This is a genomic window from Granulicella mallensis, assembly GCF_014203225.1.
GTDB classification, from domain to species: Bacteria; Acidobacteriota; Terriglobia; order Terriglobales; family Acidobacteriaceae; genus Granulicella; species Granulicella mallensis_A.
In genome coordinates this window covers 57,672-115,342 of sequence record NZ_JACHIO010000011.1, presented here as the reverse complement: position 1 = coordinate 115,342, position 57,671 = coordinate 57,672, and the positions used below count along the sequence as shown (strand labels likewise).

Here is a 57,671-nt window from a genome sequence, read left to right as displayed (position 1 = left end):
CGCAGTAATACTCGGATTGTTTTTGAGCGCAATGCGTTCTGCATCCGAGCGAGTGATTGGAGTCGCTGGACTCCCAGAATCCAGCAATGGTTTCTGCGGAACTCCGGAGCCCTGAGAGACTGAAGAACTGCTGGAGGACTGTTGTCCCGCATCTTGGCTCAAAGCAGAGAGCAAGAAAATACCAGATACGGGGCGCGGTGCAGTCGGCAGATTCGCCCCATTCACCTGGGCCAAAGCAGGGCCAGAGGCCGCAAGCAGGAAGAGAAAGAATAGTTGTCTCACGCTGTGGCCTCCATTCCCTGCTGCAGATTTCCAGGCTCCGTCTTTCCTGCATTCGCCTTGCGAGCTTCAATACGCCGATGAATCAGCAGATAAGCACTCGGCACAAGAAACACTGTAACGATGCCCGAGACGGTAAGTCCCCCGAGAATCGCGCGGGCGAGCGGAGCGTATTGTTCACTCCCCGCTTCAAGCGCGAGAGCCATGGGAATAAGCCCAAGGATCGTCGCCAAGGTAGTCATCAGAATCGGCCTCAATCGCACCTTACAGGCTGTGATGATGGCCTCTTCCAACTTCAGCCCTTGTTCGCGAAGCTGGCCCGTAAACTCGACGATCAAAATGCTATCCGATACAACAATGCCGGTCATCATCAGCACTCCCATCAAACTCATGATGTTGATAGAAGTTCCCGTAACCAGGAGAAAGAGAATCACACCCGAAATACCCGGTGGGATTGCCAGAAGAATAATGAAGGGATCGACAAAAGAGGCAAACTGCGCCATGAGAATCAGGAAGACGAGAATAATCGAAAGGATCAGCCCTATAGCAAACGACTTGAAAGAGTCGTTCATATTATTGACTGAACCCCTTACTGTCAGCACCGTTCCGTGCGGAGGATGCATGCCGGCAACGATCTTGTCGACATCCTTGCTCACAATAGAAAGGTTCTCCGCCTTCGGCATAACGTAAATGTCGAAGACGCGACGAAGTTGATAGTGATCGACTTCAGTCGGAGTATTGATCGATTTGATCGACGCTACCGTCTCTAGAGGAGTCGTGCTTTTACCGTCTGCTGAACGCAATGGAATCTGTTTAAAATCATTCAGTGTCTGGACCTGCGTCTCTGGGTACTGGACAGTCAGCATGTAGTTGTTCCCTGTCTTTGGATCGATCCAGTAACTGGGAGCCACCACGCCGTTCGATGTCATAGCTGTAATGACACTATCGACGATCGTCTTCGGCGTCAGGCCTTCAAGACTTGCCTGTTGACGGTCGATATTAAGCGCAAGACCGGGATAGTCGACATCCTGAGGAATCAGCACATCACTGACTCCATGCAACGCGCGCATCTTCTGCGCGAGTTGCTGGGCTATCGCGTACCCACCTTCCATGTCGTTACTGCTGACCTGGATATCGAAGGGAGCCGGCAGTCCCTGGTTGACGATGGAATCGACAAGCCCTCCAGATTGGAAGTAGGTCTGCACAGAGGGAAGATCGGCAGCAAGTTTCGTTCTTACACGCTGCATATAAGCAAAGCTGCTAAGACTGTGATCCTCTTTGAGGCTGACCTGGACAAACGCAGTATGCATCCCCGAGTTCGGCGTATAGATCGCTGAAAGATCGGGAGTAACTCCGATATTTGAGACGATCATATTCAGGTCTTTCGGTGCAATCACTGAACGAACGTCCTCTTCTACACGAGCGATATACTGGTCCGTAAGTTCGATACGAGTACCTGTTGGAGCCTTGACGCTGATAACAAATTGCCCGGGGTCTGTGCGTGGAAAGTAAGCGCGCCCTAGAAACGGAGCCAGGGCAAAGCTAAGTACAACGAACGCAGCAAATACCGTGATAACCAGTACGGGCCTACCCAGGCAGTATTGAATCGCTCCATCGTAGCGGGCCTGCAACCAGCCAAACCCTCGATTGAACTGATAGACGATCTTCGCAAAGATGTTTTTCTGTCCGTGGCCGCCATGCATATGTTGCGGCACAGGATCATCCTTTTGTGCCGATTCATGTTCGTTGCTGTGCCCCGTGTGCTTAATGAACTTCGAACAAAAGAGCGGCACGACCGTCATAGCCACAACATAAGAACAAAAGAGCGCGATGACCACAGCGAGCGCAAGTGCCGTGAAGAGATATTTACTAACACCCGTAAGCAGAACAACCGGGAAGAACACAATGGCAGTACTGACGGTCGCCGCCAGAACCGCAAGCTGAACTTCCCTGCCGCCCTCCTGCGATGCCTTCACAGGATCTGAGCCCATCTCAAAATGCCGAAAGATGTTCTCGAGCACAACTACCGAGTTATCGATAAGACGGGAAAGCACCAGGGCCATGCCGCCTAATACCATCGTGTTGATCGAGTTCCCAAAAGCATTCAACACAAGGAACGTGGCGATACACGAAATTGGAATGGATAAGAGAACCGCAATCGTTGCACGAACATTTCCAAGAAAAAGCAGAATCATAATGCCGGTCAGACAAAGTCCGATAGCACCTTCGCTGATTACATTCTTGATCGCTGTCTTTACGAAGACCGATTGATCGAACACCACGCTGGTCTTCAGTTGTTGGGGAATGTCGAGCAGATGCGCAGTCGCTTTTCGAATTCCATCGACGATAGTGATCGTATTGGAATTGCCTCCCTGCTTGAGCACAGGAATATAAACGGAGCGCTGTCCGTCGACACGCACAATATTCGTCTGTAGCTGTCCGCCATCGACCGCATGTCCCACATCTCCCACCAGGATGGAGGCGTTCCCCACCGTCTTGAGCGGAATACTGTTTACATCATTCGGAGTTGGCACCTGGCTATTGGCATAGATGTTGTAATCCCTAGGTCCAATGCGAACGTCACCTGCCGGCAGGATGAGGTTTGAGTCGTTGACCGCATGAACCACATCCATAATGCCGAGCTGCGAAGCCTGGAGCTTCAGTGGGTCGACATAAACCATGATCTGCCGGTAAGTTCCTCCGTAAGGCTGGGGGACAGAAGCACCCGGCACATTGGCAACCTGGTTGCGAACGCTGAATTGTGCAACATCTTTCAGTTGCGTTTCGTTCATCCCGGCGCCCTTCAGCGTGATCAAACAAACCGGAAGATTGGCTGCGTCAAAACTAAGCACTACCGGCGGCAACGTCCCCGGAGGCAAGCGGCGCAGGTTAGCCATCGCCAGGTTCGATATCCCACTGACCGCGGCGGTTGGATCGGTACCGGGCTGAAAATAAATCTTGATCAGGCTGACGCCGCTCATCGAGCGCGACTCGATGTGATCGATATTGCTTCCCAGCGTGAAGAATCGTTCGTCGCTATCCGTAATATCGGATTCAATCTGTTGAGGGGGCATTCCAGCGTAGAAGGTAGCGACTACAACCACTGGAATTTTGACTGGAGGAAATAAGTCGACAGGCATGCCCGTGATAGCGGCAATGCCGACAACAATCACGATCATGCAGGACATAAGGATGAAGAAGGGATAACGAATAGCAAAGAAGGACATGGTTAGCGGTCCCCCTTCTGATTCTCTTTTTGATAATTCGCAAGATCGTTCTTAGCCGCCTGGGGAGTAACTTGCTGTCCTGGTTGCAAAGCGGACAAACCACCGATAACAATACGATCACCCGGCTGCAAACCCGAGGTTACCTCCTGCGAATTTGATCCTGCAATGCCCAGAACAACAGCCCTCTTTTCTACGTGGTTGCTGCTGTCAATCAGCATCACCGACGGCTGATCCCCTTGAACAAGGGCGCTCGCCGGAATAAGGAGTGCATTGTCTTTCTGCTCCAGGTTGAAAGTGACATCGGCATACATGCCTGGCGTAAGCGTGAGAGTTGGATTATTCACGTCAACTTCGGTCATCATCGTCCTTGTCGCATTGGAAACATCCCGCGTAAAGCGAACGACGGTTCCGGGAAATTGCTGCCCAGTCGCCTGCACATGAACTGCGACGACAGATCCCACGTGAACAAAAGGAACGTCCCGTTCAGGAACCGGCATACGGAGGCGCAGCACGTCGCTTTGCGCCAATCGAACCACCGCCTGGTTGAGTCCTTCGGCAGTCCCTGCTGGAATCAATGCGCCTGTATCCGCATAACGCATCGTGATAACGCCGCTATAGGGAGCGGTGATCGTAGCGTATTGCTCGAGGCTGCTGACACGCAGGTTCTCAGCTCGCGAGACTCCGAGCTGCCCCTGCGCCGCTGCAACGGCAGACTTCGCCGCATCTACCTCCGAAGCTGCGGATCGGTCCTTCGCCATCGCATCATCAAGCTCCTGTGCGGCAACTAATCCCGGCTGCTGATCGGATGCCTGCTTCAATCGAACATAGTTGGCATGCACGGCTGCATAGCCGGCCTCTTCGCGGGCAACTTCGTTCTGCAAGCGCAGGATGTTCTGCTGCGTCTGCGTGATGCCGGCCTGCGCGCCGGCTACTTCGGCTTGAAGCTCTGGAACTTCCAGTACGGCAAGCGTCTGGCCCTGACGCACCCGATCACCGATATCTACGTAAATGTGCCGGATATATCCCGAGACTTTTCCATGAACGTCGATCTCTTGAAAGGGCTGGAACACTCCGGCAACCGTAAGTTGATTAGCAATAAAACCAGCGTGAGCAGTCGCGACAGACACGGTTGGGGGAGAAGCAGGCGCATCGCCGGTCGCATCGGACGGATGATGAGCATGGAGCAGATAGAGCAATAGCAAGACCACGGCGAGACAACAGCCAACAGTCACGAGCAGGCGCCTGGAGCGCATGAGAGACCTTCCTTCAAAACGGATGATTTTTAATGGTCCGCTGGAAGTCTGTCCCCAGCGGCTAATCGAGTGAGCGCACTTCTACCGGGGGAGGCCGAAGATGGAGAACGGGTCGCGAACGATGTGGCGACAGATCCTCCGCGGTCTCAAAAAAACCGCTATCGATGAAGGAATAAGTCTCTGTTCTACTGGGAACAAAAATCAGAGACAGAAGCACGCTCGAAGGCCAAACCTTGCAGCCGGTCGCAGCGTGATCGACGCTACTTCTTGCAGCATCGCTGCCACGAGTACAAACCTTCGCCGGCTCTCGATGCTGATCGGCTTTATAGAGCGACAGCTTGTATCCCGTGCCCCAGGCAAAGACCGAGAAGGCAAGGAACACGCACAGCAAAATTCCCAGGGGAGATCGCACCCTTTGGGGAGACAGCCGAGTTTGATCGATAAGATACAAACGAATCGCTCTCACACTCAAATCATCATTGCCAACAATCTCTGAAATTTTGATCGAGATTGTGCTTTTAGTCATGGCCAACAAATTCGGACCGCTAAGCTTCAGGCTCACCGTGATCGTCTAGCGCACCTTTTAACATCTGAACCCGCAGGACATTCGCAGACGTACAATCTAATGCTCGCTCCGACGGTTATCCTGACCTCCACCCCCAAAATGGTGGTGCACCATGCTTTGGGCAAGGAAAAAGAACAGGGTGATCAGCAGCACGATAAAGAGGAATTTAACAAAACCAATCCAAGGTGACCGTGAGCCTCTGGAAGACTCAGAATTCCATTTTTCCGTCATAGAAATAGATCCTTTCTGATATCGCTTGATGATCTACCCATGGACCGCCAAAGGCTGGCGAAAACACCCCGCTACCCTCGTTCGCCACTCCTGGCTGAGTGACGTTGATCGTTGATCTACGCTAAGGCCACAATCTGGCCGACGGAGAGCGGTTTACAGAAGAGTTGGAGGGGGGCGGTGCAAAGAATAAATACCGTTCAGATCAAATCTCGTCGGATTGGAAAGACGAATCTCAGCTTGCGCAATTACTGACGGGGAAATCGGTTGAAGGAGCACGCCACTAAGGGAAAAAGCATGCGCTAGCCATTCGATGGGTTGTGGAGCCTCATCGCGCTCGGCGAGCACCTTTAACACTTTTTCAGACTGCTTTTCAGTGGCAATCTTGGCAGCCGTAGGATTCGGAGGATAGGGCTGGTATTGCGCCAGCCGGGCCTGAAGACCGAAACCAAACACGGAGAACGCGAGCAACAAAAGAGCGCAACTGCGAAGGAGAGAAACGGCCGATCTCACGTTCGAAAGCATTGCTGTACTCCATGGATGCGGCCCTCGGTCCCTTATAGGTACCGACCAGAGAAGGCTACCATATACGACTCAGTGTTGAGAACCGGCAGATGCCCGATTTGCCGGAAACTATCTCGAAATGGGCATGGATCCCATGAATAATCGTTTCTGAACCTCTACACGTCTATAACTCATCAAACAGATGTGCAATATCCTATAAAAAGCGCAAGATCATAACGATATGGCGAAACCGATCCTTCTAGCGGTAGATGACGACGTCAGCGTACTTGAGACTGTTGTCCAGGACCTGCGCCGAAAATACGGAAAAGACTACCGCATCCTCCGCGCGGCATCCGGACAGGCCGCACTCGATACCTGTCAGCAACTCAAAGAACGTGGCGATGTCATCGCCCTCTTCCTCTCCGACCAGCGCATGCCCGGCATGACCGGCGTCGACTTCCTCGAAAAAGCCATCCCGCTCTACCCTGACGCGAAGCGCGTACTCCTCACCGCGTATACAGACACCGAAGCCGCCATCCGTGCCATCAACGCCGCACGCATCCACTACTACCTGACCAAACCCTGGGATCCGCCAGAGGACAAGCTCTACCCGGTCCTCGACGATCTCATCGCCGCCTGGAACGACGGTCATAAGCCCGCTTATGACGGCCTGCAGCTCATTAGTGCCCGCTGGGGCGCGGGAGATCATGAAACCCGCAACTTCCTCTCACGCAACCTGATTCCCTTCAAGTGGCTCGACCCCGAAAAGAACCCCGAGTGCCTGGATCTTCTCTGCGAGAAGCAGCTCGATGACGCCAAGCTGCCCGTAGTTCTCTTCCCGGATGGCTCTTCGCTCGTGCAACCCTCCATGACCGAGCTTGCAGCGAAGGTGGGGCTCCGCACGCAGGCCCGGCAGGAGCACTATGATGTGGTCGTTGCGGGAGCGGGTCCAGCAGGACTCGCCGCAGCGGTCTATGGCGCATCTGAAGGACTGAAGACCCTCATCATCGACTCCCTCGCCCCTGGTGGCCAGGCAGGCTCTTCGTCCAAGATCGAAAACTATCTCGGCTTCTCGCAAGGCATCAGCGGCGAACGGCTTGCCAAGGAAGCCTACATCCAGGCCATCCGCCTTGGCGCAGAGTTCATGACGCAGCGAGTCTGCTCCATCCGTTCTGAAAACGGATATCACATCGTCAGGCTCGCGGATGGACGCGAAGTCTCCTGTCGAGTGTGCCTCATCGCTACCGGCGTTGAATACTGCAAGCTCGACATCCCCGGCGAGAAGGAATTCTCCGGCGCCGGTCTCTTCTACGGTGCCGCACTTACCGAAGCTGCATCCTGCGCCCAGCAGGAGATCTACATCGTTGGCGGCGCCAACTCAGCCGGGCAAGCCGCAATGTACTTCTCACGCTCAGCAGCCCAGGTCCGCATGCTGGTCCGTGGTCCTTCGCTTGAGCGCAGCATGTCCCGCTACCTGATCGAGCAGATTGAGAACACCTCCAACATCTCGGTCGAACATCACACGCAGATACGCGAGCTCAAAGGCAACGGCCATCTCGCGGAGATCGTCATCGAGACCCCCAACGGATTTGAGACGCGACCCGCGACCTCCGTCTTCGCTTTCATCGGCGCAGCTCCCAAAACCGGGTGGCTTCCCGACTGTGTAGCCCGCGACCCCAGGGGTTTTGTGCTCGCCGGTCCGGATCTGAAGACCAAGGCCGGAAATCTTTGGAAGTATGAACGTGATCCCTATCTTCTGGAAACGACGGTTCCCGGCATCTTCGTTGCTGGAGACGTTCGCTTCGGCTCCGTGAAACGTGTGGCCTCCTCTGTCGGAGAGGGTTCCATCGCCATCCAGTTCGTCCACCAATATCTTGCAACACTCTAACGAGGCAACAACGTGACCCCCTCAGCCATCTCGACCCAACCCGCGACTTCGACGCTTTCGCCCGAGACCATCGCACGTCTCGCCGACGTCTCGATCCTGGCTTCTCTCAACGAGACCACCTTGCACTGTCTCGATGGCGCGACCGAAATCCATCTTCCCGCGGAGGAAGTTCTCGTCCAGCAGGGAGAAACCTCGCGTTTTTTCTGGATTCTGCTCTCCGGGGCCATCGCCATATCGAACACCTCCAACGATGGCCAGGAGGTCATGCATCACACCATGCACCAGGGTGTGGCCTTCGGCGAGGTCCAGCTCCTCGCCAACATCGCCTCTGCCGCGACTTATCGCGCCGCCAGCGATTGCGAACTCCTCCAACTGGATGAAGAGCAGTTCTGGCTGCTCATGACGAGTTGCCCCGAAGTCCGCAAGGCGATCCTGGGCAACATGGCCATGCGCCTGGCCAAGCTCCAGGCAACGACCTTTCACCAGGAGAAGATGGCCTCCCTCGGCACCCTTGCTGCTGGACTGATGCACGAACTCAACAATCCGGGTGCCGCCGCGCGCCGGGCCTCCTCTCAGCTGCGCGAGAACCTGCTCCGCATGCATGCTCTCACCGCCAAGTTTTCAAAGACGGAGATGACATACGAGCAGAAGCAATGCATGTTCGACCTCCAGGAGTTCGCACTCGGAGCATCCCTGCCCCAGCCTCTCAGCTCCATCGAACAAGCTGACGCGGAAGAAGCTCTCACCACATGGATGGAAGCCTCCGAGATCGAGGACGCCTGGAAGATGGCCCCCACACTCGTCTCCATCGGCATACAAGCCCAGGACCTGGAGCGAGCACGCATTACTTTTTCCGGGAGCATGTTTTCGGACTCTATCAGTTGGCTCGTGGCGTTAATCTCTTCCATGCAACTCGTAGGCATCGTGGAAGAGAGCATCACTCGCGTCACAGATCTGGTCCAGGCGGTCAAAAGCTACGCCTACGAGGGGCGCGGCGAAAAACAGACCATCGACGTGAACGCCAGCATCCACGCTACTCTCGTAATCCTCAGCCACAAGATCCGCGAAAAGCAGCTTACTCTCGATAAGAGCTTCTCTCCGGATCTGGTCAATCTCCAGACCGAGTGCCAGGGTCTCAACCAGATCTGGACCAACCTCCTCGATAACGCCATCGACGCCGCTCCACAGGGAGGCACGCTGACGATCCGTACCTGGACGGAACAGGTCCGTACTGGACCGCAAACCGCGCCGCGCGCCGACATCTGCGTCTTGTTCCGCGACAACGGACCCGGCATCCCTCCCGAGATCCAGTCCCGTATCTTCGATCCCTTCTACACCACCAAACCCGTAGGCGTCGGCACGGGCCTCGGCCTGGGAATCGTCTTCCGCATCGTCGAACAGTGCAGCGGCACTCTCCGCTTCACCTCTGCTCCCGGAGACACCGAGTTCGTCGTTCGCCTGCCCTCGACCAGAGCCTGAAAGTAAGTAGATTTCGTTTGGCGACGAAGGGTGCAAACAGTTTGCTAAGGCACAGATCGGAAGGGCCTGGCTTCAGCCAGGCCGTATAGGAACCGTGACTAAACCCTTCCGCTCTGCCGAAGGCCGGAGTGAAGGCGTAGCCGCAACGACCGAATTGCTTTCTTTAGTCGTAGCGAAACAAGCCGCCCCAACCTCGGGATACAACCCTTGATCAAGGCTCTAATGCTTGTTGATCTGATGAGACAGAAGCCGAGGAGCCAGCCCCTCCTTCGTCATCTTGACCACCTCAATATTGCCCTCCGCATCAAAGTGCATCGAGTCAATAGCCATCACCCGTTCGTTCGGACCCGTCGTACCAAGGGGATGACGATGATAGACGATGTACCAGTCATCCGTTCCCGGAATCTGAACCGCTGAGTGATGCCCCGGCCCGTTCGCAATAGCCGGGTCCGTCCCCAGGATCTTGCCAATGCGCTCGAACGGGCCCGTCGGACTGTTGCTCTTCCCATAAGCAACCCCATAGCTTGAGTCGCCCCAATCGCCCTCCGACCACATGAAGTAATACACGCCCTTCCGTTTGATCATGAACGGCCCTTCGACATAGTGCTCCGGCGTAATCTCCTTGTACATCGAGCCGTCCTTCATCGGGATCACACTCTTGAGATCGGGCGAGAGACGGGCCACATTGCAGTGCCCTTGCCCACCGTAATAGAAGTAGATCGATCCATCATCGTCCTTGTACACCATCGGATCGATCGGCTGAGCTCCATTGTGGAACTCGCCGATGAGCGGTTTGCCCAGCGCGTCCACGAACGGCCCACCCGGCTGATCACTAACGGCCACACCGATTCCGCCGAGAAAGGTGTCGCTCTTCTGGATGTCGTTTGCCGCGAAGAAGAGATAGTACTTGCCGTTCAGATGGATAGCCGTCGGCGCCCAGATCGCATAAGCCGCCCAGGAGACGTTCCTGATGTCCAGCACGTCCTTATGCTTCGTCCAGTGCACGAGATCAGGAGAAGAGAAGGCATCCAGAGACGTATGCAGCAGATAAACCGGATGCACGACATGTCCGCTACGCAATCTCTGCTGCAAGGGATTGAAGCTCCGATGCTCGTCGCTATCCGGGTTCGGACTGGAAGAGGTTGGATAGATCCAATACTGCCCCGCAAAGATGCGGATCTCAGGATCGGCATACCATCCCTGTTGTGCAAGATTCGCGTTAGCCTGCGCCCATCCGGCGGAGACGAATGGCAGCGAGGCGAAGAGTACAAGGCTAGTTCGAAGATATCGGTACACAGTCCATCCAGTCATACGAGTCCATCAGGCCGGCAGATGAGAAGCTATAAGTCATCTCAATTGAAGGCTTGGAAAAAGATCAAAGCGATAGGTTCCGATAGAGCTCATCCGTCTCCCGGATCAAACTCTCCATCAAAGCTTCCACCGTAGTATGACGGATCAAAGCTGCCGCTTGCCCTGCCCAGAGTGGCAAAAGGTCGGTGCGCTCCTGCCTCGTAGCAGCCTCTGTATACGGACGCATAAGAGCTCTTTGCAGTGGGTACGGTAGCGGGTCAAGCTCTGATTCTTCCATGTCGCTCATGAAGCGATTTCGGATACCACGAGCCAGTCTTCCACTGAAGTAGCGACTAAGCCCGGTCGATCTTACCGCATCCGAAAGAAGTGCTTGACGATGGAGTGGACCTATACCCGATCCCTCACAAACCAGAAAGGCAGTCCCAATCTGAACAGCATCCGCCCCCAGAGCAAAGGCAGCTACGATGCCGCGTGCATCCGCGATACCACCCGCCGCTATCACCGGAATCCCTACGTTATCTGCGACCTGCGGGATCAATGCAAAGGTTCCCGTGAGAGAAGCCTCGGCAGGGGCCAGGAAGGATCCCCGATGCCCTCCTGCCTCAAAGCCAGAGGCGACAACCAGGTCCATCCCCGCATCGGCAACGGCTTTCGCTTCGGCTCCGGTTGTAGCCGATCCGATCGTGACGATGCCAGAGGCACGACACTCTTCCAACACAGACTTCGGAGGAATCCCAAAGATAAAACTCGCGACTGGCGGGCGAGCCTGCAAGAGAGCATCGACCTGAGCATTGAAGTCCGGGGCGCTGAACTTCGGAGCTTCGGGTGTTGGAATATTCAGCTCTGCGAAATAGTGCTGGGCCGCCAGCACACTCGCTTCGATACGGGCACTCGTCGTTGAGCGAGCAGCCTCATCGTAGGTAGAAACCCAGAGATTGAGGGAGAAGGGCTTGTCTGTGGATTCGCGCAGTTGGACAACGGTTTCCTTGATCTGAGTAGGACTCAGTTGAGCCGCACCAAAGGAGCCCAGACCGCCGCTATTGGACACTGACGCTGCAAGTGCAACCGACGAGAGCCCACCGAATGGCCCCTGGATGAGGGGATACCGAACACCGAGACGCTGTGCGGCTTTACTCTCCCTCCAGGGATGCTTGCGATCTACTCTCATCATCTTGACGACCTCTCTTTAAAGAGTAGTCGGCTCTCAGAGACATTGCTCTCCGGCAACTTAGAAGTACATCGAAAATCGCACGAGAGCCTGGTCCCAGTTAGGGAATGCTCTCAAAGAGAATTTCGAAGCTCCATCCTGAGCTATTGGCAATCAGCTTCGGATACCACTCAATACTTGAACGACTTGTCCGGATATGGCGGAGCCTTTGGCACGGGCCTCGGATCCGCCTGAATCTGCTGCTTCAACAACTCAATGGCAGACTGTAGTTGCGCATCGCCGCCGGTGAATGTGGCATGAGGCAGATTGTCGACCGTGATATCCGGCTCGACTCCGTGCCCCTCGATCAGCCACTTTCCTTCCGGCCCATACACCCCGGTCTCCGCAGCCGTAGCCACACCGCCATCTGCCTGGATATTGCTTCCACTGAGCCAGATCTCTCCGCCCCACGTGCGGGTTCCAATCACCTTCCCCATCTCGAAGCGTTTGAAACCCTCCGTGAACGCTTCTCCGTCAGAGGCCGTCTCCTGGTCGCACAGCACAACAATGTGTCCGCGGAACGCGTCCTGCATGTTCCACGAGGGATTGCCCACCCGCGGCTGCCAGTAGAACCACGCCTTTCTTAACAGCGTGCTCAATAGCCACGAGTCGATATTGCCGCCCCCATTATGGCGAACGTCAATGATCAATCCCTGCCTGTCGAAGATCGGATAATACTCTCGCGCCCACTGATTGATATCGTCCGGACCCATGGCACGCAGGTGAACATATCCGATCTTGCCACCCGAGTCCGACTCCACCTTCAATCGCCGCGAGTACTCCCACTCCGCATAGCGCAGATTGTTCTCATCCCCCGACTTGATGGGCTTCACCAGTACATTGCGCATCTCTCCGGTCTTCGACTTCACCTGCAGCATCACCTGCGTATCGGCCTTGCCGCGCAACAACTCGCGTTCATCCGGCACGTTCAGCAGGTCCGTTCCATCGAGGCTCACAATCACCTCGCCCTCACGCACCATTGAGTCTGGACGAGCCAGAGGAGGCGCCAGGTTCGGCAGATCCGGATCATGCAGATAGACATGTTCCACTACATAGCCACCAGCTTTTTCATCCCGCCGAAGCTCCGCTCCCAGTGCCGCCAGTCCAATCTCATCGGACGGCTTTCTCTCGTCTCCGCCATAAACAAACGTATGCAACGCTGACAACTCGCTCACCATCTGCGCGATCACTTCGTTCAACTCGTCGCGGTCCGACACGCGATCTACCAGCGGTAGATACCGGTCTCGCATCGCAGTCCAATCAACTCCGTGCATGTGCCGGTCATAGAAATAGTCCCTCTCCAGCCGCCACGCATCCAGAAAGATCCCTCTGAACTCAGCCCTCGGCGTAGTCGAAAAAGACCAATGCGACAGATCGATCTTCGCCTTGCCGAGCACCTTCGGATCGCCGAGCCCGGAGGCCTTCACGTCGGAATCGACAATATAAAAATCATCGTGCTTGTGCAGAAGAATCTTCTTCCTGTCCAGCGAAACCTCATACCCTTTCACGTCCGTCATCACGGTATCCACGTCATCGCCCTTGTTCGCGATGTCGAGACACTGTAACGACCTCTTCGGATCAGCCTCATCATTTGAGTTCAGCCAGCACAGCCGCTTCTCCGTAGCCTGCAGACCCTCGTAGTTTCCCGCAGGAACCGGAACCTCTATCAAACGCGCCTGGATGTCCGTGAAATCGATCTTGACCTCGGGAACTTTCTTCTTCTCCGCGTCCGCCTTTTCGGCGTCTGCTTTCTCCCCGGCGTCATCTTTCTTCGCCTTGTCCTCTACCTTGTCCTTGGTCTTGTCCGCGGCTTTCTTCTCTTTCTCCTTTTCCTGCTTCTCCTTCTCTTCCTTCTCCGGCGTCTCCGGATGCAGTTCATCGGGCGGCAGGAAAGGAGACCGAAGTCCCGGTGTCAGTGCGAGTTCATAGATCTTCACCGGGCGATCGAAGTGCGGCTGTGGCATCCGTGATCCCCACGGAGACATCACCGTCGTCTTGAGCATTCTGTCCGAGAGGAAGTAAAGCCACTTGCCATCGGAGCTCCAGATCGGATTCACGCTGTTATAGCGATCGGAGGTAAGCGTCGCGATCGCACCCGATTCCACATTCAACACCTTGGTCTGTGAAAACTGGTTCTCCGCCGTCTCCACATACGCCAGCCACCGGCTATCCGGAGACCAGCTCAAATCCGAAAAGCCACCCGTCGTCGACTGCGCGATCCGTTTGCTCTGCTTCGTCTTCGTGTCATAGACCCAGAGCTGATCGTCCTTGTCGTGGTGAGCTAACCATCGCCCATCCGGAGACGGCACACCCTCCCAGCGCAGCACCTTTGCGTCGTGGGTCCATTGCTCCGGTTTACCTTCGCCATTTGCGGGATACTTCCAGAACTCCGTCTCACCGCTCTCGGTCGAAAGCGCAACAACGCTCTTTCCATCAGGCAGGAAGCGCGCTCCACGATACCGTGTTGCAGAATCTCCAGCGACCTTGACGATCCGCCCACTCCTCACCGGCAGCGTAAATACCTCACCACGCGCCGTAAACACCGCACTGCTGCCATCCGGCGCAATATGTACATCCGTCAGATAGCTCACGGGCTTCTTGACCCAGTGTTCGCGCATCTGATCGAAGTCCGACGTCAACGTGATCGGGATCACCGCCTCATGTCCCGTCTTCAGATCGAGCGACCACAGGTCCGCGCCGCACGCATACACCATGTTTCCATCGGAGACAGAAGCAGCCTCAATATCGAATCCATGCTGATGGCTCTCCTGTTTCGGGTCATGCCCTTCCTGGTCCACCGACCAGACATTCATCACCCCATCGCGGTCGGAGAGGAAGTACACGCGTCCATTCCAGAACATTGGATTGTGAGAAGTTCCTACCCAATCCGCCGTCATCGCTACGGCCTCTCCCTCTCCATCGAACCGCCAGAGGCTCTGTGCCCATCCGCCTTTGTAACGCTTGGTATTGCTCCACTGCTTCTCAAATCTCGTAAAGAACAGCGTCTTTCCATCCTCCGAATACGCTGCCTCTGAACCCGTGGCCAGCGGCACCCTCTCACGTTCACCATGACTGCCGACCAGCACCAGTCCAGGATCGGGCAGCGTCGAATAGCGATTCGTCGAAATCACCAGACGGCCATCTGGCTTCCATCCCACTGGAACCGCGCCACCATCCCAGGTCTTCCGCTGCGGCATCCCACCCGCAATCGGAATCGTATACACCTCGTCCGGCCCCTCATACTGCGCAGAGAATGCAACTGTCAGCCCATCCGGTGAGATGCTCGCCATCCTCTCCATACCGGGGCTGGAGGTCAACCTGTGCGCCGCACCACCATGCACATTGACCGACCAGAGATCCCCTTCGGAGGTAAAGATCAGCGTGTCGCCATGCACTGCCGGATCGACATAATAGCCACCGTGCACCGGCTCATTCTCACTTGCATGTAGCGGCAGCAAACCAGGAATGCAGAGCACAAGAAGACTTGCAGCACAGCGAAACACCTTCGAAGACACCATGGGCTGGAGAGTTCCTTTCGGTTCCTTAAGATCCTGCCATCGGCAAGGAATCTGACATTTCAATCTTCTGAAGGAGAATACTATCGATTTCCCAATCCAGGTCGCCAGCCGTGAAACCGGCTAAATGTCTGCAGATTGTTTCAGTAACACCTTTACGTAGGTTTACGGTTCTCCATGTGTTGGCTATGATCCAATTTAAATAGATTTGGAGAATTCTTGTGTTGGCACGAGCAGCTATGCGATGCCCGATGACTCATTCCTCTAACCGGCCTGAACGTTCAGGACGGTGGCAATTGCGCGTGCCATTGTGGGGTTTTCTTCTAGCCCTCGTCTGCCTTGGCCCCAAAACCGCTATGGCGCAGTGTGCCGGCATCGCTTCGACACCGGGAGCTGCCGCCGATTGCGCAGCCCATGCAGTTCCGATGGACACGGTAATACAACTTGACCCTGTCCATCCCTACACCTTAGCCGAGTTGATAGACATCGCCGAGCACAACAATCCCCATACACGCATCGTATGGGAGCGTGCCAAGCAGAAGGCCGATGCGCTGGGCGTCGCAAAGAGCTCCTACTACCCTGTTCTCGCAGGTGTCGCCGCCTTTGCAGACGAGCGCACCATCGAACCCTTCCCGAAGCCCTTGGCCCCCCGTGGTTACACCATGGTAGAAGTCCCGGCCGTCGTGCCTGAAGTCACGCTCGACTATCTTCTCTTCGACTTTGGACAGCGCGCTGCAAAAGTCGATGCGGCAACCGCCGAAAAACTTGCCGCCGGAGCCAACTTTATCCAGGCGAACCAGCAAGTCGCTTTCTCCGTGGCCAGCGCCTATTACAAGCTGCTCACCGAGCAGGAACGCCTCGAAGCTGCACGCCAGACCCTGAAGACCGCCCAGGCGACGCAGGACGCCGCCGAGACGCAGCTTCTCAATGGCCGCTCCACACTACCGGACGTCTTGAATGCACGTGCGGAAACCTCACAGGCCGTCTTCGATCTCGAATCAGCCGACGGTGACGAGAAGATTGCACGAGTGGCACTGACCGAAGAGCTCGGCGTAGAGCCCTCGCCAGACATCAACGTTGACGGGCAGAAGAATGCCCCCCTTCCTGACGCCCTGACTCTGCCAATCAACACGCTGATCGGCCGTGCCATGGCAGACCGTCCGGATCTCATGGCGCAGGTTGCGGAGATTCGAGCCGCCGACGATACCATCCGTTCCGCAAAATCCGAATACCTCCCGAAGATCTCACTCTCCGCGAATGGAGCTCAAACCTCCATTTGGCCCACTACGGACTACGGTCAGCTTGGAAATGTCAGTGAGCCAACATGGTCGGCAACGGTAGGTGTACAGTGGAGAATCTTTGACGGTGGTGCACGGAAGAACGAACTGGCTGAGGCCCGATCGAAGAAACGCGAGGCCCAGGATGATCTGCGTGAAAAGCGCGATCAGGCTACACGAGAGGTCTGGACAGCCTACATCGCCTTCCGTGCGGCGCTTCGCAAACAAGATGCCGCTATAGCGCTCCTTGCCTCCGCAAACTCGTCTTACTCCGCCTCGCTCGAAGCCTACAAATATGGGGTTAAAAATTTGATTGATGTGGTCACGGCGGAAAAGCAGTTGGCGCAGGCTCGTTACTCCAGCGTCTCCGCGCGCTCGCAGCTCTTTCTTGAAGCAGTCTCTCTGGAATTCAGCACCGGCAACCTGTTGCGGCCACAACCGCCGGCAACGAAGACATCAACTCCGCAACCTCAGGACGGCCAACCACAATGACCCGAAGAACCTCCATCTTCGTTCCAGCGATCTTCCTGCTTTGCACCGGATGCGGCCGCGCGCCATCAGTCGACATTATCGGTTCCTTCTTTCCCGTCTGGATGGTTTGTCTGACGATCGCCATCGTTCTCGCCTCTATCCTGCGGCTCATCTTGCTGCGTTATCAATTCGAGGCGGAGATCGGTCCCGTTGCCCTCTTCTATCCCGCCGTCGTCATCCTCTTCAGCTGCCTGTTGTGGTTGATCTTCTTTCGCTAAGGACATACATCGTATGGATCAAGAGACGCAAAGCACTCATCGCAAACGCCTCGGCCGCTGGGTCCTCATCGGTGTCGTCATCGCCGCTGTACTTACTCTCCTGCTGACTGTCTATCAAGTCGATCGTCACCCGCGAACGGATGACGCCAACGTATGGGCCAACTACATCGAGATTGCGCCAGAGGTCAGCGGACGGCTCGTCCAGTTGCCCGTGAAGGACAATGCTTTTGTAAAGAAGGGCGACCTGCTGTTCGTCATCGATCCACGCCCCTACGAATACGCACTACAGCAGGCACTGGCCGACCAGGACCTGCTCGAACAGCAGATCATCGATGAAGCACGCAAAATCGCCGCACAGAACAGCTCCGTCGATGCTGCCACCGCCGCGGTTCATGTCTCGAAGACTGGAATTCAAACCGCCAGCAGCAGCATCGATCTGGCCAAAGCCGCTGTCACACGAGCACAGGCAGCCAGTGCCGCGGCCGAAGCGCGGTTAAAGTACGCGACCAACGACCTCAACCGTATCCAGCCCTTGCTGCAAAAGCAGTACGTCACAGTCGACCAGGTCGATCAGGCCAACACTGCCGTGCGCGTCGCGCAGGGGAACTACGACGAATCTCAGGCCGCACTCGCCCAGTCACAAGCCGCACTGAATCAGGCAGTGCTGCAGCACGAACAAGCCGGGAATACCGCCGTCGAGTCGCAGGCTCGGTTAGGCCAGGCGATCCACACCGTCGACCGCGTAGAGACGCTAATAGCGCAGAGACCCGCCAAAGCCTCCAGGGTCGACAGTGCACGGCTCGACCTCGAGCGCACGCGCGTACTCGCTCCCTTCGATGCCTACGTCACCAGCATGAATATCTCCGAAGGCGCTTACGCCCGTCCCGGCAGCCCCCTGTTTACTCTCATCGATAGCCGCAACTGGTACGTCATCGCCAACTATCGCGAGTCCAAGCTGAAAAACATCCGCATCGGCTCGCCAGTCGATGTCTATGTGATGGCCCATCCGGACCACAGGTTTGAAGGCCATGTGGAGAGCATCGGCTACGGCATCTTCCCCGAAGACGGCAAGCAGGCCGATGGCCTGCCCAATATCGAGCGCACCCTCAACTGGGTCCACCTCTCGGCAAGGTTCCCGGTCCGCGTGCACATTGATAATCCCGACCCAAGCCTATTCCGCATTGGAGCCACCGCTGTCACGGTTGTGAGGTAGGGTATGGCCGCAAACCTCGGGACAGCGAGCCTAAGAACATGGGTCGATCGCTTCTGGCAAGACCTGCAGCCGACACCAGGACGACTGAACAGCTCCCTGCGTGTCGTTCTCTCCACCGTCCTCACGCTCATTCTTCTGATGACGTTGAGGATGCCCTCTGCCTCGATAGGTCTTTACTTTGTCTTTCTCGTCGGGCGTGACTCACCCTCAGTCTCGCTCAGGTCCGGTCTCTTTTCCGTAATCGCCTTCGCTGTTACGGTAGCTACCGTTCTCGGCGTCGTCGCCCTTACGGACAACAATCCCGTAGCACGGCTTCTGAGCGTCTCTGTAGTTGTCTTCCTCTCGGGAATGCTGATGCTCTCCACGAACCTTACAGTTCTGGCCTCCACTTGGGGATTCATCTACTGCACACTGATCGCATTCTGGGAGACACAGGCCCCCTCCGACTATCTGGTCAAGCAGTCGCTGTACCTCATCGGAACAGTCTCGATTGCAGTCCTGTGTTCTGTCGCCGTCGAATATTGCTTTGGAGTCAAACATCCCGCCACAGAGCTCCAGAATCAGCGCAGGATTCGCTACGAGGCGCTCAGCAGAATGTTCTCTCTGTACGCACAAGGCGCTACACGGGAACAACTCACCCCAGCGGTGATTGGCGTCTCTCGCCTCGCCGCTTCGGGGCAGAACGGAATGCTGCAGCTCTACAACACCATCGTCGATCGCAAGCTCGATCCAGGAGCGCTGCCCATTGGAACGCGTGTCCGCATCACCATGCTGGCGCAGTTGATGGATGTCTCCGCTGCTTTCGGCACACAAAATCTCACCGTCACAGATCCGGAGCTTCAACGCCGCTGTGGCCATATCGCCGCCCTCTGTCTGGATCTCATCCATGACATCAGGCCGAAGCCCAGAGAGCTGGAAGAGCAGAAATATACGGGATCCACCAACCTGCTCGATCGCGTCGATGAAAATCTCCACGCCATTCTCTCCATGCCTGCCGAGATAGCAGGAGAAAAAAACAAAGAACTAGTCGCATTGCCTTCAAGCAAAACTCCTATCTTTATCCCCGGAGCCTTCACACGAAAGGAGACCGTAGCCTTCGCACTCAAGCTCAGCCTGTGCGCTACGATCTGCTACATCATTGTTCGCGCCGTTGATTGGCCAGGCATCTCGACCTCGGTCATCACAGTTGTGATTGCCGGGCTCAGCACCAGTGGTGCCATCAAGCAGAAGCTCATCTTTCGTCTCGTAGGCGCCGCCATTGGTGGTCTGATCTTTGGAATAGGATCTACGATCTACCTCTTCCCCCACATGGACTCGATCACCTCTCTGGTCCTGCTCATCGCAGCCATCTCGATGCTTGCAGCCTGGTGGGCCGGTGGGCGCCAATTCAACTATGTAGGTCTGCAGATTGCGTTCGCCTTCTACATCGTGGCCTTCGAAGGCTTCAGCGCACCCACCCAGCTCGCACCCGCCCGTGATCGACTCATCGGTATTCTTCTTGCGCTCGTCGTCATGGCGTTCGTCTTCGACCTGCTCTGGCCGGTGCGCACCGTAACCGCCATGAGAGCCTCTCTGGCATCGATGATGCAGCTTGCAACGGACTATCTGCAGAAAGCCAGCACAATCAGCGGACTTCCCGTGCTTCGGCAAGAAGCCGATGCTATTCGCGACCAACTCGGTAAGACAGTTGGCACGGTCCGAGCTATGAGCGAAACGGTAGAGTATGAGTTCGGCGCCGACGTCAAACAACAGCTCCTCTCCAGCGAGATGATCCTTGGAGCTTCGCTGACCTTAGTCGCCTTCTTCTGGAATCAATTTGCTGTCCTGCATCGTGAAGAGGACCTCGACTTTCTACAGCAACCCGAACTCATTGCGATGCGCCTAAGAATGGCGGAAGGCATGAAGACGATGGCCAACGCAACCGTAAAAAAGACTGAATTCGCGATAATAGCTCCCGACACACTGGTCGAAGCCTCGCTGCTCAATCATCCCCGTTATGGTGAGTTTGCCCGAAATTCAGTTGATCGTTATCGAGAGCTGGAGAAGGTCGTGCTGCGTCTCACAACACTGGCATAAGTGCCAGCTTCACGGAGATGGCCCCGTTACAAGCCACCCTCGCCCATCTTGTGAATCACCTGCCCGATGATGAGCACGTTGTTCAGGTCATCGCCTTCGATGAACTCATCCGGATACTTCGCCTTGTCAGGATTGTCGCTCACAACGCGCAGCCGGCCGTCGGCCAACTGGTACAGCCTCTTCACCCGCGCCTCGCCCGCATAGGCCAGGGCAAAGAGCCGCTCATTCCGAATCCGCGTCAGGCCCATGTGGATCACGACTTTATCGTTGTCCCAAAGTGTAGGCTGCATGGAGTCGCCGCGAACCCTGGCCACTCGGATCTCCTCCGGCTTGGCCTTCACGTCCTTCAGCCACTTTCGTGTGAAGTGCAGCTTGTAGCGTGTCTCGGCAAACTCAAGAATCGGCGCGCCAGGGCCGCCCGACACATCCATCTCGTACACCGGGATCATGACTCCGGTCTCAGGATCGAAGTCCTCATCGTCCACCATGCCATGAATCGCAAAGGCCTCGACCTTGACGGAGCCAGGATTCCCCTCGGCCCCATCCCCCTTGAGCAGGTGACGAACCGTCGTATGCAGCTTGTGTGCCGCAGCATCGAGAAACTCGGCCCGGATCTTGTCAGGCTGCGTCTCCCCACTCTCCCATTGCGAGATCGCGGCCCCACTAATGCCGATCTCGGACGCAAGCCCTCTCTGCGTATAGCCATGCGTTGTGCGGATTCGCTTAAAGCGTTCCCCAAAGTTTTCCATAGAAAAAGTTTAGCGCACTTATCAAGATAAGTGCTTGACAATAATAAAAAGCGTACTAATCAAGTAACTACCCTAGCGGACTTTGAATTCCGTAGAAGTCTTTAGAGCTTTCGTTACTTCGCCGGCAATATCGTCCTGGACCATCAAAATGTCGTGGAACGGACGATCGTAGGTCTCAGACCAGACCACAAACCCGTTGTCCGCGCGAACCAGTCGCGCGGCAACCCGTAGCCTGTCTCCCGATTTGCGCACGCTCCCATCGAGCACATAAGCGACACCCAGCGCCTTGGCAATATCGGCGACGGGTATCTGTTTGCCCTTGAAATAGAACGAGGAAGTCGCTCCCGGTACTCGAAGGTCCGGAATCTTGCTGAGTTTATCGATCAACTCCTCCGTCATACCGTCGGCAAAGGGCTCCTCGTTCATCTCTTCGGTAAGGTCGAGAAACGGCAGCACAGCAATGGATTTCTGCGTCTGCACAACAGACGCTGGCGGGTGGCTGTTCGTGATCCTGCCATGGAACAGGAAGGCAACTCCGAGTACAAGACAAAACACCACTCCAGCAGCCAGCATGAACCCGGCCCTGAACCGCTTGCCGAATGCTGGCACATCAGGATCGGCTGATACCGCGGACTCACCAGGCAAAACTGGAGAAGACTCATCCACCCAGGGGCTGACCTTCGCCACCATCCGATACCCTAACCGCGGCACAGTCGCGATGTAAGCGGGCTGCCTGGGATCATCTCCGAGCAGACGCCGAAGCGAGGCCACAGCCTGGTAGACGGAATCCTGGGAGACGATCACTCCAGACCAGACCTGGTTGAGCAGATCATCGATACTGACAACCTCGCCCGCGTGCTCGGCAAGGCAAAGCAGCAGTCGCATCGTCCGCGCCTCCAGCCGAGCCGTCTCACCCTCTCGTGAAATCTGACCGGACGCCGGATTAACGCACCAGTCGCCGATGCGAAGCATTGTCGTGGCCGGAGCGCTCATGCGAAATCGGTGATTACCCTCTGCCTCATAGAAAGTGGCGTTCGCCGATTATACCGACAGCCTGAAGAACACCGGAAAAGCTCCGGTCTCCCCTGACGATACAGCGTTATTTCAGAACTATTCAGAGTGTTTCAGGTCAGCCTCAGGACTTCCCAACCTCTTCTGGATACCGTAAGCCATAGCCCGCAAGGAATGGCAGGCCACCTTACCAGCAAATCAAAGAGAAAGAGAGCACATCGGACAATGGAAGATTCTGTACCTGGATCATGGAGCAAAAAGAGCGCTCTCCTGGCGATCGCCGTGGGCGGCCTGATTGCCGGAGCTTTGGACCTTACACAAGCCTGCATCCTGTTTGGATGGGACATCCCACTCTCGATTGCGGCTGGCCTGATTGGACCGAAGGCTCTCCATGGAGGCGCCGGCACCTATGTTCTCGGTATCTTTTTACACTTCTTTATCGCTCTCTCGGCAGCGACGATCTACTACGCTGCAAGCCGCAAGCTCGGTTTTCTTATAGAGCACCCACTGGTATGCGGCTTGTTCTACGGTGCCGCCATTGAAACCGTCATGAACCTTATCGTCTTGCCGCTCTCCGCGCTCCACGCAAAAGGGCCTTACGAACTTCATGACCTGCTTCAAGGCCTGCTAGTGCATATGGTCGTGGCTGGGCTGCCAATCTCCTTCAGCATTCGGCGATTCGCAAAATAATCCTCAGTGAGCCCTGAAATCTCAGGACGTATCTTCAGGTTGTCTTGTGCCGTTGCTTCGGCTCTTGCTTTTGCCGTTCTGATTGTCATTCCCGCAGGGAATCTGCTGCTGCTTCTGCCCTTGCCCTTGCTTTTGCTTTTCTGGCTGTCATTCCGAGCGTAGCGAGCGAACCTGCTTCCTCCCGTTTTTCGCCGGTGATGCCACAAACGTTCTGCTTCAACAAAAATGCCGTCTCAGTTCTCGCCTACATGTTTTCGGGGGAATACGAGCGAAGAGCAGGAAACAATAGGTCGCTCACTACGCGCGGAATGACCGCCAGAAAAGCAAAGGAAACAACCCCTTTTCCTCCAGCTACAGCACTAGCACTCAACGAATTTACGAAATAGCCTGCGCCCCAGCAAACAACAGAAATTAAGGACTTTAGCCAGAGAGGCTACAACAGGCAATGCTGCCAGAAACAATTAGAAGTTGAACGCCAGCCCACCCTGAAAAGCGCGTGGCATCTGTGCGAGGAACAGCGTCTGCCCATCCGGCGCCAGGACCGGCTGATACCCCTGCTCCAGCAGATTCGTAGCCTCTACGACCGCATCCAGTCCTTGCGGAAGAAATCTCCCGCGCCAGAGCCGTTGCCGCACATAGAAGCCCACATAGGCTTCTCCAGCATCCGCATTGTAGGCATTGACCTGCGTAAGCGTACGCGCCGGCTGCCAGCGATACTCCGCCTTCAGCGAAGTTCCCGTACGCTGAATCTTTCCCCGCAACGACACGCTGGCCGCCTGAACCGTATGAGGCGCAATCTGGTTCTGGACGTCGCTTACAGCGAACGACGGCTCCAGGCTACTCCGCAACGCCGTACCCAGGTCGTACTCCACCCACGCCGAGAGCGAAGACGTCAGCGGCTCTACCAGCGTGGCACTAACGCCGCGCCCGGTATATCCGTCAGCCGTCAGGCGGAAGGCTCCTGTTGTCGGGTCCGTAACCATTCCCAGACCGCTCACACTCAACTCTTCGAGATCGTTACGGTCGATCAGACCACTGCCCTCCAGGGCTGCATTGGAAAATGCGTCATGGTAGGCAGCCACCGTGATCGAACGCTCCCCACCCAGCTTGCGAGTGATCGAAACCTCTTGATGGCTTCCCTTCGCGTCCAGTGGACGTCCCGCCGCATCGGACAACACTCCCACGGGGGGCTTCAGGTCGTCCAGATCGTCGGAACTCTGTAATGTGCGGCCTGTCGCGTAGCGATACTCCACCATCACATTGGAAGTGGGCTTCACCTTGACTCGCACAAACGGTTCCGAGGTAAATCGACTTGCAGCCAACCGTTCTGCCTGGATCAGAGTTCCAGCATCGATCATGACTGCATCGCCCAGATTCAGCTGTTCTGCGCTGGCCAGTTGCAGCACCTGCAACCCGGTACCGTCTCCATAGGTCAACTCAGGATGCGACTGGTAGCTCGAGACCATCCGCATGCTTCCGCCAAGCGGTGAACGGCGCTCATAACCAGCGGTCATCTCGACCGAAGCTCCTTCCGGAACTCCCGGCTGCGGGTCGCCGATCTCGGCGCGCATAACCGTGTTATCACCATTTCTAAGGGTGTGGCTCAGGATCAACGTCTGATGGACACCGCCTTCACCAAAAGCACCGTCGCTGCCGGACACGGTTACCCGGCCCTGCAGGCCCAAACGATGTCCTTCCTCTGTGTTCGAGGAGTTCGGTGCTTTGTCGTCATCGGAGCCGACGAGCCGCAGCAGAGGACGGTTAGCCGTCGATCGCAGCGTCCACTTCCAATCGTCGACCGGTTCATCGGCACGACGCTTTTGTGCCGGTAACCAGTTTTCCGCTTCGAACAAGGTGCTCATCGTCAGGTTGACGATGGCCGCTGCGCCCGCCTGCAGCTTCAGATTTGCCCGCGTTACCGGAACCAGAAAGACCGCCGTCGCACGAATCTGATATTGCCCCGGAATGATCGAAGCCAGACGATAGCGTCCCTGGTCATCCGTGAAAGCAGTAGCAATCGCACCGGCATCGGCTGAGAGCAGCTCCACCACGGCGCCCATCTGCGGTGTTCCGTGCGCATCGCGGACTACGCCGGAAACGATGGCGTAGTTCGACGCGGCAAAGCACGACCCGGTCAACCCGAGCAATACCGCCAGCAGCATACCTGGTACAAACACTTTCACCGCGCTATTATGCCCTCGCGCGCCCGACTCTCCAAAGATGGACGTCCCAGAAGTACCTGAGACGCCGGTGCCTGTGCTATGAAGCTGGCCATCGCGATCCGGTCTGCGTGGCATTGCTTCATCTTACCTTTCTACTGCTCCACGGTGAATGGGGCTGACTCCGCAATGTGCTGCTGCGAGATTCCGTCATTCACCTTGATCGTTACCTGGTACTTGCCCGGTGGCAGACTGGCCAACGGCATCGTCTTCTCCAGAGTCAACTGGTCTGCATTGGGGTTCAGCTTCGACGCCGACTCCTGAGACACCAGAATCTCCTTGTTGGTCGCAAGATCCAGGACCTGGTACTCAATGGTTGCGTCGTTCTTCTTGGTGCTGTCCGAGATGCCCAGGTTATACACCTGCATCCAGAAGTTGAGGTTCTGTCCGCGATGGAAGGTTACCGGCGTAGAGACAGTCGCCGGAACGCGCGGGATGACCTTCGTGTTTCCGATGACAAAGTTGCCCGTGCCTACATCTTTCGTGGGCACCCGCTCCATCGAACCCGCCAGGATCAACGATGACGCAGCTAACCGGTCATCGTCATACTTCGGAACCAGAACACTGCGCCGCCAGACACCCACGTGGTCGGCGTTGTTGTCGTCCTTGATAGCAATCTCGATCTTGTAGTTCCCCGGAGGCAGCGGCAACGCCTTCCAGTACACCTGAAGGCCGTTCTTCGTCTTATCCAGCAGGTCGGCAGGAGTTTCCACCGTCACCGTGTCTTCAAACGTTTGTACGATATGGTGGGTCATCGTGCTCACGCGCCCACGAATATCCACGACACCACGAGCATCGCCATCCTTAGTGTTATAGGTAATGTCGCTATTACGAATCTGCAGCGTGATCGGCACCATGACCGTGTCATTGGTCAGCTTCACATAGTCGGTCCGAACGTCGAACAGGAAGGGTGGACCAGTCAGCACCTTGGCCGTACCCAGAAACTCATCCAGATCGGCAAACTTCACAGGAGGCGGCGCCATGATCTTGGCGAACGTATCCAGACGATCGAACTGCTTGCCCTGGTTGCTGGAGGCCAAGGGACCGTCGCCCAGCTGTTCCAGACCACCGCCGCTGAAACGATCAGCTTTGGTCGACTTGCCCATCTGCTCATAGAGCGTCTGGCCAGCGCCGGGGACGTTCTTCAACGCGTCCTTCTCCGAACGATCGATCGTAGCGTGATAGTCGCCGCACATGCAGGTATCGACGAACTCGATGTCAATGTTGTCACCAACATTGGCCAGATACCGGTAGTGCCACACTTCAAAAGGATAGGTCGACGTATTGCCGCCACCCTCTTCCATCGGACGGTCATAGTTGCCGCCGGAAGGATGCGAGTCGATGCTGTCCGGCTTGCCGTAGGCAATATAGATATGGCCACGGTCGGTTAGCCAGCCGGGCTTGCCGGCGGCAAAGTGCTCGTTGGCATAGGCGATGCGCGCATAGTGCTCATCGCGGAACTCATTTTCAGGCGACTCGGGATTCGGGTTGCGACGCAGCCAGAACTGCTCGATGAACTGATCGCGCTCCTCGTCGTTGGCAAGTCCCTTGAAAGCGCGGGCCTCTTCGTCGGTGATGATCCACCGTACGTCCTCATTCAGCCATTGTTTGTACTCACCCTTAAGTTCCTGTTTGGTGAGCTCGCGGCGCTTCTTTTCCTGACTGTCGCTCAGTCTGCGCTTCAACGGATCGGGCTTCTCCTCGATCGGAGGCGACTTCACGACGGTACCACTGCCATCCTGTAAAACCTGTTGATCAGGCTGTGCCGGCGCCGTCTGCGCGTGTGCTCCTGGGGCCATACCTGAGAGCGCCAGAATCGTTACCGCAGATAGAAAAAATCGGACTTGCATGGGTGCCGGCTCCTTGAGTTAAGACCCCACCATTCTATGCCCCGCCACCCCCCTTTCACAAGCGACGCGCACAACCCCTCGCCGGAGTTTCGCATCTGGGGAGGCCCCGCTCATCTAGCGGGCTCGAGGATGCGTCTCTTCATACACCCGCTGCACCTGCCCAACCGTCAGTTGCGTGTATCGCTGCGTGGTCGAAAGCCGCTCATGTCCGAGCATCTCCTGGATCGCCCGCAGGTCCGCACCCTCCTCGAGCATGTGCGTTCCGAACGCATGGCGCAGGGTATGGGGATGTACATCGGCGGCAAGTCCCCGGCTCAAGGCAATGCGCTTGACGATGCGTCCTACGCTGCGAGTCGTCAGCCGGCACGCGCCGCGCATGCGCAGGTTCATCAGCAGCGCGCCGTCATGCACCAGCTTCGCCTTCCCTGCCGCCTCAAGCCGCGCCTGGCGCTGGGGCAGATACGCCCGAATCGCCGCCGCCGCCTCGTCACCCAGCGGAACCAGCCGCTCCTTCTTCCCCTTGCCGAAGACCCGAATCGCATCGTCGTGCCAGTGAATACTGTCGAGGTTCAACCCTACAAGCTCCGAGTTGCGGATGCCGCAGCCATACAACAGCTCAAAGATGACTCGATCGCGCTCCGGCCACGTCGCGGCCTCTTCCCCATCCTCGCCCTTCGTCCCTGCGCTCATCGAGTTCAACACGCGGTTCAGCTCTTCCATCCCCGGAACCCGAGGAAGATGCTTGGGTAGCTTCGGAGTACTCACCAGCGATGCCGGATTCGCTTCGACGAAGCCCGACTTCGCCAGCCACTTGAACCAACTCCGCACCGCCGCCAGCGCCCGCGCCGCACTGGCCTTCGTCAGCCCCTTGTCATAGAGCACCGCCAGATAAGCCCGGATGTGCGTATGCTCCACACTGCGAATGTCCGCATCTTCGCCCAGCAACTCGCCAAGAAAATCGGCAAATCCACGAACCTCGCGCGAGTAGGCCCGCAGCGTGTGCTCGGACGCACCCCGCTCATCGCGCATCATCGCGAGAAAACTCTCCGCCAGCTCATGAAAGTTACGTCTCTTCACGATGCCCTCTCTTGTAGAGGAGTGGAATGGACCTTCGCCCGCGGATGATGCAACCGATGCACCTGCTTCAACCGGTCGATCGCCAGGTGCGTATACACCTGCGTCGTCGCAATGTCCGCATGGCCCAGCAGCGTCTGTACGGTGCGCAGGTCCGCTCCATGCTCGACCATGTGTGTCGCGCAGCTATGGCGCAGCTTATGCGGACTCGCATGGGAGTTCACACTGCGCACCATCTGCCATACCTTCTGCGTCGTCAGCGGATTGCCGCGCACGGAAAGAAACAACGTCCGCTGCACCCCAGACTTCGAGCGCATCAACTCCGGTCGTCCGCGCTGCACATACGCCTCCAGAGCCTCGATCGCCGAGCGCCCAATCGGCACAATGCGCTCCTTGTCTCCCTTGCCGCGCACCTGCACACTCGCCGATTCAAGCCGCAGGTCTTCCTGCCGCAACGAGACAATCTCTCCCACGCGCAGCCCCCCGGCGTACAGCAACTCCAGAATCGCGTGGTCGCGCAGCGACGCTCCATCCGCCGCATCGCTCCGGGCTGCAACCCCAGTGCGCTCCAACATCTCGTTCACTTCGCTCTCGGCGAGGCTCTTGGGCAGCACCTTCCAGCTCGATGGCGACTCGATATTCACCGTCGGGTCATGAGGGATACGCTTGTCCATCAACAGCCAGCGATAGAACCCGCGCAGACAACTCAACTTGCGCGCCACGGAGCGCGACTCGATGCCATGCTCCCGTAGATGCTGCATAAATCCGCTGACGCTCTCCTGCCGCGCCGTCAGCAGCGTCGCGTTCGCGCCTTCCAGAAACTCCGCAAACATCTCCAGATCCCGCTGATAGGCCTCGCAGCTCAGCGGACGCAGCCCTCGCTCCACGCGAAGGTGCGTCATGTACTCGCGCAGCAGACTGGCAGCGTTGATCGTTGGCGGCGGCAAAGGCATACCTTTGATTCTTGCGCTCCACGAAGCCCAGCGCCAGCCCCCTGAACCATGCTTGCCAAGTATCCACACCAACCCTTCTTTTGTGATACGAGGCCGTTGCCTTTGTTTTTCTTATTGTCATTCCCGTGGGGAATCTGCTTCCCCAATCACCACTGGTAAACTTAACCTCTATGTTTGAGAACCTCTCCGAGAAGCTGCAACGCTCGTTCAAGACCCTGCGCGGCCAGGGCACCCTCACCGACGAAAACATCAACGACGCCCTGCGCGAGATTCGCCTCGCCCTGCTCGAGTCCGACGTAAACCTCAACGTCGCCAAAGACCTCATCGAGCACATCCGCACCAAGGCCCTCGGCTCCCAGGTCGCCACCTCCCTCTCGCCCGCCGAGCAGATCGTCAAGATCGTCCGCGACGAGCTCGTCGAAGTCCTCGGCCGCGACACCGCCCGCTTCAAGTTCGCCTCGCAGCCGCCCACCGTCATCCTCATGGCCGGTCTACAAGGCTCCGGCAAGACGACCACCTCCGGCAAGCTCGCCCAGTGGCTCAAGAAGGGCGGCCACCGCCCCATGCTCGTCTCCGTCGACGTCTACCGCCCCGCCGCCCGCGAGCAGCTCAAGGTCGTAGCCCAGTCCATCAATGCCCAGATCTACGAGGGCGACACCAAGGGCGAAGCCGCAGGCACGCCGCTCGTCGAGCGCCTCGCCCGCGAGGCCCGTCGTGAAGCCGCCAACTACGGCTGCGACATCCTCATCGTCGACACCGCCGGCCGTCTCGGCATCGACGAGGCCCTGATGGAGGAGATGGCACTGCTCAAGAAGCAGCTCAACCCCTCCGAGATCCTCTTCGTCGCCGACGCCATGACCGGCCAGGACGCCGTCAACTCCGCCAAGGCCTTCAACGACAAGCTCACCATCACCGGCTCTATCCTCACCAAAATGGACGGCGACTCCCGCGGCGGCGCGGCGCTCTCCATCCGCCAGATCACCGGCCAGCCGGTCAAGTTCCTCGGCACGGGCGAAAAGTCCGACGCCTTCGAACCCTTCCACCCGGACCGCATCGTGGGCCGCATCCTAGGCATGGGCGATATCGCCACGCTGCTCGAGCGCGCCGACGAGAAACTCGACAAGTCCAAAGCAGAAGCCTTCGCCAAGAAAGCCCTCTCCGGCGACGGCTTCTCCCTCGAAGACTTCCGCGAGCAGCTTCGCCAGATCAAGAAGCTCGGCAGTATGCAGTCAATTCTGAAGATGCTGCCCTCGGTCGGTCCCTTCGCCGGCATGCAGCAGGCCGCGGCCAACGTCGACGAGAGCCAGTTCACGCGCGTGGAATCGATCATCAACTCGATGACCAACAAGGAGCGCCAGAACTCGTCGATCATCAACGGCAGTCGCCGTAAGCGCATTGCGATGGGCGCAGGCGTTCAGGTCTCCGAGGTCAACAATCTCCTGAAACAACACGCCCAGATGAGCAAGATGTTCAAGACCATGGGTACTGGCGGAAGCAAGATGCAGCAACGCCTCATGAGCCAGATGCAGGGTGGGCAGCGGTTCGGGCGGTAAGGTCACAATGGCACTAACTGGACGATAGGGCTTCAGATGTGAAGCCCTAAATGCTATCGTTATGCCATGCAGGTAACCATCGACATTCCGGACACTCTTGCCGCCCAGATCTCCGCCGCAGGCAAGAACCCCTCACGGGTAGCTCTTGAAGCCCTGGCCGTCGATGGCTATCGCACTCGGCAACTATCTGAAAGTGAAGTCCGCGCGATGTTGGGATATGAAACCCGCATGCAGGTCCACGAATTGCTCAGGGAGCATGGGATCTATCTCAATTTTTCTGTCGAAGATTTCCAGCAGGATATAGAGACTTCCGACAGACTCTTTGAACGATCGACTGCCGCATAATCTCACCAGATGATCGTCGTTGCCGATACAAGTCCCCTGAACTATCTGGTGCTCATCGAGTATATCGATGTCCTTCCTAAGCTCTATGGCTCGGTTGTCATCCCCATAGCCGTCAGAGAGGAGTTGCTTGTTCCGCTCGCCCCACAGCGTGTCAGACGTTGGATCGAGAGCGCTCCCAATTGGCTGGAAGTTCGTGATTCTGGCGCCACCACTCTGAGCTTTGACTCCAAGCTTGATGCCGGAGAGCGCGAAGCCATTACGCTGGCGCACATTCATCGAGGCAGCTTGCTGCTCATCGATGAGGCTCTCGGTCGACAGGAAGCCCGGCATTTTGGCATCGAAATTATCGGCACACTCGGCATCCTTCGCTACGCGCATCTACGAGGCCTTCTCGACCTAAACGAGGCAGTGAAGAGGCTACAGACGACCACATTTCAGGCCTCTCCCTCTCTTATCAAGTCCGTGCTTGCATCTGTTTAGACGGCTGAAGCGATAGCTCCTGTTTCACAACACCCCATCCCAAAGCCGCAACTCCGCCTCCTGCGGCTTCTCCTCCACCCTGCTCTGAGTATCCAGAATCATCGTCTGCCGCGTGCCGTTGACATACTGCGGCCACTCCGGCAACCCCACCGCACCCGGCTTCTCTCCCTGGATAAACGCTACCCAGGCCTGGTGCATCTGCTTGGCCAGCGCCGCCTCCGCAGCCGCATTGTCGATGTCCCGATTCGGCTTGTCCCACGCCAGTCCCAGGTCCTCCGAGTGGTACGCATAGCTCTTGAGCCTGCCGCTGCTCGGCGCAAAGTCCAGCCGATACATCCACGCGCTCCCACCGCCGCGAACATGAGCATCCGCCACGCGCATCGACGGCACCCAGTACTCTTCCGCTGTTAGCGCACGAATCCGCAGCCGCTCTTCGCTCATCTCCGGATACAGCGCCTTGTACTTCGCATACACCGCCTGAAACTGTGCCAGCGGGACATTCCCCAGATCGGCCGCGGTCGCATCATGCGCCGGATGCGGCCCTACAAACAGCGCGCTCTCATCGCGATTGGTTCCGATCAGCAGCCTCTTTCTGCGCGTCGAGCCACCAGCGATCGTCTCCACCGGAAGCTTCGGCAACAGCGTGCCATCGATCTCCGTCCGCAACGGAAAGTGCTGCGGCCAGCTATCGATAAAGCTCGTCTGCGACGCCATCAACTCCGTCGCCGAAGCCGTCTTCAAACCGGCAGCCCCACGCGCACCCCACACGTCTCCAAAGCCCTTCGCCACCGCCGTTGCATTCGACGCAGGCCATACACGCTCCGCTCCGCCGCTCTCCGAGATCATCTGATGAAACAACCCCTGAGCCTCCGGCACACCCATCAGAATGTCTGTCAGCTTCGCTCCCGCAGACTCACCACCCAGCGTTACCCGCGCAGGATCGCCGCCAAACGCAGCGACGTTCTCCTGCACCCACTCCAGAGCCAGCATCAGGTCGCGCAACGCATTGTTCCCCGAGCCTGCATAATCGGCCCCCAGCAGCGGCCCCATATCCAGGAACCCCAGCACACCTAACCGGTAGGCGACCGTAATACAGATCACTCCCTCGCGCGCGAACTCAGTGCCATCGAAGATCGGCGCAAAGGAGTTTCCTCCCGTAAAGCCGCCGCCGTGGATCCACACGTACACCGGCAGGCCCGCACCGCTCTTCGCGGCGGCGCCTTCGAGGGCCCACACATTCAGGTACAGACAGTCCTCACTCTTGCTGACTGCCGGATCGCCCGTCTGTATCGCCGCAGGCGCAAAGCGCGTCGCATCGCGCTCGCCCTTCCACGCAGTCTTCTTCACAGGAGGCCGAAAGCGCAGTGGCCCCACCGGCGGTTCGGCAAACGGGACACCGCGAAACACCCGCACCCCATCCGTACTCTCTCCGCGCAAGGTGCCATTGGGAGTCCTCACCACACACGGCTCCGCCGTTCCCTGCGCAAACAGCCTGCGTCCCTGCAACGACAGCGCCACCATCGCGCTCGTTGCCAGAAATCCTCTCCGGTTCATGCCACGTTCGATCATCCCGCCATTCTAGTGCGACGACGCTCCAAACATCTGTAACACTCCTTTCATCTTCGACAAACCCTACTCCGTGGTACAAATAACCAACGCATGAGCACCCCTATCTCATCTTTCGCTGCTCTGCCCTCGCCTGCGCGCACGCGTTGTTGTTGTACAGGCCATAGCTGTTTGCGCTAAGTAGCTGTCTGCGCTAAGCGCCCCTGTCCCACCCCCAAAATTCAAATCAGAACCGCCGCGGCCTTTCTCCATGCACCTTCGCCGCTGCGGTTAAGGAGCCATTCCATGCCGGCCAATTCCCGCCGCCTCTCGCCAGATACCTGGGCCGTTCTACTCTCACTCGGCCTTGCTCTCCTCATTCGCTTCGGCGTCCTCAAAGTAGTCCCCTGGTAGGAAAGGAGACCCCCATGTCCACAAGCACCCAAACCATCCCCCAGCCTATTGTCCAGATCGCGCCGGACTCCTCCACCAACCCTCTCGGCCTCATCCCCGGCCTGCTCCTGCTCGCCGCCGTCGGCTATGGCGGAAAGTTCATCGAGCAGTTCATCGCCCGCTACGGTAAGGTCCACCACCTGGTTCTGCCCAACATCGAGTACGTCCTCTGGGCCATCCTCATCGGCCTCGCCATCTCCAATACCGTCGGCGTCCCGGCCATCTTCCGTCGCGGCGTGGCCACCTATGAGTTCTGGCTCAAGACCGGCATCGTCCTGCTCGGAGCGCGGTTCATCCTCGGAGACATCGCCAAGCTCGGCGGCATCTCCCTCGCGCTCGTCTTCATCGAGATCGCCCTTGCCCTCACCTTCATGACCTACCTCGGCCGAGGCTTTAAGCTCTCGCCCAAGCTCGTCACGCTGCTCGCGGTCGGCAGTTCGGTCTGCGGAGTCTCCGCCATCATCGCCACGCAGGGCGCCATCGAGGCAGACGAAGAGGACTCCTCCTACGCCATCGCCGCCATCCTCGCGCTCGGTGCGGTCTCGCTCTTCATCTTCCCTCTCGTCGGACACGCGCTACATCTCTCCGATCACGCCTACGGCGTCTGGACCGGCCTCGCCGTGGACAACACCGCCGAGACCGCCGCGGCCGGAGCGCTCTACTCCGACGCCGCCGGCAAGATCGCCGTCCTCACCAAGACCTGCCGCAACGCCCTGATCGGCTTCGTCGTCCTTGGCTACGCCATCTACTGGGCCTCCAAGGGCCAGGCCGCAAAGGTCGAAAACAAAGCCGCCTTCCTCTGGTCGAAGTTCCCCAAGTTCGTCCTCGGCTTCCTGCTGATCTCGCTACTCGCAACAGTCGGGTTCTTCTCCAAGCCGCAACTGCTGGCCGTCGGCAACCTCTCCCGCTGGGCCTTCCTGCTCACCTTCGCGGGAGTCGGTCTCCGCACCAGCTTCCGAGACCTCAGCAAACAAGGCCTTCGTCCATTCCTCGTCGGAGCCATCGGGGAGGTGGTCATCGCACTCCTCACCCTCGGCCTCGTCTACGGCGCAGACCACGCCTTCCATTTGTAGTTACAAGGCGCGGTAAGTCTTTCGTCACAGTAACTTCGCGAATATCGACTTTAGGTAGTGCCTGGCGAATTAACGACTACTCGTCTGTTGATGTCTCTTCTTCTGCTGTTGTCTCTGAGATAGGCCCGGGCTTCAGCCCGGGCATTACAGGACCAACACGAATGGGGCTTCAGCCCCTAGGACAAGCTTTCCTATCTCCTGCTATCTCTGCCTCCGGAGAGGAGAGCCTATCCCAGGGGCTGAAGCTCACTTTATCGACTGTCTTGAATGTCCGGGCTAAAGCCCGGATCTATCTCAGAAGCAAAGACAAAGCTGCCATATTCGATTCGTCAGACACTACCTGGTCCCATCCCCAAAGCGTCATCCTGAGTTACCCCGCTCAGGATGGCGCGTTTAAAGTGAGGTAAAAACCACCTCGTCACACCCACGCCACCATAGCCCCCGACCATCTACACTGGAAGCAGATGCCGTCCTCCGCCACGCCCCGACTTCAAGACCAGCTCGACACCATCACTGCGCAAACCCGAGGCCTCGTCCAGCCGGAACGCCTTGCCATCACCGACACAGCCGTGCAGGAACTCCTCGCCACCGGCATCGAGTCCCGCATCCCAAGTGTCGGCACGCAGGCTCCGGAGTTCGCCCTGCCCGACGCCATCAACGGCAAGACGGTCCGCTCCTCCGACCTACTCGCCGTCGGCCCGCTTGTGGTGAACTTCTTCCGAGGCCGCTGGGACCCTTACTGTATGACCGAGCTTGAAGCCTGGCAGAAGCTCTACCCTACGGTCCGCGAACGCGGCGCGCTGCTGGTAGCCATCTCCCCGCAATCACAGCGGCAAAACGACTTCACCGTCCAGCAGCACAACCTGACCTTCCCTATCCTGTCCGACGCAGGCACCCGCCTCGCCGAGCAGTTCGGAATCACCTACGCGGTTCCGGAACCCATGCAGCGCCACTACCGCTCGATCCTGGTGAACATCCCCTTCATCAATGGTGACGAAAGCTGGCAGCTTCCCCTGCCCGCGACCTTAGTGATCTCGCAGGCAGGAAAGATCCTCTTCAGCGAAGCCCACGCCGACCACCGCGTCAGGCCTGATCCAATGGATGTATTGGGAGTGCTCTAACCCAAAAACCTCGCGTACAAACGGCTTACGCAAGTCCCTGCACAAACTTCATCACCACTTCCGCACTCAATACCGGCTCGCGCTGGAACAACAGATGCGGCCCATCCACTACCACCGTCATCTCCGGCTTGATGCTTCTCGCCACCTCTAGACTCACAGGCCCCACCATCTTGTCCTGCGCGGCCTGTAAATACAGAATCGGCACATTCACCTTCGCCATCTCCGCGCGCACGTCGCACGTCAGCACATCGCGGGCACGTCCCGCCATGATCTCCGGTTCGACCCACGAAGACGCTGCCTGCACCGCGGAGATCAGGGCAGAAGAAGCCCCCGGCCCGGCCAAAAACATCTCGATAAAGAAACGCGGCAGTGGCAGCCAGAAGATGAACTGCGCCAGGGCCAGGGCGAGCGTCCGCCGCCACCCCCATACCGGACTGGTGACGAACCCAGCGCACAGCACGATTCCCTTCAGGTTCGGCGGATTCGTCGCGGCATACAGGATCGCAAGAGGCGTCGAGAACGACTCCGCCACCAGGCAGAACGGCTTGTCTTCCGGGGCCGCCGCGCGCACGAACTCCAGCAGCCCTGGGTACCGCAACCGGCGATCGCCCGGATAGTGCACTGCGACCGTATCGGTTCCCTCCGGCAACGCCGCTACGAAATCCCGGAACAACTCACCCGTTCCATCCATGCCGGGCAACAAGACGAGCTTCGTCACCGGCAAGTCCCCATGCGCTCAAACATTGCAATCCCCTTAGCCACCTTCTTCTTGCCCCGAAACACCGTGTACTTCATGGTCATGCGCTGCCCATCCTCCGCGACCACAAGGGTCTCCTGAATCGTCACAATCCCCTGCCTGCTGGCAGTTCCGGAGATCGTCTGGTTGTCGAGGCGTGTGTAGGCTATGGCGTCTGCCGCCGGTGACCCACTTACGGTATACGATTTGCCGTTGAACTTAGCTTCAATCTCAATGGTCGTCGCATGGCCTTCCCCAAAGTCGATCTCCTCCCGCACACTCACCATGTCCCCCTCGCACTCGATCGTCTGCACCCACCTTCTCGGCCCCGGCGTACTCATCTTCGACAGCGCGGGCCGGAAGATCCAAGAGCCCGTGAAGGGATCGACCTTATCCATATGCGTGTGATTTTAAGGCCTGCAGAAGAAAGAAAACGTCAGAATCGATTTTGCCTTTCGCCGCCATCCGGATCTCAACATTCAGTACGACGAAAGGCTGTTCACTGCATATGACAACCTTCGAGCCTTTGGGGTTGTCATAAAGCAGTGATCGCTCAATGTTCTAATAGCGACAGGAGAGATTCCATGAGTGAAAAGATAGCCCCTCTGACCCAGCGCCCAGCCTGGAAAGCCTTGACGCAGCATGCAGAAACCGTGAAGACGCTCCAGCTTCGCCAGCTCTTCAAGGACGATCCCGCACGCGGCACACGCCTTACCGCTGAAGCCGAAGGCCTCTTCCTCGACTACTCGAAGAACCGCGTCACCGACGAAACCCTGAGCCTGCTCACGCAGCTCGCCGAACAGTCCGGCCTGAAGCAGCACATCGAGGCCATGTTCACCGGTGAAAAGATCAACATCACCGAGAACCGCGCCGTGCTGCACGTCGCCCTGCGCGCTCCCAAGTCCGAATCCATCAAGGTCGACGGCGAAGATGTCGTTCCCGAAGTCCACAAGGTGCTCGACAAGATGTCCGGCTTCGCCGACCGCATCCGCTCCGGCGAGTGGAAGGGACACACCGGCAAGCGCATCAAGAACGTCATCAACATCGGCATCGGCGGCTCCGACCTCGGCCCCGTCATGGCCTACGAGGCGCTGAAGCACTACTCCCAGCGCGATCTCACCTTCCGCTTCGTCTCCAACGTCGACGGCACGGACTTCGCCGAGGCCGTGCAGGACCTCAACGCCGACGAGACCCTCTTCCTCGTCGCCTCCAAGACCTTCACCACGCTCGAGACCATGACCAACGCGCACTCCGCGCGTGACTGGGCTCTCGCCTCGCTAAAGGACGATTCGGCCATCGCCAAGCACTTCGTCGCCATCTCGACCAACGCCAAGGCCGTTGCAGAGTTCGGCATCGACACCGAGAACATGTTCGGCTTCTGGGACTGGGTCGGCGGTCGCTACTCCATGGACTCCGCCATCGGCCTCTCCACCATGATCGCCATCGGCCCGGATAACTTCCGCGCAATGCTCGCCGGCTTCCACGCGATGGACGTTCACTTCCGCACAACGCCCTTCGAGAAGAACCTGCCCGTGCTGCTCGGTCTGCTTACTGTCTGGTACACGGATTTCTTCGACGCCCAGACGGTCGCGATTCTGCCCTACGAGCAGTACCTCAAGCGCTTCCCGGCCTATCTCCAACAGCTCACGATGGAGTCGAACGGCAAGCACGTCACGCTCTCCGGCGAACACGTTGCCACCGAGACCGGTCCGATCTACTGGGGCGAGCCCGGCACCAACGGCCAGCACTCCTTCTACCAACTCATCCACCAGGGCACGCGGCTGATTCCCTGCGACTTCATCGGCTTCTACAAGACGCTCAACCCGCTCGGCAGGCACCACGACATGCTGATGGCGAACGTCTTCGCCCAGGCCGAAGCGCTGGCCTTCGGCAAGACCGCCGAAGAGGTCAAGGCGGAAGGCGTCGCCGAGGCTCTGGTGCCGCACAAGGTATTTGAGGGCAACCGCCCCTCGAACACGATCCTGGCCGACGTGCTTACACCCGAGGTACTGGGCAAGCTGATCGCGCTATACGAGCACTCTGTCTTTACCCAGGGAACGATCTGGAGCATCGACTCGTTCGACCAGTGGGGCGTAGAGCTCGGCAAGGTGCTGGCACAGAAGATCATCGGCGAACTCGAGAGCGCGACAGAACCCGCACTCGCACACGATACTTCGACCACCAACCTGATTCGCCGCTACAGAAGCAAGAAGTAATTACCGGAAAGAAAATGCAAAGGTCGCCACTGAATCCGTGGCGACCTTTGCGTTTTTACTCAGCGTCAAAAGCCTTTGGAAAGAGCCGCCATTTCCGTACCACCTGGGGGAGAAATGGGGGAGATCTTGCGCTTACCCGCGTCGTGCGTTTATCGTAGAGACAGGACGGCAATCGCACCATGTCGGTACGTGGCCCGTTTTTAGGAGGTTTCCGTGAACCCCATTCTGCCCGCGGCCACGCCAGCAGTCCCCGCTATTCCCTCTACCCCCGCTCCCAAAGTCAAGATCTCCCCTGCTACCGCGCTGGAGGTTTACACAGGCGACCCGAACTTTATGGCCTCGCTGGCTCGCGGTCTCGTTGTCATTCAGGCCTTTACTCCGCAGACTCCGCAGATGACCATCTCGCAGCTCAGCGTACGCACCGGCCTCTCGCGTGCTGCCGTGCGGCGTTGCCTGTACACCCTGGTCAAGCTGGGATTTGCCGGCTCCGACGAGACCCAGCGCTACTCGCTGCGGCCCAAGATGCTGACCCTGGCCAACACCTATACGGCCTCCAGCACACTCGCCAACGCAGCGCAGCCCATTCTGGAGCGCATGTCGTCCACCCTGCACGAGTCCTTCTCCGTGGCTACGCTCGACGGCGACGACATCGTCTACATCGCACGCACCAGCGTCACGCGCGTCATGTCGGTCGACCTGCACATCGGCTCTCGCCTGCCGGCGTTCTGTACCAGCATGGGCCGTGTTCTGCTGGCTTACCTGCCCCAGGACCAGCTTGAGCTCTACCTCTCCCGGGCTACCTTCACGCAGTTCACGCCGCGGACGATCACCTCGGCCGACAAGCTACGGCTCGCGCTGCGGAATGTCCGCCGTAACGGCTACGCCCTGGTGGACCAGGAACTGGAGATCGGTCTGCGCTCTCTGGCGGTACCGGTACAGGCTCCCAATGGACGCGTCGTGGCCACCGTCAATCTGAGCGGTCATGCTCCGCGCATGCCGATGCTCGAAATGCAGACGCGCTTCCTGACCCATCTGCGCGGGGCGGCGGCCGAGTTGAGCATCTTTTTGCGCTAGTAACTCATTGATAAAAAACAATTTGAGGGCTGTGTAATCTAATTGGCCAGTTCTGCGTCAAAGACCATAGTGGGTTGACTTACAGGTTTCTACAATGAACCGCAAGCTGCCCTGTTATGAAGACGACGCTGCCTGCAGATTCGCCAAACCGGTCTTTCCGGTTAAGCGGACTTGTAGGTAGAATGATCCCACAAACCTTGGACCTCATGAGCTTGGCACTAGAGCTTCACGAAGCTGCGACGCACTTGCCTTCGACCGCCATCGGTCATCAGACAGGGCGACAGACCGCCGATCCAGCGATTCGCTACTGCATGCTGGTCGTGCTCCTTCCGCTATTGGCGATACCGGCGTTTATCTGCCTCGGCAAATCCGATTTCTTTCTTCACCATGGCGCCAGCGTCTGGGTACAGTCCAATGACGCGATCTTTAACTTCCAGGATCGCAACTGCGACGTGCTCGTCTATGGAGACTCCACCGCGATGACGGGTATCGACCCCGAGGTAGTGAACCGCGAAACCGGCTTCAAGACCTGCAATATCGCCGTGACCAACGCCGTTCTGGCCGTCACCGGAAACCTCACGCTCGACCACTATCTCAAACAAAACACACACCCTAAGGTATTGGTCGTGCAGTTGGCGCCGGATGACTTCCAGCAGGAAAACCGTGTCTGGAGGCACACCATCTACGCGGAAGGCCTGCTTGAACTGCTGCGTCATGGATCACCCAGCGAAAGCCACCAGGTCCTTTTGAATCACCCCCATGAAGCCATTGCCTTTGCCGGCTATGCCGCAGGCTTCACAGCGTATTACGCAATCAAAGATGTTTGGTTCCGTACAACGCATCTTCGCGCGGAAGAAGACCAGATTCAGGTACGCAACGGCTTCTTTACTCCCCCTTCACCGGCTCGAACGTACTGCGAATCCGCAGCCAAGCTCAATGAGCACTCTCATGGAGACTTTCCGCGCGCCCTGGCGGATCAGTATCGGAAGGGCTACTCCAATCGCAGCGCCATCGTCCTGGTAGATGTAGCCCCCATCCCCTCCTGCGACGACAATCTCAAGGCCTACTCCTCAGAGTTGGAAGGCATCACCAGCAACTCTCTGCAATCGTTGCCCATTGGCCTCTTCAATGATGGCCGCCACTATACGGCCTTCGGATCGCGCATCGTCAGCACCCTGGTGGCACGCCAGGTCAACGAAGTCCTCCAGAAAACCCCCTATATTGACAACCGCAGCATTGCGTCACAGCCCAACATCCCTGAGTTTCACTCTGTTTCTCTGCAGCGTTAGAGCAGAATCCCTATCACTGTCCCCCGGAAAGAGCTTAGGAGTGGTGCTTTTCCTGGGGAAAAGCACCGTCTAAAGGATTGCCCTTGGGTATACCTATAGGGATTCTGCTCTAGTTTCGCGTAGGCCCCGGGCCGCTTTGATACCCTCGTCTTTTATTTACGCTGCGGCAAACAATGCTTTTTAACTCTTTCAAATTCATCTTCTGCTTTCTCCCCATCACCATGGTGGGATTCCACCTGCTCGGACGCCTCGGCCGCAGGCCCGTGATCGCGTGGCTTGCTCTCTGCTCGATCGTCTTCTATGCGGTCTTCAAGCCGGTCTTTGTCTTCTTCCTCCTGGGATCCATCGTCGTCAACTACCTGGTTTCGATGGCCATTGCCGCGGCCGAGGAAGGAAGCTCACGCCGCCGCCAGTTTTTGACACTGGGCATCACGCTCAACCTGCTCGCACTCTTCTACTTCAAATATCTGTACAAGACGCTGCTGCTGATTCACAGCCTGCACCTACCCGCTCCAGCCGCGCACCCGGTGCTTCTGCCTCTCGGAATCTCCTTCTTCACCTTCACCCAGATCTCCTACCTCGTGGATCTCGCGCAGGGACAGGCGGAGCGCCAGGACCTTCTCAGCTATGTGCTATTCGTCACCTTCTTCCCGCACCTCATCATCGGTCCGATCCTCCATCACAAGGAGATGATGCCGCAGTTCGCGGCGGGACGGCGCTTTCGCCTGGTGCCTGCGGACGTATCGCTGGGAATCACCTGGTTCCTGTTCGGTCTCGGCAAGAAGGTATTGATCGCGGACAGGCTCTCAGGACAAGCCAGCCTTGCTTTCGCTCATGCCGGTTCGCAGTCCGCAGCCTCAGCGTGGACCGGACTCATCCTCTACACGATGCAGCTCTACTTTGACTTTTCGGGTTACTCGGACATGGCGCTGGGACTGGCGCGCATCTTCTCCATCCGCTTCCCGCTCAACTTCGACTCCCCCTACAAAGCCACCAGCGTGACCGAGTACTGGCAACGCTGGCACATGACGCTCACGCGCTACGTCACGCTCTATCTCTACAACCCGATCCTGCTGGGCGTGCAGCGCCGCCGCCTGGCGGCTGGGAAGAAGATCTCGCGCAAGGCTCTGACAACCGTCAGCGGCTTCTCCGCGATGGTGGCCTATCCGACGATCATTACCATGCTGCTCACCGGGCTATGGCACGGCGCGGGCCTGCAGTTCCTTCTCTTCGGCCTGCTGCATGGCGTCTACCTGACAGCAAACCAGGCCTGGCGGCACTTCCGGCAGCGGCAGAAGGGAGTCACGGAAGAGCCTCCGACGGGACTTCTGCGTATGGCGCTGCGCATCGGCGTCTATCTGCAGGTCTCGCTCGCGCTTATCTTCTTCCGCGCGGATTCTCTGCATTCCGCCTTCGCCATGCTGCACGATCTCTTCGGCGGCAACGGGCGTGGTCACATCGGCAATCTTCTGGACGGAGCCCTGGGGCTGGCGCTCTTCCCCATCGTCTGGTTTATGCCCAACACTCAGGAGATTCTCGGAGAAGAGCCACCCTCCTCAGCCGCGCCTAGTATTCTTCTGCCGCGTCTGCGCTGGTCTTCCAATATCGTCTGGGGTATTGTGATGGCGGTACTCTTCTTTGCGATCCTCGCCAATCTCGACCACACGAGTTCGTTTCTTTACTTCCAGTTCTAAGGGCATCCAGCGTTGCGGCGCTTTTGCTCTGTCTTTGCCTTTGCTTTTCAGGTTGTCATTCCGACCCTGAGCGTAGCCGAAGGGGAGCGAACCTGCTGTCTCCCGTTTTTTGCGAGTGTCGCCACAAACGTTGTGTGTCAGCTGAAGCCAAGCCTCAGTTCCAGATCGCTTGCTTTCTGGGTGATACGAACGAAGAACGGGAGGAAGCAGGTTCGCTCGCTGCGCTCGGAATGACAACCAGAAAAGCAAAGGCAACAGCAAAGACAAAAACAAAGACAAAGACAAAGACAAAAACTACAACCCGAGCACCCTCGGCCACTCCGAGGCATGCTCGACAAACACATCGGGTTGCGCAGCAGCCAGCGCATGAGGCGACAAGCCGAACCCACAGCCGAGCGTGCGAACCCCGCAGCTCCGTCCGGTGAGCACATCGACATCCGTATCGCCAATCATCACAATCTCATCGGTCCGTAGCGGCTGATCGAGCCTCGCATTCGCCTCGGCGATGAGCGTCTGCAATCCCTGCGGATCGGGCTTCTTGGTCGGGAAAGAATCGCCGCCATAGTTCTGGAAGAAAAACGGCTCAAGGCCCAGTTGCCTGCAAATATCGAGCGAAGGTCCTACCGGCTTATTGGTAAGCACGGCCATCAGGATCTGCGGATGCCGGTTGCGAATCTGTTCCAGTGAGGCCAACACTCCGTCATAGACGACCGTGTTATCGAGCTTGTGCACACGGTAGTAGCTCAGGAAAAACTCGAGCGCCTCGCGCACCACGCTCTCATCGTGGGTACTGGCATCGAGGTCCCCGGGATCGCCCAAGGCGCGGCGAACCAGCATCGCCGCGCCATCCCCGATGTAACTTGCAATCACAGCATTCGGCAAAGGAGGCTTGCCGAGGTGTTCCAACATCGCATTGACCGAGTTGCAGAGGTCAAGCGAAGAGTTGATAAGGGTACCGTCGAGATCGAAAACCAGAAAACGTGGAACAGGCATACCCCTAGTTTAGGTTAGAGCGTGTCAGCAAACTCACAGCTTCAAACTACGGATGAGGGGATTAGAACTCATTTTTGTTTTGAAGGGGCGGGGCTTCAGCCCCGCCGTTGAGGCGATCTCCTGAAGGGTTTTAGCCGCGGAGGGACATGGGTTTGCTCCGATATCATTCCCTCAGTGGCTAAAGCCACCGTTCGCAGCGACTTCTAACGGCGGGGCTGAAGCCCCGCCCCTTCAAAACAAGAATCTGGCTAAACCTGGAATAGGACTGCTGGAACAGGACTGAATGACCAGCCTAGCGAGGCTCCACATTGATGTTGCCGGAACCCGTGCGAATCTCCAGCGGGGCTCCGCCTCCATTGATGGAAGCCGTGAGGTGGTGCCGCGAGGAGTCATCCTGCTTCGGAGCTCCGGGGAACTGGATGTGAATATCGCCCGATCCCGTTGACGCTTCGAGGTTGAAGCGTGCATCCGGATTCAGATGCAGGCGCACCGATCCCGAACCGCTCGCCAGGTTTCCTGTTCCCTCAAGCCGTCCGATCGCCTCAACATCGCCCGAACCCGTGCGAGCATTCAGTGAGCCATTGAACTCGTGGATGCGAATATTACCGGAACCGGTCTTGGCTTTCACATCGCCGGCAGCGTCCTGATCCAGTTCGATATCGCCCGAGCCCGCCTGAAGTTCGGCAGGTCCATGAATGCCATGGGCGCGTACGTTTCCTGAGCCACTGGTTGCCGAAAGGTACCGGCCCACATGGTTGATTTCGATGTCACCCGAACCGCTATGGAGATTGAGTGCGGTGGATGAGGGAACGGCAATGTCGTAGTCGATGGAGATGTTATTGAACAGGTTGCGATCGCTCGTCTCACCGATGCGGACTTCATTCCCGTTCTGCACGATCGGCGGGTTGTCGACGATACGCTGCTCGCGCGCTTTGACGTCTCCGAAGGAGCTCCATCCGGCATGAATGTGGCCAACCACATGAATCTGGTTGTCATTGGCCTGGGAGATCTTGATATCGCCTGACCCCGTAGAAACATAGAGATCGGCCTGCGACGAGACGTTTAAGGTGCGGGTGAAGGTGCTGTCCGCGAAGGCGGGCACGACAAACAGCAGAAGACTCGAAGCGACAAGAAGATGAAGTTTCATGATGACGGCGGCTCCCTCATAAAGCGGCAGTTGTACAAGCTAGATCAGGATACGCAGTCTTACAGGTATTAGTTCCCCTCATCGCTGGGAAGAGGAAAACAAAATACCAAAGGAACGTATTATCTTTGCCGTTATGCCAATTTGGGTAGTACCTCAGTTTGGAATTGGCTTCTCTTGCGCCAATTTCACCGTAGGCTGAGAATGGATGCATGGACATGAACAGTCTGGCGAAGTCGATAGTCGATCAAGCTACCGGCGAAGCCCCCATCGTCCGCCCTAAAGAGAAATCTCCGAAGGCTGTAGCGCGAGGTATCGCAAGGCGCGATGCATTGTTCGCGGTGGAGCGTTCAGAGATTGCCCGTGACGCCGCCAACCTGCGGTGGGCGAAAGTTAGGGGAAACCAGGAAAAATAATTGCATACATGGATATTGCCTACATGGGTTCTGTAGGCTTGCATTTTGTTCTACGATTACTATCCTCTCTAAAAGAGGACGACCTCACCCGTGGTATAGGTGAGGCCGTAGGGGATTATATCCAGACTGTGATGATCAAACCATCAACAGTTTGAAGTACCACAACCACGATAAGAAGGCGTCTTCTTTTCATGGTTCCCCCTTTCCTCCCGAAGCATGATTTACGGCATTGGCGTGCCGTAGCGTCGGAAGCTGTAAGGGTAGTGAAGGCCGGAGCGGGGAACTGACCCCCGTTGCTCACCAGTTGCAAGCTGGTGTCCCTGACCGCAAGGATTAGGCTCTCCGGCCACATACAATAAAGCCCAGTTTACCTGTGACGGTAACTGGGCTTTATTGCTTTAGAAGGGGATGTCTTCGTCGGTGATGCCGTCAGAATGCTTAGGACGCAGAGCCCCGTATAATCCCCGCTCTCTTCGTTCGATCTTTCCTTCCTTAGCTAGATCACTAAGATACGGCCCAACCGAGTTCTCGTTTGCATCGAGGGCTGTGGCGATAGACGCCAGGTTGAAGCCCAAATCAGGTCGTTTCTCAAGGAATTCGATGATTCGCGGTTTCAAGTTCTGCACGGGAACAAAGACTACGTTTCCCTCAGGATGAGTAAAGAACGATTCCCAGCGGGACTCAAGTTCAGCGAGCTTTCTGTGCGCATCCTTCAAATCGCTCAGTAATTCCTCTACTTCTTCTGGCTTTGGTACAGGCATTGGCGTGCCCTCCCCTCGTGGCTATATTGAGCATACATGAATTCGTAGGAAAACAAACTTGAATTGTAGGCTGACAAGAAACTATTATTCAAGCATAATTCTCATTATGAATAATCTGAGCAGCGTAGACCGCGCTCGCATAATCTCCGCATTGGTAGAGGGAAACAGCATCAATGCAATCTCTCGTATGCTGGGCTTCTCCACGAACACCATCACGAAGTTGCTGGTGCAGATGGGCGATACCTGCCGTGCATACCATGACGAGCATGTAACGGGTGTAGCTGCGAAGCGTGTCCACTGCGATGAAATTTGGTCATTCGTCGGCGCGAAAATGGCGAACGTGAATGAGGAGCAAATCGCACAAGATTGGGGAGATGCCTGGACTTGGACGGCATTGGATGCTGATTCCAAGCTGGTCATCTCCTACCTCGTAGGACAACGTGGAGCGGCATGGGCGAAGGTCTTTATGGAGGATGTAGCATCGCGGCTCACATCGCGTGTCCAGCTCACTACGGATGGTCACAGGGCTTACGCTGAATCTGTAGAGGGTGCATTTGGTATGGATGTGGATTACGCGATGCTGATAAAGCTGTACGGCTCAGACACAGCGCTAGATCGCCGCTACAGTACGGGCCAGTGCATCGGAACGCAGACAGCCGTTCTCGCTGGTTCCCAAGACCCTCTGCACATCAGCACATCATATGTAGAGCGCCTGAACCTCACCACACGGATGCATATTCGCCGCTTCACTCGGCTTACAAATGCATTCTCTAAGAAGCTGGAGAACCACGAGGCGGCGATCGCTCTCCACTTCATGCACTACAACTTCTGCCGCGTGCATAAAACGTTGCGCGTCACTCCGGCTATGGAAGCGGGTTTGGTGCATCATGTATGGACGATTGAGGAGCTTGTGGCTATCTTGCCCACTCCTATAGTGAAGAGGCGCGGGCCTTATAAGAAACGTGCAGAGTAGGGATCACCGCATAAAAAGAGCCGAGACTGATCTCGACTCTTTTTGCTTCTCTCATTCCACATCTCACTTCGGCCATAGAACGGCGTATCAGTCACCGATTAGGTTTATGCCCCGGCCTGTGGTTATCCCAAGTAAAGCGGGGTTTTGGGGCTCCGGAAGAAACTTCGCAAGGACTAGCGACCTCCGGCGTTATTCATATTTTATATCGGAGGATTCAAACTGAGGCACTACCCCGATTCGCCGGGCATTGCCGTTCCTGAACAGCCCTACGCGTACTTGCGCAGGACTCCCAGCACCTTCCCCTGGATGCTCACATTGGAGGCCGGAGCGTAGATCGGGGCCATCTCCGTATTGGAAGGCTGCAGCCGGATAAGATTGCCCTCCCGGTAGAAGCGCTTGAGCGTGGCATCGGCGCCGTCGATCAACGCGACGATAATCTCGCCCTCCCGCGCGGTACGGGTCCTCTCGACCAGCACATAGTCCCCGGAGACGATGTGTTCGTCCCGCATGGAGTCGCCGCGGACCTCCAGGGCGTAGACCTCGCGGTTGCCGATAATGTCGCCCAGGGAGATGGATTCGGCCGTCTCGATGGCCTCCACCGGCTTGCCCGCTGCGATACGGCCCAGCAGAGGAAGGCGGTCGAAGCCCTTCTTCGCCGAGCGCTGCGGCAGAACGTCGATCGACCGGCTGCGGTTGTGAGCGCGCTGGAGCAGGCCTTTGTTCTGCAGATTGGTGACGTGCTTGTGCACCGTGGCCAGCGAATTCAGGCCGAGGCCCGACGCTATCTCTTCGTACGAAGGAGAGTAGCCGTTCCTGGTGGTAAAGCTCGAAAGAAAGTCGATGACTTCTTTTTGCCGCCGCGTAATCGCCATGCGGACATTCTAGCGAATAAAAAGCGAATTGCAAGCGGGGGAATCACATTTGCCATCATTTCCTGGCGTTTCTCATCAAACGACCCTTGGTGTGGGGCCGGACTCTGCCGTCAGTTTGTTGAGGCACGACTCAGAAAATTCGTGCTTCGATCTTTAGGGCCAAAGGCCCGTTTCATACCAGCCTGGGGTGGAGCGAACCCGAGCCGGCACGCGACAGCGTGATGGCTCGGGAAGCGTAGCCCCAGGTTAGGCGCAGGAAAGAAGTTGAGGGCTGTAAGCCCGATTCATCGTGCCTGCACGATGAATCGGGCTTACAGCCCTCTGTCTTTTCTGTTGATCCGAGTACCTGGGGCTACGCTTGCAGCGAGCTAGAAACCGCTCGCTGCTGCGCTCCACCCCAGGCTGGTATGAAACGGGCCGTTGGCCCTAAAGATCAGGACTCTCCTGTTATCGTGACTTTTCCCGCAGCCTGTGAAACCGTGCCCTTCCGATTCGTGACTCAACAAACTGCTTGCACCGTCCGACTTCGTCTCAGGAAGCAGTTTGATGGCACGCCCTAACCGTGGAACGGAGCCCGGATATGAACGGCACAATAAATCATCCGTTTACCGCGCGCGTGACAAACAGATGATGCACCTTTTCACAGCTTTCCTTCGTCTGAGGCAGTGGAGGACAAGAAAACAACATGAGTGAATGGGTAAACGTAAAAGCAGCCGACGGGCATGAACTTTCCGCCTACGTGGCAAAGCCTGAAGGCGAGCCGATCGGCGCGCTGATCGTGGTGCAGGAGATCTTCGGCGTAAACGCTTCGATCCGCAGCGTCGCCGACAGCTATGCCAAGGACGGGTTCCTGGCCATCGCACCGGCGATCTTCGACCGCTTCGAGCGCGGGCTTGAACTGACCTACGAAGGCGAAGATCTGAAGAAGGCCTTCGACCTGTACGGAAAGCTCAATCCCGATACCCAGCTTCTGGATATCGCCGCAGCTTACGAGCACGTCAAGGGTGCCGGAAAGGGCGTTGCCGTCCTTGGGTTCTGCTACGGAGGCCTGATGAGCTGGGTGAGCGCGACCCGCGCCGAAGCGCACAAGATGCAGCTGGATTGCTGCGTCGGCTACTACGCCGGCGGTATCGGCAAAGTGGCAGCTGAAGAGCCCACCTGCCCTGTCCTGCTGCACTTTGGCGCGGAGGACAGCCACATCGGCAGCGACCAGATCGATGCCGTGCGGAACGCGCATCCTGAGGTCGAAATCTTCCTCTATGAGGGAGCTGGGCACGCCTTTGCCAACCACGCACGCACCGACTACAAGGCGGAAGCGGCAAAGCTGGCCCGCGAACGCTCGCTGGAGTTCCTGAAAGAGCACGTAGCGTAAAGGCAGAGTGTAAGGGCAGAGTGTAAGGGCAGAGTGTAGAGAATAGAGCGTAGAGGATAGAGGCAACCGGATTGCTCCGCTGTCTCTATCGTCTGCGCTCTATTTGTCTACACTCTGTTTTTACGCCTCCAGCGTGCTATCTTTAATTGGACACTGAGAGAAGTGGACTAGAGCACAGAGAATCAGGAGTACGTTACAGCCGTGTTGGCACCCGCAAAGAAGACAGACATTATCACTAAATTCCGCACTCACGATTCGGACACTGGTAGCCCGGAAGTGCAGATTGCGATCCTCAGCGAGCGTATCGGCGAGTTGACCGAGCACTTCAAAACCCACAAGAAGGATCACGGTTCGCGCCGCGGTCTGCTGATGCTTGTGAGCAAGCGCCGCCGCCTTCTGGACTACCTGAAGAAGACGGATCCGGATCGCTACCGCGACGTTATCGGCAAATTGGGTATCCGCAAGTAGCTTGCACGTATCCCATCGAGGGCTGTCGCGGCCTGTCGTGCCGCGCAGTCATCAGGAGTATAGGAAAGCATTGAGTTCGCCAAGCGCCATGGATTGGATGGGAGCCCCTTCGAGTGTTCCCGTTCCCGCTGCTCTCCGCAGTGTCACCCTGCGCTTGCCGCTGATGCTTCCGGCTTTCTATACCCTGAACTCACTAACTGGCTATGCCCCAAACTGGCTAAATTTTCAGACCCCGAATTCATACCTGAACCAAGGAGCCCCGACCGAAGCTACTTCGGCGGGGCTTTTGTCTTAGCACTGCTCCCGTAGCGGGCAGTCGGACGACATGACTTTCGAAAAGCTTAAAGACAGAAGACAAGAAGAGGAACGTACATGAAACAAGACGTTACAGTGGAGCTTGCCGGTGGCAAGCAAATCAAATTCGAGACAGGACGGATAGCCAAGCAGGCATCCGGCGCCGCCTATACGACCAGCGGCGATAACGCGGTACTGGCCACCGCAGTCGCTTCGCCCGACCCGAAGGAAGGCATCGACTTCTTCCCTCTTACGGTTGAATACCGCGAGTTCACCTACGCCGGCGGACGCATCCCCGGCGGCTTCATCAAGCGCGAGGGCCGTCCTTCCGAGAAGGAGATCCTCACCAGCCGCCAGATCGACCGGCCGATTCGCCCCTTGTTCCCTGAGGCCTTCCGCAACGAGACGCAGGTCGTCGCGTTCGTGTACTCGGCCGACAAGGAAAACGATCCGGACGTGCTCGGCATCAACGGCGCAAGCTGCGCCCTGGCTCTCAGCGACATCCCCTTCCACGGCCCCGTAGGCGCGGTTCGCATCGGCTACATCGATGAGCAGTACATCGTAAACCCGACCTACACCGAGCGCCTCACCAGCAAGCTGAACATCATGGTCGTCGGCACCAAGGACGGCATCGTGATGGTTGAATCCGGAGCGAAGGAGATCCCCGAGGAAGTCGTCGTCGGCGCGATCGAGTTTGCCCACGAAGAGATCAAGAAGATTGTCGCCGGTATCGAAGACCTGGTCAGCCGCGCCGGCAAAACCAAGCGCACCGTTACCCCGCTCGAGAATGACACCGAGTACGCCGCGGCCCTCAAGGCCAAGGTGGGCGAGTCTCTCGCCGATGCCCTCAACACCAAGAAGTACCCCAAGTTCGAGAGCTACGCCAAGGTCAAGGAGATCAAGGACGCGCTCAAGAAGGACCTTCCCGAGGGTGATGCAGCCGCAGCCAAGAAGCTCGGCAAGTACTTTGAGGGCCTGCGCGAGACCATCTTCCGCGAGCAGGTGCTGAACGACCGCATCCGCCCCGATCACCGCGCCTTCGACGAGATCCGTGCGATCTCCATCGAGACCGGTGTTCTCCCCCGCGTCCACGGCTCGGCCCTGTTCACCCGCGGCGAAACCCAGGCACTGGTCTCCGCGACGCTCGGCACCACCGACGACGCGCAGCGCATGGAAAGCTACGAAGGCGAGCAGAAGCGCAAGTTTATGCTGCACTACAACTTCCCACCGTTCTCGGTAGGTGAAGTCGGCCGCATGACCGGCGTAGGCCGTCGTGAGATCGGCCACGGCGCTCTCGCCTGGCGCGCTATTGAAGCCGTCCTTCCTGGCGAAGACGAGTCCCCCTACACGCTGCGCGTCGTCTCGGACATCCTCGAGTCGAACGGTTCGTCGTCCATGGCGACGGTCTGCGGCGCTTCCCTCTCGCTGATGCAGGCCGGTATCCCCCTCAAGGGCTCCGTTGCCGGCGTTGCGATGGGCCTGGTGAAGGAAGGCGACAAGTACGCCATCCTGACCGACATCGCCGGAGCCGAAGATCACTACGGCGACATGGACTTCAAGGTCGCCGGCACCCGCAACGGCATCACTGCCCTGCAGATGGACATCAAGATCATGGGCATCACCACCCAGATCATGCGTGAGGCGCTCGAACAGGCCCGCCACGGACGTCTCTTCCTGCTGGACAAGATGGACGCCGTCATCTCCAAGGCGAACGAGGAGAAGAGTGCCTTCGCTCCGCGGATTCACACCATCCAGATTCCGACCGACAAGATCCGCGACCTCATCGGACCTGGCGGCAAGGTCATCCGCGGCATCGTGGATGCGACCGGCGTCAAGATCGATGTGGACGACACGGGCCGCGTCAACGTGGCTTCGAGCGACGCTGAAGGACTCGCCAAGGCAATCCAGATGATCAGCGACATCACGGCAGTGCCCGAGGTCGGCAAGACGTACCTCGGCAAGGTCGTTCGTCTCGCGGAGTTCGGCGCATTCGTCGAGATCTTCCCCGGTACCGACGGTCTGCTGCACGTCTCCGAGATCGCAGAGCATCGCGTGAAGGACGTGAAGGACGAACTTCGCGATGGCGACCAGGTCCTGGTGAAGGTGCTTTCGATCGAAGGGAACCGCATCAAGCTCTCGCGCAAGGCCGTGCTCAAGGAGCAGCGCGCCAAGCTCGGCCTGCCTGACCCCGAACAGCCCACCACAGGCGGCGACGAGCCGCGCCGCGAGCGTGCTCCGCGTCCTGAGCGTGGCACACGTCCCGAAGCGCCCAAGCATGAGGACACCATCACCATCGAAGGCGGCGAGGATTTCGACGACGACGAGGAAGATGATGACTTCGACGGCGACGAGGATGAGGGTACCGAGGACAACGGCGTCGAGGAGAACAACGACGCCCCTACAGAACAGCCGCAGGGCGGCGCTCCAGCGGGCACCCGCCCCGCAGGCGCAGGCCAGCAGAAGCGTCGCCGCCGTCGCGGCGGTCGTCGTCCCGGCCAGGGTGGCGGAGCTGCTCCTCAGGGCGGCAACAGCTAGTCTGAAAAGCACGAATGCAGTCGATAGAAGCCGCGCCTTGTGCGCGGCTTCTATCGTTTCAGCGTCGAAGTGGAAGAGGTCTTATGACACAGAGACGAGGGATTGACCTGTTGCGCCAGGGATGGCCGTTCGCTCTGCTCTGCCTCGCCGCCTCGAGCGAAGGGTGGATCACCGACAACTGGCCCCAGGCAGGTTCAACGCTGGCCTCTGAGACTGTCGCCTGTGCCCTGGCGGCTGCGCTGAGCTTTGGCCTGCCCATTCTTCTGAAGCCAAAAGCACACCCTATACGGCTATCCACCTCTTCAGCAGCATGGGGTGGAGCTTTGATTCTTGTCGGCCCTGCCATCGGACTCTTCCTGATGTCTTCTCTGGGCCCTGCCAACCGGGTTCTGGCCTTGGCACTGACACCGGTAGTAGTCGCTGTCGCCGAAGCCGCCCTTGGCACTCAGGAGCAGGGCCTCTCGGCTAGAAGCCTCTGGCCGGGGCTTGCCGCTGTCTCCGGCCTGCTGCTCGTGCTGCCGGAGCCCTCTCTTGCGAGTCCGCTCAACGATGCAGCCTTACTCTTGGCGCCTCTGCTCACCGGCATCGGATGCACTTTGTTCCGCCGCCACTCTCTCGAAGCTATGGATGCCAGAGAAAACGCCACAGCCACCTTTGCGGGCGGGTGCCTTCTCTTCGGCCTTGGCACAGCCGTTCAATCCACGCTACAACATACCCTTCCCGCCCCAACCTTTGCGGCTGTAGCCATCGACCTGATTCTCACACTGCTTTCCATCCTTGCGCTGCAAAGGTTGACGGCCACCCAATACGCGGCACGATACGTGCTCGTCCCGTTAGCGATCCTGTCGCTAAGCCTTTTCCAGGTTCACGCGACGATCACGGCTCGGAGTGTGACCTGTGCTGTCCTGCTGGCAGGCGCGGCACTCTCGCTCTTACGGCAAAGCGGCAGACGGGAAGATGAACCCTTGAATGTCGTGGCTGACTAAGGTGTGTTCTCAAACTGCTTTAGGACACTGCGTCAATGTCAGCCCCAAAGGGGCGGTATATCCCAGCCGCGGATGCCTCCACCCTGGGCTGGGATATATCGCCCCTTTGGGGCTTGTACCCGTGGCCGTGTGAGCATTTCCTCTCCATTTTGTGTTCCGTAGGCGCGAAGTGGGCAAAGCCCCATCATTATCTCGAACAACAATTTGATGACACGCTCTAGACTCACTATCTTTCTGGCAAAGGCACAGGAAGCGTGAACCATGAACCATTCAGACCCACAAAAGCCACTCGAAGATTTGCCCCTGCGAAGGTAAACTGCGGAACATGGCAGCATCGATGTATATCGTGGTCCAGGGCGAGGATCCCGGCTTCAACATCTACGTCAACGGACGCGCGCTGGCACGTCACGAAAGCGCTGTGGAACGTCTGGCGCTTGAACTGGGAGTGCGTCCGCTGCTTGAGTTCTTCTCCGCGGACGAAAGCTCCATGGCGCTGCTGATCGAAGAAGGCGCGGGCAATCCCGATCTGCTGAAGCGCCTGCCGCCGCCGCAGTGGTATCGAGGCGAAGACGGCTTGCCCACCGTCATGGCCCTCATCGAATCTCTCGAAAACGACCCGCAGCAACTCGGCACGGAGGGCGCTTCGGTGCTGGAAGAACTCCGCGAGTATGAGATCGTCCTACGTAAGACAGCGGAGCGCGACCTTCGCTGGCATCTGGCAGTAAGCTGGCGCTAAGAATTACGCCCGGACGAAGAAGCGCGTTAGTGTTTCTTCCACACACCCAGCAACCGCCGCAGCACGACCAGCTCCCCGATGTGGTACGCGTTATGGTCGGCAATCAGCAGGGCCTCCCGCAGCAGCGTCTGACCGTTCCCCCAGGAAAAGGCCTCGGTCAGTGCCTTTTCGTCCGCTTCCTTGAGAAGCTTTTCGAAGGCCTTGCGATCGGAATGAATCTCGTGAATCGCATGGTCCCACGCGGCCTCACTCGGTGGCGCGGCTTCCTTTGCCCAGTACTCCTCCGGCCACTTCAGGTCGCGATACCCTCCAGCCTTGTTATCGCTGAATTCGAGGATGTCACGCTGCGTAATCCGCAGATGCTCGACGAGCTGCCAGGCTGAGTACGGCAGGCCCACAGGAATCTCACCGCGAAGCTTTGCCGGAAAATCTTTTACAGCGTCTTCGAAGGTGGCATGGGCATTACCGCCCTCAAAGAGGGAGAGCAGCTCCCGTACCAGGCTTCCCTTCAGATCTTCTTCGGTCGTCGAATCGTGTCTCATGCCCTATCGGATGCAGGTTCGCGGAGAACCGTCGCATGAAATATGAAGCCTTAGCGCGTCTCCGGCTGCCACAGCCACGCTGCCCCACGAACGCCGCTGGAATCTCCATGAACCGCCCGAACGACAGGGGTATCAACGCCGCCGCCAAACGGATAATCACGCAGCCGTCGCGAGATCCCCGCGTAGAGACGTTCAATGTTGGAGAGTCCTCCCCCCATCACAATCACGTCCGGGTCGAGGATATCGATCATGATCGCCAACCCACGCGCCATACGGTCTTCCAACCGGTCGAGCGCGTCCAGAGCCTCGGCATCTCCAGCCTCGGCGGCCGCGACGATCTCCTTGCCGAGAAGATCCCGTCCGGTTCTGCGGGCAAAGTCCTGCTCAAACCCCGTGCCCGAAATCCAGGTCTCCAGGCATCCGGTACGTCCGCAGTAGCACTGCGGCCCCGGCACCTCATCGCCTTGAGCCCAGGGCAGAGGAATGTGCCCCCACTCCCCGGCGATACCGTTCCTGCCGGCATGGACGCGGCCGTCGATCGCCACTCCGCCACCGCAACCTGTACCGACGATCACGCCGAAGACGATGCGGGCGCCACGGGCCGCGCCGTCGGTCGCCTCACTGACAGCAAAACAATTCGCGTCGTTCGCACAGCGGACCTCGCGTTCGAGCGCGACGCTCAGATCGTGCTGGAAGGGGCGCCCATTGATCCACGTCGAGTTCGCGTTCTTTACGAGGCCGGTCGACTCAATAATCGTTCCGGGAATTCCCACACCGACGCTGCCGACCCGTTTGGTCGCCTGCTCCATGTCATGAACCAGTTCGGCAATCGTGGACACGGTTGCATCGTAGTCTCCACGTGGTGTTGCCACGCGAATCCGGCGCAGTTCCTGTCCTTTTGCATCCAGCGCAATCGCTTCTATCTTCGTCCCACCAAGATCAATTCCAATTCGCACGTCTTCGTTCACTCCAACCTGTCTAGTCAAGGGTACCGCGAGCATGGAGTTTTGGGCTACGCCGATTGAATTCAGCCACCTAAACCCTTGTTCGCAGTCGCAAAAACGTGTAGAGCGGCCACCCGAAGGTGACCGCTCTGCTTTATTCGTTCGCAATGGTAAGGGTTAGTTAAGGGTGATCGGCAGACTGATGGAGTGAACCAGGGTGCCGGAGGTCGCAGTGATCTGCAGCGTGCTGCTTCCGGTGATCACCTGGGTAACAGGGGAGGAAGTGCTTCCACTGTCCTTTGCATCGCCGCTGTACACGGCAGTGATCGTATGCGCCCCCACAGCAAGGGTGGAACTCGCAAGCGTTGCCGTCCCGTTCATCACGGTTACCGACGATCCAAGCTCCGTGCTTCCGTCGTAGAACTTAATCGTTCCTGTCGGATTGCTTGCAAGCGAGTTGAGTGTGGCTACCAGCGATACACTCTGACCGGAAGCCGTCTTGGTGTTGCTGGAGGTCAGCGACAACAAAGTCGCCTGAGGTACAGGTGCGCTCGGACTTGAGCCACCACAACCGACAACCGGCAGAAGCACCGCCAGCAGAACCAGAAGAAATCCCGGACGGCGGCGTACCGCAGGCAGACAAAACAGAAGCAGCCCCGCGAGACTTGTAAGTTCAAGCACACGTCCCGGGAATGCCGGTTTCATCGCTACCCTTGCACTGGTCATTGGCGACGGCGCAGGAGTCGAGATCGAAACCGTAGCGGTTTGCGCGGTGCCAAACGTTACGCTCGAAGGATTGACGACACAGACCGCCCCTGCAGGGACGCCTGTACCGCAAGCCAGCGTCACGCTGCCGGTGTAACCCAGCTCCGGAGTCAGCGACAACGTCGCAGCGCCAGGAGCACCCGCCGTCAACTGCAAGCCGGTCTGCCCGGCGGTAAAGACAAAGTCCGGTGGGCTGACAACAACCGTAGTGGAGGAGACAACAGCATTGAAGTTCTGGTCGCCGGGATAGGTTGCGGTAACGACATTGCTTCCGGCGGGTAAGATAAATCGTCCGCTGTAGCCTTCAATAAGACCATTGACCGGGAGAAGCTGAAAGGTGCCCAATGTAGTCGATACGCCATTCACAGAATCGGTAAAAGTTACGGCTCCAGTAGGAGCCAGCTCCGCTCCGCCAGAGTTGATGACCAGGCCCGCCGTTGTGTAATTGAGACTCAACTGCGTGTTCGGCAGGGCATAGCTTGCTCCTGCAGCAAAGGTTACCGCAGGCGTAATCTTTGAAACATTTAATGTGATGCTATTGGCGCTCGTACTGCTTGCAAAGTTATTATCGCCATCATAGGTCGCTGTCATAACAAAAGTCCCAGCCTCGTCTACATAGCAGGCTCCTGTCGCCGTACCGTTGACAAGATTGCCTCCGCACATCTGGTATGGGCTGCGGGCTGAGTAGAGGGAAACTGACCCTGTCGGAACCGCGGCGTTTTTGCTTTGAGGTTTCACGGTGAATACGAAGTTGGCAGTCTGCCCCGGCTGCAAGGTCGAAGCCGTGGTCATTTTGAACGTGGTGGTTGTTGTTGCGGCTCCAGTATTGTCGGGCACGGTGAAGGTTGTGATATTTGCATACGGGCTGTTAAGAGCCACACCCACATAATTTGCATCGCCGCTGTAAACAGCCTGCAGGGAATGGGGTCCCGGGCTAAAGGTGTAGTGAATATACAGTTGCGGCTCGGTGTCGT

Annotated in this window: 48 protein-coding genes (2 of these 48 cut by a window edge); 24 read left to right on the top strand and 24 right to left on the bottom strand. The window is 57.8% G+C overall.

Translation table 11 applies throughout. The features are described from left to right. The 4 genes from HDF15_RS13840 to HDF15_RS13825 all read right to left on the bottom strand — a co-directional run. Nucleotides 1-282, bottom strand: partial view of a TolC family protein gene (locus HDF15_RS13840; RefSeq protein WP_184256485.1) — the beginning only. It extends 1,173 nt beyond the left edge of the window; the window shows 282 of its 1,455 coding nt (coding positions 1-282); it begins with the start codon at nt 280-282; its stop codon lies beyond the left edge, outside the window. Then, nucleotides 279-3,506, bottom strand: coding sequence for an efflux RND transporter permease subunit (locus HDF15_RS13835; RefSeq protein ID WP_184256483.1), 3,228 nt, complete (start codon nt 3,504-3,506; stop codon nt 279-281). Before HDF15_RS13835 ends, HDF15_RS13840 begins: the two co-directional genes overlap by 4 nt. A 2-nt stretch (nt 3,507-3,508) precedes the next feature. Beyond that, nucleotides 3,509-4,759 (bottom strand): efflux RND transporter periplasmic adaptor subunit, encoded by a 1,251-nt coding sequence (locus tag HDF15_RS13830; protein ID WP_184256481.1) that lies wholly within the window; start codon nt 4,757-4,759, stop codon nt 3,509-3,511. 61 nt (nt 4,760-4,820) lie between these two features. Further along, the gene (locus HDF15_RS13825) at nt 4,821-5,321 is read right to left on the bottom strand and encodes a hypothetical protein (RefSeq protein ID WP_184256479.1); all 501 of its coding nucleotides are present in this window, start codon (nt 5,319-5,321) and stop codon (nt 4,821-4,823) included. Between the two features lie 63 nt (nt 5,322-5,384). Here HDF15_RS13825 and HDF15_RS25920 point away from each other — a divergent pair, with 63 nt between their 5' ends. Beyond that, nucleotides 5,385-5,513 (top strand): hypothetical protein, encoded by a 129-nt coding sequence (locus tag HDF15_RS25920; RefSeq protein ID WP_260331076.1) that lies wholly within the window; start codon nt 5,385-5,387, stop codon nt 5,511-5,513. A 195-nt stretch (nt 5,514-5,708) separates the two neighbouring features. Here the strand turns inward: HDF15_RS25920 and HDF15_RS13820 are convergent, their stop codons facing one another. After that, nucleotides 5,709-6,077: a hypothetical protein gene (locus HDF15_RS13820; RefSeq protein ID WP_184256477.1), complete on the bottom strand. Its 369-nt coding sequence runs from the start codon at nt 6,075-6,077 to the stop codon at nt 5,709-5,711. Between the two features lie 220 nt (nt 6,078-6,297). On the opposite strand from HDF15_RS13820, the gene HDF15_RS13815 reads away from it, so the two are divergent. Together HDF15_RS13815 and HDF15_RS13810 are read left to right on the top strand one after the other, a co-directional pair. Beyond that, nucleotides 6,298-7,944, top strand: a complete 1,647-nt coding sequence (locus tag HDF15_RS13815) for an FAD-dependent oxidoreductase (RefSeq protein WP_184256475.1) — start codon at nt 6,298-6,300, stop codon at nt 7,942-7,944. Nucleotides 7,945-7,956: 12 nt separating this feature from the next. After that, nucleotides 7,957-9,423: an ATP-binding protein gene (locus HDF15_RS13810; protein ID WP_184256473.1), complete on the top strand. Its 1,467-nt coding sequence runs from the start codon at nt 7,957-7,959 to the stop codon at nt 9,421-9,423. A gap of 219 nt (nt 9,424-9,642) precedes the next feature. On the opposite strand, the gene HDF15_RS13805 is transcribed toward HDF15_RS13810, so the two are convergent. The 3 genes from HDF15_RS13805 to HDF15_RS13795 all read right to left on the bottom strand — a co-directional run bounded on the left by HDF15_RS13805 (nt 9,643) and on the right by HDF15_RS13795 (nt 15,459). Beyond that, complete coding sequence (locus tag HDF15_RS13805; RefSeq protein WP_311733105.1) at nt 9,643-10,719, bottom strand: glycoside hydrolase family 43 protein; 1,077 nt, start codon at nt 10,717-10,719, stop codon at nt 9,643-9,645. Between the two features lie 79 nt (nt 10,720-10,798). Then, on the bottom strand, nt 10,799-11,905 hold the full coding sequence (locus HDF15_RS13800) for a nitronate monooxygenase family protein (RefSeq protein WP_184256469.1): 1,107 nt from the start codon (nt 11,903-11,905) through the stop codon (nt 10,799-10,801). A gap of 167 nt (nt 11,906-12,072) precedes the next feature. Then, nucleotides 12,073-15,459, bottom strand: coding sequence for a S41 family peptidase (locus HDF15_RS13795; RefSeq protein WP_184256467.1), 3,387 nt, complete (start codon nt 15,457-15,459; stop codon nt 12,073-12,075). Between the two features lie 299 nt (nt 15,460-15,758). Between HDF15_RS13795 and HDF15_RS13790 the strand changes: the two genes are divergently transcribed. Genes HDF15_RS13790 through HDF15_RS13775 form a run of 4 tightly spaced genes read left to right on the top strand, consistent with a single transcriptional unit; the run spans nt 15,759 to nt 20,771 of the window. Then, nucleotides 15,759-17,225 carry a TolC family protein gene (locus HDF15_RS13790; protein ID WP_311733108.1) on the top strand — a complete coding sequence of 489 codons (1,467 nt, stop codon included), beginning with the start codon at nt 15,759-15,761 and terminating at the stop codon, nt 17,223-17,225. Continuing rightward, nucleotides 17,222-17,482, top strand: coding sequence for a YtcA family lipoprotein (locus HDF15_RS13785; protein WP_184256462.1), 261 nt, complete (start codon nt 17,222-17,224; stop codon nt 17,480-17,482). Before HDF15_RS13790 ends, HDF15_RS13785 begins: the two co-directional genes overlap by 4 nt. Before the next feature lie 13 nt (nt 17,483-17,495). Then, nucleotides 17,496-18,695, top strand: coding sequence for a biotin/lipoyl-binding protein (locus HDF15_RS13780; protein WP_184256461.1), 1,200 nt, complete (start codon nt 17,496-17,498; stop codon nt 18,693-18,695). Between the two features lie 3 nt (nt 18,696-18,698). Further along, nucleotides 18,699-20,771, top strand: coding sequence for an FUSC family protein (locus HDF15_RS13775; protein WP_184256459.1), 2,073 nt, complete (start codon nt 18,699-18,701; stop codon nt 20,769-20,771). A 26-nt stretch (nt 20,772-20,797) separates the two neighbouring features. Here the strand turns inward: HDF15_RS13775 and HDF15_RS13770 are convergent, their stop codons facing one another. Continuing rightward, the gene (locus HDF15_RS13770) at nt 20,798-21,520 is read right to left on the bottom strand and encodes a LexA family transcriptional regulator (protein WP_184256457.1); all 723 of its coding nucleotides are present in this window, start codon (nt 21,518-21,520) and stop codon (nt 20,798-20,800) included. A 72-nt stretch (nt 21,521-21,592) separates the two neighbouring features. Next, nucleotides 21,593-22,513 carry a winged helix-turn-helix domain-containing protein gene (locus tag HDF15_RS13765; RefSeq protein WP_184256455.1) on the bottom strand — a complete coding sequence of 307 codons (921 nt, stop codon included), beginning with the start codon at nt 22,511-22,513 and terminating at the stop codon, nt 21,593-21,595. A 243-nt stretch (nt 22,514-22,756) separates the two neighbouring features. Here HDF15_RS13765 and HDF15_RS13760 point away from each other — a divergent pair, with 243 nt between their 5' ends. After that, on the top strand, nt 22,757-23,221 hold the full coding sequence (locus tag HDF15_RS13760; RefSeq protein ID WP_184256453.1) for a hypothetical protein: 465 nt from the start codon (nt 22,757-22,759) through the stop codon (nt 23,219-23,221). Between the two features lie 461 nt (nt 23,222-23,682). Here HDF15_RS13760 and HDF15_RS13755 read toward each other — a convergent pair whose 3' ends face one another. The 4 genes from HDF15_RS13755 to HDF15_RS13740 form a co-directional block, all read right to left on the bottom strand. After that, nucleotides 23,683-25,518, bottom strand: coding sequence for a TonB-dependent receptor (locus HDF15_RS13755; protein ID WP_184256451.1), 1,836 nt, complete (start codon nt 25,516-25,518; stop codon nt 23,683-23,685). A gap of 17 nt (nt 25,519-25,535) precedes the next feature. Next, entirely contained in the window at nt 25,536-27,290 is a 1,755-nt protein-coding gene (locus HDF15_RS13750) for a GWxTD domain-containing protein (protein WP_184256449.1), read from the bottom strand. A gap of 114 nt (nt 27,291-27,404) precedes the next feature. After that, nucleotides 27,405-28,367: a tyrosine-type recombinase/integrase gene (locus HDF15_RS13745; RefSeq protein ID WP_184256447.1), complete on the bottom strand. Its 963-nt coding sequence runs from the start codon at nt 28,365-28,367 to the stop codon at nt 27,405-27,407. After that, the gene (locus HDF15_RS13740; RefSeq protein ID WP_184256445.1) at nt 28,364-29,317 is read right to left on the bottom strand and encodes a tyrosine recombinase; all 954 of its coding nucleotides are present in this window, start codon (nt 29,315-29,317) and stop codon (nt 28,364-28,366) included. The genes HDF15_RS13745 and HDF15_RS13740 overlap by 4 nt, the downstream gene beginning before the upstream one ends. Nucleotides 29,318-29,487: 170 nt before the next feature. Here HDF15_RS13740 and ffh point away from each other — a divergent pair, with 170 nt between their 5' ends. The 3 genes from ffh (at nt 29,488) to HDF15_RS13725 (ending at nt 31,695) form a co-directional block, all read left to right on the top strand. Next, nucleotides 29,488-30,870, top strand: a complete 1,383-nt coding sequence (gene ffh / locus HDF15_RS13735; protein WP_184256443.1) for a signal recognition particle protein — start codon at nt 29,488-29,490, stop codon at nt 30,868-30,870. Between the two features lie 66 nt (nt 30,871-30,936). Beyond that, nucleotides 30,937-31,215, top strand: coding sequence for a UPF0175 family protein (locus tag HDF15_RS13730; protein WP_184256441.1), 279 nt, complete (start codon nt 30,937-30,939; stop codon nt 31,213-31,215). A 9-nt stretch (nt 31,216-31,224) separates the two neighbouring features. Then, nucleotides 31,225-31,695: a DUF3368 domain-containing protein gene (locus tag HDF15_RS13725; protein ID WP_184256439.1), complete on the top strand. Its 471-nt coding sequence runs from the start codon at nt 31,225-31,227 to the stop codon at nt 31,693-31,695. Between the two features lie 24 nt (nt 31,696-31,719). Here HDF15_RS13725 and HDF15_RS13720 read toward each other — a convergent pair whose 3' ends face one another. Further along, complete coding sequence (locus HDF15_RS13720) at nt 31,720-33,264, bottom strand: carboxylesterase/lipase family protein (protein ID WP_260331073.1); 1,545 nt, start codon at nt 33,262-33,264, stop codon at nt 31,720-31,722. Between the two features lie 404 nt (nt 33,265-33,668). Here HDF15_RS13720 and HDF15_RS13715 point away from each other — a divergent pair, with 404 nt between their 5' ends. Continuing rightward, nucleotides 33,669-34,766 carry a YeiH family protein gene (locus tag HDF15_RS13715; protein ID WP_184256437.1) on the top strand — a complete coding sequence of 366 codons (1,098 nt, stop codon included), beginning with the start codon at nt 33,669-33,671 and terminating at the stop codon, nt 34,764-34,766. A 464-nt stretch (nt 34,767-35,230) separates the two neighbouring features. After that, nucleotides 35,231-35,887: a peroxiredoxin-like family protein gene (locus HDF15_RS13710; protein ID WP_184256435.1), complete on the top strand. Its 657-nt coding sequence runs from the start codon at nt 35,231-35,233 to the stop codon at nt 35,885-35,887. Between the two features lie 25 nt (nt 35,888-35,912). On the opposite strand, the gene HDF15_RS13705 is transcribed toward HDF15_RS13710, so the two are convergent. Together HDF15_RS13705 and HDF15_RS13700 are read right to left on the bottom strand one after the other, a co-directional pair. Next, complete coding sequence (locus HDF15_RS13705; protein ID WP_184256433.1) at nt 35,913-36,605, bottom strand: alpha/beta fold hydrolase; 693 nt, start codon at nt 36,603-36,605, stop codon at nt 35,913-35,915. Continuing rightward, on the bottom strand, nt 36,602-37,021 hold the full coding sequence (locus tag HDF15_RS13700) for a hypothetical protein (RefSeq protein ID WP_184256431.1): 420 nt from the start codon (nt 37,019-37,021) through the stop codon (nt 36,602-36,604). Before HDF15_RS13700 ends, HDF15_RS13705 begins: the two co-directional genes overlap by 4 nt. Nucleotides 37,022-37,207: 186 nt before the next feature. On the opposite strand from HDF15_RS13700, the gene pgi reads away from it, so the two are divergent. From pgi to HDF15_RS13680, 4 genes are all read left to right on the top strand, one after another. Next, the gene (gene pgi / locus HDF15_RS13695; RefSeq protein WP_184256428.1) at nt 37,208-38,839 is read left to right on the top strand and encodes a glucose-6-phosphate isomerase; all 1,632 of its coding nucleotides are present in this window, start codon (nt 37,208-37,210) and stop codon (nt 38,837-38,839) included. 213 nt (nt 38,840-39,052) lie between these two features. Beyond that, nucleotides 39,053-39,913, top strand: a complete 861-nt coding sequence (locus HDF15_RS13690) for an IclR family transcriptional regulator C-terminal domain-containing protein (protein ID WP_184256426.1) — start codon at nt 39,053-39,055, stop codon at nt 39,911-39,913. A 206-nt stretch (nt 39,914-40,119) separates the two neighbouring features. Then, nucleotides 40,120-41,202 carry a hypothetical protein gene (locus HDF15_RS13685; RefSeq protein WP_260331072.1) on the top strand — a complete coding sequence of 361 codons (1,083 nt, stop codon included), beginning with the start codon at nt 40,120-40,122 and terminating at the stop codon, nt 41,200-41,202. 173 nt (nt 41,203-41,375) lie between these two features. Then, complete coding sequence (locus HDF15_RS13680; protein ID WP_184256422.1) at nt 41,376-42,896, top strand: MBOAT family protein; 1,521 nt, start codon at nt 41,376-41,378, stop codon at nt 42,894-42,896. Nucleotides 42,897-43,190: 294 nt separating this feature from the next. On the opposite strand, the gene HDF15_RS13675 is transcribed toward HDF15_RS13680, so the two are convergent. Both HDF15_RS13675 and HDF15_RS13670 read right to left on the bottom strand, forming a co-directional pair. Then, on the bottom strand, nt 43,191-43,889 hold the full coding sequence (locus HDF15_RS13675) for an HAD family hydrolase (protein ID WP_184256420.1): 699 nt from the start codon (nt 43,887-43,889) through the stop codon (nt 43,191-43,193). A gap of 292 nt (nt 43,890-44,181) precedes the next feature. Next, nucleotides 44,182-45,036, bottom strand: a complete 855-nt coding sequence (locus HDF15_RS13670; protein ID WP_184256418.1) for a DUF4097 family beta strand repeat-containing protein — start codon at nt 45,034-45,036, stop codon at nt 44,182-44,184. A gap of 209 nt (nt 45,037-45,245) precedes the next feature. On the opposite strand from HDF15_RS13670, the gene HDF15_RS13665 reads away from it, so the two are divergent. Then, complete coding sequence (locus tag HDF15_RS13665; RefSeq protein WP_184256416.1) at nt 45,246-45,449, top strand: histone H1; 204 nt, start codon at nt 45,246-45,248, stop codon at nt 45,447-45,449. Nucleotides 45,450-45,847: 398 nt separating this feature from the next. Here HDF15_RS13665 and HDF15_RS13660 read toward each other — a convergent pair whose 3' ends face one another. Next, nucleotides 45,848-46,210, bottom strand: coding sequence for a type IV toxin-antitoxin system AbiEi family antitoxin domain-containing protein (locus HDF15_RS13660; protein WP_184256414.1), 363 nt, complete (start codon nt 46,208-46,210; stop codon nt 45,848-45,850). Nucleotides 46,211-46,316: 106 nt separating this feature from the next. On the opposite strand from HDF15_RS13660, the gene HDF15_RS13655 reads away from it, so the two are divergent. Further along, nucleotides 46,317-47,183, top strand: coding sequence for an IS1 family transposase (locus HDF15_RS13655; protein ID WP_221314424.1), 867 nt, complete (start codon nt 46,317-46,319; stop codon nt 47,181-47,183). Nucleotides 47,184-47,449: 266 nt separating this feature from the next. Here the strand turns inward: HDF15_RS13655 and lexA are convergent, their stop codons facing one another. After that, nucleotides 47,450-48,055 (bottom strand): transcriptional repressor LexA, encoded by a 606-nt coding sequence (lexA, locus tag HDF15_RS13650; protein WP_014266233.1) that lies wholly within the window; start codon nt 48,053-48,055, stop codon nt 47,450-47,452. A gap of 685 nt (nt 48,056-48,740) precedes the next feature. On the opposite strand from lexA, the gene HDF15_RS13645 reads away from it, so the two are divergent. The 5 genes from HDF15_RS13645 (at nt 48,741) to HDF15_RS13625 (ending at nt 54,446) form a co-directional block, all read left to right on the top strand. After that, the gene (locus HDF15_RS13645; protein ID WP_184256412.1) at nt 48,741-49,427 is read left to right on the top strand and encodes a dienelactone hydrolase family protein; all 687 of its coding nucleotides are present in this window, start codon (nt 48,741-48,743) and stop codon (nt 49,425-49,427) included. A 201-nt stretch (nt 49,428-49,628) separates the two neighbouring features. Continuing rightward, the gene (rpsO, locus tag HDF15_RS13640) at nt 49,629-49,895 is read left to right on the top strand and encodes a 30S ribosomal protein S15 (RefSeq protein ID WP_014266235.1); all 267 of its coding nucleotides are present in this window, start codon (nt 49,629-49,631) and stop codon (nt 49,893-49,895) included. Between the two features lie 372 nt (nt 49,896-50,267). Further along, the gene (pnp, locus tag HDF15_RS13635) at nt 50,268-52,724 is read left to right on the top strand and encodes a polyribonucleotide nucleotidyltransferase (RefSeq protein WP_184256410.1); all 2,457 of its coding nucleotides are present in this window, start codon (nt 50,268-50,270) and stop codon (nt 52,722-52,724) included. Between the two features lie 83 nt (nt 52,725-52,807). Further along, entirely contained in the window at nt 52,808-53,710 is a 903-nt protein-coding gene (locus HDF15_RS13630) for a hypothetical protein (protein ID WP_184256408.1), read from the top strand. 325 nt (nt 53,711-54,035) lie between these two features. Next, complete coding sequence (locus HDF15_RS13625; protein WP_184256406.1) at nt 54,036-54,446, top strand: hypothetical protein; 411 nt, start codon at nt 54,036-54,038, stop codon at nt 54,444-54,446. Nucleotides 54,447-54,472: 26 nt separating this feature from the next. On the opposite strand, the gene HDF15_RS13620 is transcribed toward HDF15_RS13625, so the two are convergent. The 3 genes from HDF15_RS13620 to HDF15_RS13610 form a co-directional block, all read right to left on the bottom strand. After that, nucleotides 54,473-54,988, bottom strand: a complete 516-nt coding sequence (locus HDF15_RS13620) for a DinB family protein (RefSeq protein WP_184256404.1) — start codon at nt 54,986-54,988, stop codon at nt 54,473-54,475. Nucleotides 54,989-55,038: 50 nt separating this feature from the next. After that, nucleotides 55,039-55,944 (bottom strand): fructokinase, encoded by a 906-nt coding sequence (mak, locus tag HDF15_RS13615; protein WP_311733103.1) that lies wholly within the window; start codon nt 55,942-55,944, stop codon nt 55,039-55,041. Nucleotides 55,945-56,109: 165 nt separating this feature from the next. Further along, on the bottom strand, nt 56,110-57,671 hold the final stretch of the coding sequence (locus tag HDF15_RS13610) for an Ig-like domain repeat protein (RefSeq protein WP_184256400.1). Its footprint extends 2,860 nt past the window's final position; only the last 1,562 of its 4,422 coding nucleotides appear in the window; the start codon falls outside the window, past its right edge; its stop codon occupies nt 56,110-56,112.

Coding starts and splice junctions, on each gene's coding strand:
- lexA (WP_014266233.1), bottom strand. CDS start 48,055: ATGGCGATTACGCGGCGGCAAAAAGAAGTCATCGACTTTCTTTCGAGC.
- HDF15_RS13675 (WP_184256420.1), bottom strand. CDS start 43,889: ATGCCTGTTCCACGTTTTCTGGTTTTCGATCTCGACGGTACCCTTATC.
- pgi (WP_184256428.1), top strand. CDS start 37,208: ATGAGTGAAAAGATAGCCCCTCTGACCCAGCGCCCAGCCTGGAAAGCC.
- HDF15_RS13835 (WP_184256483.1), bottom strand. CDS start 3,506: ATGTCCTTCTTTGCTATTCGTTATCCCTTCTTCATCCTTATGTCCTGC.
- HDF15_RS13755 (WP_184256451.1), bottom strand. CDS start 25,518: ATGCCACGCAGACCGGATCGCGATGGCCAGCTTCATAGCACAGGCACC.
- HDF15_RS13670 (WP_184256418.1), bottom strand. CDS start 45,036: ATGAAACTTCATCTTCTTGTCGCTTCGAGTCTTCTGCTGTTTGTCGTG.
- ffh (WP_184256443.1), top strand. CDS start 29,488: ATGTTTGAGAACCTCTCCGAGAAGCTGCAACGCTCGTTCAAGACCCTG.
- HDF15_RS13665 (WP_184256416.1), top strand. CDS start 45,246: ATGGACATGAACAGTCTGGCGAAGTCGATAGTCGATCAAGCTACCGGC.
- HDF15_RS13620 (WP_184256404.1), bottom strand. CDS start 54,988: ATGAGACACGATTCGACGACCGAAGAAGATCTGAAGGGAAGCCTGGTA.
- HDF15_RS13630 (WP_184256408.1), top strand. CDS start 52,808: ATGACACAGAGACGAGGGATTGACCTGTTGCGCCAGGGATGGCCGTTC.
- HDF15_RS13645 (WP_184256412.1), top strand. CDS start 48,741: ATGAGTGAATGGGTAAACGTAAAAGCAGCCGACGGGCATGAACTTTCC.
- HDF15_RS13625 (WP_184256406.1), top strand. CDS start 54,036: ATGGCAGCATCGATGTATATCGTGGTCCAGGGCGAGGATCCCGGCTTC.
- HDF15_RS13780 (WP_184256461.1), top strand. CDS start 17,496: ATGGATCAAGAGACGCAAAGCACTCATCGCAAACGCCTCGGCCGCTGG.
- HDF15_RS13815 (WP_184256475.1), top strand. CDS start 6,298: ATGGCGAAACCGATCCTTCTAGCGGTAGATGACGACGTCAGCGTACTT.
- HDF15_RS13730 (WP_184256441.1), top strand. CDS start 30,937: ATGCAGGTAACCATCGACATTCCGGACACTCTTGCCGCCCAGATCTCC.
- HDF15_RS13750 (WP_184256449.1), bottom strand. CDS start 27,290: ATGCAAGTCCGATTTTTTCTATCTGCGGTAACGATTCTGGCGCTCTCA.
- HDF15_RS13740 (WP_184256445.1), bottom strand. CDS start 29,317: ATGCCTTTGCCGCCGCCAACGATCAACGCTGCCAGTCTGCTGCGCGAG.
- HDF15_RS13685 (WP_260331072.1), top strand. CDS start 40,120: ATGAGCTTGGCACTAGAGCTTCACGAAGCTGCGACGCACTTGCCTTCG.
- HDF15_RS13785 (WP_184256462.1), top strand. CDS start 17,222: ATGACCCGAAGAACCTCCATCTTCGTTCCAGCGATCTTCCTGCTTTGC.
- HDF15_RS13775 (WP_184256459.1), top strand. CDS start 18,699: ATGGCCGCAAACCTCGGGACAGCGAGCCTAAGAACATGGGTCGATCGC.
- HDF15_RS13655 (WP_221314424.1), top strand. CDS start 46,317: ATGAATAATCTGAGCAGCGTAGACCGCGCTCGCATAATCTCCGCATTG.
- HDF15_RS13800 (WP_184256469.1), bottom strand. CDS start 11,905: ATGATGAGAGTAGATCGCAAGCATCCCTGGAGGGAGAGTAAAGCCGCA.
- pnp (WP_184256410.1), top strand. CDS start 50,268: ATGAAACAAGACGTTACAGTGGAGCTTGCCGGTGGCAAGCAAATCAAA.
- HDF15_RS13770 (WP_184256457.1), bottom strand. CDS start 21,520: ATGGAAAACTTTGGGGAACGCTTTAAGCGAATCCGCACAACGCATGGC.
- HDF15_RS13820 (WP_184256477.1), bottom strand. CDS start 6,077: ATGCTTTCGAACGTGAGATCGGCCGTTTCTCTCCTTCGCAGTTGCGCT.
- HDF15_RS13660 (WP_184256414.1), bottom strand. CDS start 46,210: ATGCCTGTACCAAAGCCAGAAGAAGTAGAGGAATTACTGAGCGATTTG.
- HDF15_RS13725 (WP_184256439.1), top strand. CDS start 31,225: ATGATCGTCGTTGCCGATACAAGTCCCCTGAACTATCTGGTGCTCATC.
- HDF15_RS13795 (WP_184256467.1), bottom strand. CDS start 15,459: ATGGTGTCTTCGAAGGTGTTTCGCTGTGCTGCAAGTCTTCTTGTGCTC.
- HDF15_RS13680 (WP_184256422.1), top strand. CDS start 41,376: ATGCTTTTTAACTCTTTCAAATTCATCTTCTGCTTTCTCCCCATCACC.
- HDF15_RS13720 (WP_260331073.1), bottom strand. CDS start 33,264: ATGATCGAACGTGGCATGAACCGGAGAGGATTTCTGGCAACGAGCGCG.
- HDF15_RS13830 (WP_184256481.1), bottom strand. CDS start 4,759: ATGCGCTCCAGGCGCCTGCTCGTGACTGTTGGCTGTTGTCTCGCCGTG.
- HDF15_RS13710 (WP_184256435.1), top strand. CDS start 35,231: ATGCCGTCCTCCGCCACGCCCCGACTTCAAGACCAGCTCGACACCATC.
- HDF15_RS13715 (WP_184256437.1), top strand. CDS start 33,669: ATGTCCACAAGCACCCAAACCATCCCCCAGCCTATTGTCCAGATCGCG.
- HDF15_RS13765 (WP_184256455.1), bottom strand. CDS start 22,513: ATGAGCGCTCCGGCCACGACAATGCTTCGCATCGGCGACTGGTGCGTT.
- HDF15_RS13700 (WP_184256431.1), bottom strand. CDS start 37,021: ATGGATAAGGTCGATCCCTTCACGGGCTCTTGGATCTTCCGGCCCGCG.
- HDF15_RS13760 (WP_184256453.1), top strand. CDS start 22,757: ATGGAAGATTCTGTACCTGGATCATGGAGCAAAAAGAGCGCTCTCCTG.
- HDF15_RS25920 (WP_260331076.1), top strand. CDS start 5,385: ATGCTCGCTCCGACGGTTATCCTGACCTCCACCCCCAAAATGGTGGTG.